Source organism: Pseudomonas sp. lyk4-TYG-107 (genome assembly GCF_030209055.1).
GTDB classification, from domain to species: domain Bacteria; phylum Pseudomonadota; class Gammaproteobacteria; order Pseudomonadales; family Pseudomonadaceae; genus Aquipseudomonas; species Aquipseudomonas putida_A.
In genome coordinates, this window is sequence record NZ_JARVST010000002.1 from 57,672 (window position 1) to 115,342 (window position 57,671).

General features: G+C 61.5%; 51 protein-coding genes and 1 pseudogene (1 of these 52 only partly in view). 22 read left to right on the forward strand and 30 right to left on the reverse strand.

From position 1 onward, the window contains the following. Positions 1–226: 226 nt before the first annotated feature. The 8 genes from QRN61_RS01985 to QRN61_RS02020 form a co-directional block, all read right to left on the reverse strand. A complete protein-coding gene (locus QRN61_RS01985) occupies positions 227–1,816 on the reverse strand; it encodes an AAA family ATPase (protein ID WP_123585560.1) in 1,590 nt (529 codons plus the stop codon). A 10-nt stretch (positions 1,817–1,826) separates the two neighbouring features. After that, the gene (gene aroB / locus QRN61_RS01990) at positions 1,827–2,927 is read right to left on the reverse strand and encodes a 3-dehydroquinate synthase (RefSeq protein ID WP_027611317.1); all 1,101 of its coding nucleotides are present in this window, start codon (positions 2,925–2,927) and stop codon (positions 1,827–1,829) included. A 151-nt stretch (positions 2,928–3,078) separates the two neighbouring features. Next, entirely contained in the window at positions 3,079–3,597 is a 519-nt protein-coding gene (gene aroK, locus QRN61_RS01995) for a shikimate kinase AroK (RefSeq protein ID WP_027611316.1), read from the reverse strand. Positions 3,598–3,601: 4 nt separating this feature from the next. Continuing rightward, entirely contained in the window at positions 3,602–5,674 is a 2,073-nt protein-coding gene (locus QRN61_RS02000) for a type IV pilus secretin PilQ (protein ID WP_285373102.1), read from the reverse strand. A 13-nt stretch (positions 5,675–5,687) separates the two neighbouring features. Beyond that, positions 5,688–6,215 (reverse strand): pilus assembly protein PilP, encoded by a 528-nt coding sequence (locus QRN61_RS02005; RefSeq protein WP_027611314.1) that lies wholly within the window; start codon positions 6,213–6,215, stop codon positions 5,688–5,690. Further along, positions 6,212–6,835, reverse strand: coding sequence for a type 4a pilus biogenesis protein PilO (pilO, locus tag QRN61_RS02010; protein ID WP_097087020.1), 624 nt, complete (start codon positions 6,833–6,835; stop codon positions 6,212–6,214). Before pilO ends, QRN61_RS02005 begins: the two co-directional genes overlap by 4 nt. Next, a complete protein-coding gene (locus QRN61_RS02015; protein WP_097087018.1) occupies positions 6,832–7,398 on the reverse strand; it encodes a PilN domain-containing protein in 567 nt (188 codons plus the stop codon). The genes pilO and QRN61_RS02015 overlap by 4 nt, the downstream gene beginning before the upstream one ends. Continuing rightward, positions 7,398–8,462 carry a type IV pilus assembly protein PilM gene (locus QRN61_RS02020; protein ID WP_247840908.1) on the reverse strand — a complete coding sequence of 355 codons (1,065 nt, stop codon included), beginning with the start codon at positions 8,460–8,462 and terminating at the stop codon, positions 7,398–7,400. The genes QRN61_RS02015 and QRN61_RS02020 overlap by 1 nt, the downstream gene beginning before the upstream one ends. Before the next feature lie 219 nt (positions 8,463–8,681). On the opposite strand from QRN61_RS02020, the gene QRN61_RS02025 reads away from it, so the two are divergent. Continuing rightward, complete coding sequence (locus QRN61_RS02025) at positions 8,682–11,126, forward strand: penicillin-binding protein 1A (RefSeq protein WP_439958302.1); 2,445 nt, start codon at positions 8,682–8,684, stop codon at positions 11,124–11,126. Between the two features lie 246 nt (positions 11,127–11,372). Here QRN61_RS02025 and QRN61_RS02030 read toward each other — a convergent pair whose 3' ends face one another. The 3 genes from QRN61_RS02030 to rpmE all read right to left on the reverse strand — a co-directional run bounded on the left by QRN61_RS02030 (position 11,373) and on the right by rpmE (position 13,864). Beyond that, a complete protein-coding gene (locus QRN61_RS02030; RefSeq protein WP_003220889.1) occupies positions 11,373–12,641 on the reverse strand; it encodes a malic enzyme-like NAD(P)-binding protein in 1,269 nt (422 codons plus the stop codon). 183 nt (positions 12,642–12,824) lie between these two features. Further along, a complete protein-coding gene (locus QRN61_RS02035) occupies positions 12,825–13,607 on the reverse strand; it encodes a thermonuclease family protein (protein ID WP_285373222.1) in 783 nt (260 codons plus the stop codon). Between the two features lie 41 nt (positions 13,608–13,648). After that, the gene (gene rpmE, locus QRN61_RS02040; protein WP_007968345.1) at positions 13,649–13,864 is read right to left on the reverse strand and encodes a 50S ribosomal protein L31; all 216 of its coding nucleotides are present in this window, start codon (positions 13,862–13,864) and stop codon (positions 13,649–13,651) included. Positions 13,865–14,152: 288 nt separating this feature from the next. Here rpmE and QRN61_RS02045 point away from each other — a divergent pair, with 288 nt between their 5' ends. From QRN61_RS02045 to QRN61_RS02090, 10 genes are all read left to right on the forward strand, one after another. Then, entirely contained in the window at positions 14,153–16,372 is a 2,220-nt protein-coding gene (locus QRN61_RS02045; RefSeq protein ID WP_285373104.1) for a primosomal protein N', read from the forward strand. A 230-nt stretch (positions 16,373–16,602) separates the two neighbouring features. Further along, the gene (argS, locus tag QRN61_RS02050; protein ID WP_098966806.1) at positions 16,603–18,339 is read left to right on the forward strand and encodes an arginine--tRNA ligase; all 1,737 of its coding nucleotides are present in this window, start codon (positions 16,603–16,605) and stop codon (positions 18,337–18,339) included. Position 18,340: 1 nt separating this feature from the next. Continuing rightward, on the forward strand, positions 18,341–19,048 hold the full coding sequence (locus QRN61_RS02055) for an SPOR domain-containing protein (RefSeq protein WP_041074932.1): 708 nt from the start codon (positions 18,341–18,343) through the stop codon (positions 19,046–19,048). A gap of 234 nt (positions 19,049–19,282) precedes the next feature. Beyond that, entirely contained in the window at positions 19,283–19,813 is a 531-nt protein-coding gene (gene hslV, locus QRN61_RS02060) for an ATP-dependent protease subunit HslV (RefSeq protein ID WP_007968352.1), read from the forward strand. Positions 19,814–19,868: 55 nt separating this feature from the next. Next, positions 19,869–21,206 (forward strand): ATP-dependent protease ATPase subunit HslU, encoded by a 1,338-nt coding sequence (hslU, locus tag QRN61_RS02065; protein WP_007968354.1) that lies wholly within the window; start codon positions 19,869–19,871, stop codon positions 21,204–21,206. Positions 21,207–21,349: 143 nt separating this feature from the next. Next, positions 21,350–21,721, forward strand: coding sequence for a gamma-butyrobetaine hydroxylase family protein (locus tag QRN61_RS02070; protein ID WP_027611305.1), 372 nt, complete (start codon positions 21,350–21,352; stop codon positions 21,719–21,721). A 257-nt stretch (positions 21,722–21,978) separates the two neighbouring features. Further along, positions 21,979–23,658 carry a class II poly(R)-hydroxyalkanoic acid synthase gene (phaC, locus tag QRN61_RS02075; RefSeq protein WP_047600835.1) on the forward strand — a complete coding sequence of 560 codons (1,680 nt, stop codon included), beginning with the start codon at positions 21,979–21,981 and terminating at the stop codon, positions 23,656–23,658. 152 nt (positions 23,659–23,810) lie between these two features. Continuing rightward, positions 23,811–24,665 (forward strand): poly(3-hydroxyalkanoate) depolymerase, encoded by an 855-nt coding sequence (gene phaZ, locus QRN61_RS02080; protein ID WP_027611303.1) that lies wholly within the window; start codon positions 23,811–23,813, stop codon positions 24,663–24,665. A 139-nt stretch (positions 24,666–24,804) separates the two neighbouring features. Then, on the forward strand, positions 24,805–26,487 hold the full coding sequence (gene phaC, locus QRN61_RS02085; RefSeq protein WP_003220865.1) for a class II poly(R)-hydroxyalkanoic acid synthase: 1,683 nt from the start codon (positions 24,805–24,807) through the stop codon (positions 26,485–26,487). Between the two features lie 30 nt (positions 26,488–26,517). Then, positions 26,518–27,138, forward strand: a complete 621-nt coding sequence (locus tag QRN61_RS02090; protein WP_027611301.1) for a TetR/AcrR family transcriptional regulator — start codon at positions 26,518–26,520, stop codon at positions 27,136–27,138. A 200-nt stretch (positions 27,139–27,338) separates the two neighbouring features. Here the strand turns inward: QRN61_RS02090 and QRN61_RS02095 are convergent, their stop codons facing one another. The 3 genes from QRN61_RS02095 to QRN61_RS02105 all read right to left on the reverse strand — a co-directional run bounded on the left by QRN61_RS02095 (position 27,339) and on the right by QRN61_RS02105 (position 29,220). After that, positions 27,339–28,262 (reverse strand): phasin family protein, encoded by a 924-nt coding sequence (locus tag QRN61_RS02095; RefSeq protein ID WP_150369481.1) that lies wholly within the window; start codon positions 28,260–28,262, stop codon positions 27,339–27,341. 10 nt (positions 28,263–28,272) lie between these two features. Continuing rightward, entirely contained in the window at positions 28,273–28,695 is a 423-nt protein-coding gene (locus tag QRN61_RS02100) for a phasin family protein (RefSeq protein WP_027611299.1), read from the reverse strand. Between the two features lie 249 nt (positions 28,696–28,944). Further along, complete coding sequence (locus QRN61_RS02105; RefSeq protein ID WP_003220859.1) at positions 28,945–29,220, reverse strand: polyhydroxyalkanoic acid system family protein; 276 nt, start codon at positions 29,218–29,220, stop codon at positions 28,945–28,947. Positions 29,221–29,374: 154 nt separating this feature from the next. On the opposite strand from QRN61_RS02105, the gene ubiE reads away from it, so the two are divergent. The 11 genes and pseudogenes from ubiE to QRN61_RS27670 all read left to right on the forward strand — a co-directional run bounded on the left by ubiE (position 29,375) and on the right by QRN61_RS27670 (position 37,548). Beyond that, positions 29,375–30,145 (forward strand): bifunctional demethylmenaquinone methyltransferase/2-methoxy-6-polyprenyl-1,4-benzoquinol methylase UbiE, encoded by a 771-nt coding sequence (ubiE, locus tag QRN61_RS02110; RefSeq protein ID WP_150369480.1) that lies wholly within the window; start codon positions 29,375–29,377, stop codon positions 30,143–30,145. Then, entirely contained in the window at positions 30,145–30,768 is a 624-nt protein-coding gene (locus QRN61_RS02115; RefSeq protein WP_003220855.1) for a ubiquinone biosynthesis accessory factor UbiJ, read from the forward strand. The genes ubiE and QRN61_RS02115 overlap by 1 nt, the downstream gene beginning before the upstream one ends. Next, positions 30,765–32,369: a ubiquinone biosynthesis regulatory protein kinase UbiB gene (gene ubiB / locus QRN61_RS02120; protein WP_027611297.1), complete on the forward strand. Its 1,605-nt coding sequence runs from the start codon at positions 30,765–30,767 to the stop codon at positions 32,367–32,369. The genes QRN61_RS02115 and ubiB overlap by 4 nt, the downstream gene beginning before the upstream one ends. 80 nt (positions 32,370–32,449) lie before the next feature. After that, a complete protein-coding gene (gene hisI / locus QRN61_RS02125; protein WP_007909357.1) occupies positions 32,450–32,851 on the forward strand; it encodes a phosphoribosyl-AMP cyclohydrolase in 402 nt (133 codons plus the stop codon). Further along, positions 32,844–33,176 carry a phosphoribosyl-ATP diphosphatase gene (locus QRN61_RS02130; RefSeq protein WP_003220849.1) on the forward strand — a complete coding sequence of 111 codons (333 nt, stop codon included), beginning with the start codon at positions 32,844–32,846 and terminating at the stop codon, positions 33,174–33,176. The genes hisI and QRN61_RS02130 overlap by 8 nt, the downstream gene beginning before the upstream one ends. Positions 33,177–33,201: 25 nt before the next feature. Further along, complete coding sequence (locus QRN61_RS02135) at positions 33,202–33,483, forward strand: twin-arginine translocase TatA/TatE family subunit (protein WP_003220847.1); 282 nt, start codon at positions 33,202–33,204, stop codon at positions 33,481–33,483. A 10-nt stretch (positions 33,484–33,493) separates the two neighbouring features. Further along, positions 33,494–33,934, forward strand: coding sequence for a Sec-independent protein translocase protein TatB (gene tatB, locus QRN61_RS02140; RefSeq protein WP_115988386.1), 441 nt, complete (start codon positions 33,494–33,496; stop codon positions 33,932–33,934). Continuing rightward, the gene (tatC, locus tag QRN61_RS02145) at positions 33,931–34,722 is read left to right on the forward strand and encodes a twin-arginine translocase subunit TatC (RefSeq protein ID WP_027611295.1); all 792 of its coding nucleotides are present in this window, start codon (positions 33,931–33,933) and stop codon (positions 34,720–34,722) included. Before tatB ends, tatC begins: the two co-directional genes overlap by 4 nt. Beyond that, positions 34,719–35,426: a 16S rRNA (uracil(1498)-N(3))-methyltransferase gene (locus tag QRN61_RS02150; protein ID WP_027611294.1), complete on the forward strand. Its 708-nt coding sequence runs from the start codon at positions 34,719–34,721 to the stop codon at positions 35,424–35,426. Before tatC ends, QRN61_RS02150 begins: the two co-directional genes overlap by 4 nt. Before the next feature lie 322 nt (positions 35,427–35,748). Further along, a pseudogene (locus tag QRN61_RS27665) lies at positions 35,749–36,693 on the forward strand (methyl-accepting chemotaxis protein); the annotation flags it as partial. 141 nt (positions 36,694–36,834) lie between these two features. Next, positions 36,835–37,548, forward strand: a complete 714-nt coding sequence (locus tag QRN61_RS27670) for a methyl-accepting chemotaxis protein (RefSeq protein WP_371262571.1) — start codon at positions 36,835–36,837, stop codon at positions 37,546–37,548. A gap of 137 nt (positions 37,549–37,685) precedes the next feature. On the opposite strand, the gene QRN61_RS02160 is transcribed toward QRN61_RS27670, so the two are convergent. The 16 genes from QRN61_RS02160 to hutU form a co-directional block, all read right to left on the reverse strand. Continuing rightward, positions 37,686–38,420 (reverse strand): amino acid ABC transporter ATP-binding protein, encoded by a 735-nt coding sequence (locus tag QRN61_RS02160; RefSeq protein WP_007961769.1) that lies wholly within the window; start codon positions 38,418–38,420, stop codon positions 37,686–37,688. Continuing rightward, positions 38,413–39,372 carry an amino acid ABC transporter permease gene (locus QRN61_RS02165; RefSeq protein WP_285373105.1) on the reverse strand — a complete coding sequence of 320 codons (960 nt, stop codon included), beginning with the start codon at positions 39,370–39,372 and terminating at the stop codon, positions 38,413–38,415. The genes QRN61_RS02160 and QRN61_RS02165 overlap by 8 nt, the downstream gene beginning before the upstream one ends. A gap of 128 nt (positions 39,373–39,500) precedes the next feature. Continuing rightward, positions 39,501–40,298, reverse strand: coding sequence for a transporter substrate-binding domain-containing protein (locus tag QRN61_RS02170; protein WP_003220833.1), 798 nt, complete (start codon positions 40,296–40,298; stop codon positions 39,501–39,503). A gap of 209 nt (positions 40,299–40,507) precedes the next feature. Continuing rightward, positions 40,508–43,078 (reverse strand): glucans biosynthesis glucosyltransferase MdoH, encoded by a 2,571-nt coding sequence (mdoH, locus tag QRN61_RS02175; RefSeq protein WP_115988388.1) that lies wholly within the window; start codon positions 43,076–43,078, stop codon positions 40,508–40,510. Next, positions 43,071–44,855 carry a glucan biosynthesis protein G gene (locus QRN61_RS02180; RefSeq protein WP_167734086.1) on the reverse strand — a complete coding sequence of 595 codons (1,785 nt, stop codon included), beginning with the start codon at positions 44,853–44,855 and terminating at the stop codon, positions 43,071–43,073. The genes mdoH and QRN61_RS02180 overlap by 8 nt, the downstream gene beginning before the upstream one ends. A 307-nt stretch (positions 44,856–45,162) precedes the next feature. Next, positions 45,163–45,600 (reverse strand): D-aminoacyl-tRNA deacylase, encoded by a 438-nt coding sequence (gene dtd / locus QRN61_RS02185; protein ID WP_027611289.1) that lies wholly within the window; start codon positions 45,598–45,600, stop codon positions 45,163–45,165. Continuing rightward, positions 45,597–46,568, reverse strand: a complete 972-nt coding sequence (gene pip / locus QRN61_RS02190; RefSeq protein WP_003220824.1) for a prolyl aminopeptidase — start codon at positions 46,566–46,568, stop codon at positions 45,597–45,599. The genes dtd and pip overlap by 4 nt, the downstream gene beginning before the upstream one ends. A gap of 241 nt (positions 46,569–46,809) precedes the next feature. Further along, entirely contained in the window at positions 46,810–47,613 is an 804-nt protein-coding gene (gene hutG / locus QRN61_RS02200; protein ID WP_096794678.1) for an N-formylglutamate deformylase, read from the reverse strand. 10 nt (positions 47,614–47,623) lie between these two features. Beyond that, positions 47,624–48,829 carry an imidazolonepropionase gene (hutI, locus tag QRN61_RS02205; RefSeq protein WP_095137983.1) on the reverse strand — a complete coding sequence of 402 codons (1,206 nt, stop codon included), beginning with the start codon at positions 48,827–48,829 and terminating at the stop codon, positions 47,624–47,626. A gap of 102 nt (positions 48,830–48,931) precedes the next feature. Then, positions 48,932–50,464 carry a histidine ammonia-lyase gene (gene hutH, locus QRN61_RS02210; RefSeq protein WP_285373106.1) on the reverse strand — a complete coding sequence of 511 codons (1,533 nt, stop codon included), beginning with the start codon at positions 50,462–50,464 and terminating at the stop codon, positions 48,932–48,934. 115 nt (positions 50,465–50,579) lie between these two features. Next, entirely contained in the window at positions 50,580–52,103 is a 1,524-nt protein-coding gene (hutH, locus tag QRN61_RS02215) for a histidine ammonia-lyase (RefSeq protein WP_285373107.1), read from the reverse strand. A 178-nt stretch (positions 52,104–52,281) separates the two neighbouring features. Further along, positions 52,282–53,112: a quaternary amine ABC transporter ATP-binding protein gene (locus QRN61_RS02220; RefSeq protein WP_285373108.1), complete on the reverse strand. Its 831-nt coding sequence runs from the start codon at positions 53,110–53,112 to the stop codon at positions 52,282–52,284. Further along, on the reverse strand, positions 53,109–53,960 hold the full coding sequence (locus tag QRN61_RS02225; protein WP_007949591.1) for an ABC transporter permease: 852 nt from the start codon (positions 53,958–53,960) through the stop codon (positions 53,109–53,111). The genes QRN61_RS02220 and QRN61_RS02225 overlap by 4 nt, the downstream gene beginning before the upstream one ends. Before the next feature lie 84 nt (positions 53,961–54,044). Then, positions 54,045–55,013, reverse strand: coding sequence for an ABC transporter substrate-binding protein (locus QRN61_RS02230; protein ID WP_027611283.1), 969 nt, complete (start codon positions 55,011–55,013; stop codon positions 54,045–54,047). A 69-nt stretch (positions 55,014–55,082) separates the two neighbouring features. Further along, positions 55,083–56,555: a purine-cytosine permease family protein gene (locus tag QRN61_RS02235; protein WP_027611282.1), complete on the reverse strand. Its 1,473-nt coding sequence runs from the start codon at positions 56,553–56,555 to the stop codon at positions 55,083–55,085. 153 nt (positions 56,556–56,708) lie between these two features. Next, positions 56,709–57,671, reverse strand: the 3' portion of a protein-coding gene (gene hutU / locus QRN61_RS02240; protein WP_285373109.1) for a urocanate hydratase. The gene runs 723 nt beyond the window's last position; the window shows 963 of its 1,686 coding nt (coding positions 724–1,686); its start codon lies beyond the right edge, outside the window; the stop codon is at positions 56,709–56,711.

A 57,671-nucleotide genomic window follows, 5' to 3' on the forward strand; every position in this document is an offset into this window, starting at 1 on the left:
ACAGAGGCTCACAAATTTGACGACGAAATGTCGCAAATTCATGTCGCATTTGTGAAAGGTTTAAAGCGATCTGCTGTGCTAGTCAAAACTTTTTTAATTTTGACTGCAACGACTCAAAGACTACTGTGACGCAGACACCACAAGGCACGCGGTCTGTAGAGACGGCGCGCACTCGTAGAAATTTTGAGGTGCTTGGAGAGGCGGCCTGGGTAAGGCCGCCGAATCTTCAGCGAGTTGTTGCCAGTTCCTGTTGGACGCTGGCGACAGTGCGAGGCCAAGGTTTACCAGCCTGAACCTTCGCTGGCAAGGCCTTGATGGCAGAAACGGCTGCATCACGATTGGCGAAGTTGCCGTAGGTGATCACGTAGAGAGGCTTGCCGTTGAGGACTTTCTTGAAATAACGGTACTCGCCGCCCTGCTCCTTGACGAAGTTCTGCGCGGTCGCTTCGGAGCTGGTGCCGAGGATCTGCACCACGTAATTGCTGGTCGGCTGACCGGCGTACCAGCTGCCACCGGCAGCCTTGGCCACGGTAACCGGCTTCTCTGCCGGTTTGGCAGCCGCAACAGGCTTGGCCGGAGCCGGAGCCGGTTTGGCCGCTGGCGCTGCCGGAGCAGGCTTGGCGGTGGCGACCTGAGTCGGTGCCGGGGTCGGCTTGGCCGCCGGAACAGGTACTGGCGTCGGAGCCGGGCCGGCCGGAACACCTGCCGGTGGTGCGGAAGTCGTGACGGTCGGCGGCGTTGCGCTGGAGCCTTCGACCGGCACGCCGTCGTCACCTTCAGTGATGCCGCCTGCGGCTTCAGCCAACGGGCCGCGCATCACCGGTTGCGAGTTGCCGACCAGCGGCAGCGGCATCGGCTGGGTATTGCCGGCGAACTCGACGTTCGGTGCGCCACCCTTGGCGCCCTGACCCAATGGCAGTTGTGCCTGTTCGTTGGCGGGTGCGCCAGTGGTTGGCGCCTTGTTGCGACCCGGCATCAGCCAGGCGGCGGCGACCGCGACCACAACGACGGCGGATATCGCCAATACGTGTTTCTTCGGCATGTTGAACCCCATACTTGGACGCTTGACCGCAGAGCGGCTGGCAATCATGACTTCGATCAGTGCATCGCGAGCGACCTGGTTGATGTTGCCAGGCCAACCCTCGGCGCTTTCGTGAATCTCAGAGATCTGATCCGCGGTGAAAAGTTCGACACCCCGGCCCGCACCTTCGAGCCGTTGGTCGAGATATTCGCGGGTCTCTTCTTCGGTATACGGCTGCAGTTCGATGACGTGGAAGCGCTCTTCCTCGAGGTGCAAGGCCTCCAGTTGCGCGATCAGCGACGACTCACCGAACAGGAACACATGCGGGCGACCTTCCGGTGCACCGGCCCCTAGCGCCATCAGCGCTTCGAGGGCGGATTCGTCGAGCTGCTCGGCGTCATCCACCAGCAGATAGACCTCCTGGCCGGTAAGCGCGAGCTGCACCACCTGATCCAGAATCGCGCCAACTTCGGCCTGAGCCACGTTCAGTGCCTGAGCCACCTGACGCAGCACGCCGGCGGCATCGCCAGCTCCACGGGCCGACACGACAACGCTTTGTACCGATTGCTTGTTGGTGCTGGCCACCAGCGCCTGACGCAGCAAGGTCTTGCCGCTGCCCTGCGGGCCGGTGACCACCAGCAGCAACTGGCTGTAACGCGCCAGGTGGTGCAATTGCCCCAGCACCGGTTTGCGCTGGGCCGGGAAGAATTTGAAGCCCGGCACCCGCGGCGCGAAAGGGTCGTGACTTAACTGGAAATGGCCGAGGAACGCCTCGTCGGCATGCAAACTAGTCATCGGAATCTTATTAACCTTTAAGCTGAGCCAGAGCGCGGTAATCCGCTCCCAGCGTGGCCTGTAGAACCTCTTTCGGATAATCGGCGGTAACCACCGCTTCGCCCATCCGGCGCAGCAGCACCAGGCGCAGACGACCGTCGATCACTTTTTTATCAATTGCCATATGTTCGAGAAAATCGGCTTCGGTCATTTCTTCCGGCGGAATCACCGGCAGACCGGCACGCTGGAACAGACGAATGCCGCGATCACGTTCCTGCTCGCTGATCCAGCCCAGACGCGCGGACATCTCCAGCGCCATCACGGTGCCAGCGGCCACCGCCTCACCATGCAACCAGACACCATAGCCCATGTGGGTCTCGATGGCGTGGCCGAAGGTGTGGCCGAGATTGAGCGTGGCGCGCACGCCGGTTTCCTTCTCATCGGCACCGACCACTGCCGCCTTGGCCGCGCAGGAACGCTCGATGGCGTAGGTCAGGGCCTTCTGGTCCAGCGCGCGCAGAGCGTCGACGTTGTCTTCGAGCCAGGTCAGGAACGGCTCGTCGCAGATCAGACCGTACTTGATGACTTCGGCCAGACCGGCGGACAGTTCACGCTCCGGCAGGGTTTTCAGCGATGCAGTATCGATCAGCACCACGTTCGGCTGATAGAACGCGCCGACCATGTTCTTGCCCAGCGGATGGTTGATGCCGGTCTTGCCGCCCACCGACGAATCGACCTGGGACAACAGCGTGGTAGGAATCTGGATGAAATCGACGCCGCGCTGATAGCAGGCGGCAGCAAAACCGGCCATGTCACCGATGACCCCGCCGCCGAGGGCGATGATCGTGGTGCGGCGGTCGTGACGGGCAGTCAGCAGGCCGTCGAAGATCAGTTGCAGGGTTTCCCAGTTCTTGAAGGCTTCCCCGTCCGGCAGCACCACCGAGATCACCGAGAACTGCGCAAGGCTGCGGGTCAGACGTTCGAGATAGAGCGGCGCAACGGTCTCGTTGGAGATGATTGCCACTTGCCGCCCATGGATATGCGGCGCCAGCAACTCGGGCTGATCCAACAAACCTTCGCCAATATGAATCGGGTAGCTGCGCTCGCCTAGATCGACCTTGAGTGTCTGCATGTGTCCCCACAGTGAAGATGGAAGCAGGCGTCCTGCCCTGAATTATTGGTTGTCTGCGGCCTATAGCGAATCTGACGCCGCTCGCACGCCATCCGCCACAACCTCGGCGACTGTGACAGGACGCCGAGGATAGCGCATTTCCGGCGGCGCTTTAACGGGGTGGCAGCTGCGCCAGACGGTCGAGAATGTCGAGCACCACCATGCGCGGTGGCCGTTCGTCGGTTTCCACCACCAGATCGGCGATCTCTCGATAGAGCGGATCGCGGATCTCCAACAAGTCTCGCAGGGTTTTCGCCGGATCGGCGGTGCGTAGCAAAGGACGATTGCGATCGCGCGACGTACGCCCGACCTGCTGCTCGACGGAGGCATGCAGATACACCACCCGCCCGCCCGCGTGCAGGGCCTTGCGGTTGGCATCGCGCATTACCGCACCGCCGCCGGTCGCCAGCACCACGCCGTCGAACGCGCACAGCTCGGCGATCATCGCCTGCTCACGGTCACGAAAGCCGGGCTCGCCTTCCTTGTCGAAGATCCACGGGATATTGGCGCCCGTGCGCAGTTCAATTTCCTTGTCGGAATCTTTGAACGGCAGGCGCAGCTCTTTGGCCAGCAACCGGCCGATGGTGCTTTTTCCAGCGCCCATCGGTCCTACAAGAATCAAATTTCGCACAGAATCAACGACTCACAGCAATCGCCTGGTTATTCATGATACGCGGAGTGAGAAATACCAGCAGCTCGGATTTTTTCTCCGAAACCACATCACGCCGGAAAAGGCGGCCAAGATACGGCACATCGCCAAGAAATGGCACCTTATCTACGACCTTGCTTTGAGTATTTGAGAAAACGCCCCCAATCACGATGGTCTCGCCGTCGTTCACCAGCACCTTGGCGTTGACCTCGTTCTTCTTGATCGGCGGTACATCCTGCACTTTGTTCAGGTAGTCCGGTTCGTCCTTGGTGACCTTGACCTCCATGATAATGCGGTTGTCGGGGGTGATCTGCGGCGTCACTTCCAGCGACAGCGAAGCCTCCTTGAACGACACCGACGTCGCACCGCTGGAGCTCGCCTCCTGATACGGAATCTCGGTGCCCTTGAGGATCTTCGCCGTCTCTTTGTCGGAGGTGACCACTTTGGGCTGCGAGACGATCTCACCGTTGCCGGTCTTCTCCATGGCGGTCAGCTCAAGATCGAGCAGCACATTGTCGGTGATGAAGGCGATGCCGATCCCCGAGGTATTACCGACCGTGCCCATGTCGACGAACGGCGAGTTGGTACTGGTACTGCCCGGTGTGCCGATGGTGGTCGACGAGCCATTGCTGACCCCCGAGGTGTTCCAGTTGCCCTTGTTCTGGATCGAACCGCCCCAGCGCACGCCCAGACTCTTGTCGTAATCGACGTTGGCTTCGACAATCCGCGCCTCGATCATCACCTGACGCACCGGAATATCCAGTTGCGCCACGATCCGCCGCAGTTCGTCGAGGCGATCCTGGGTCTGGTAGGCAATGATGTTGTTGGTGCGCTCATCGACAGTGATCGAGCCACGCTCGTCGATTTTCGCCTCGGCGCTGGTCACCGACTGGAACAGCTTGGCGATGTCCGCGGCCTTGGCGTAATTCACTTGCAGCAGCTCGCGGCGCAGCGGCGCCAGTTCGGCGATCTGTTTCTGTGACTCCAGTTCCTGGCGTTCGCGGGCGGCGATTTCGTCGGCCGGCGCCACCAGCAACACGTTGCCGATCTTGCGCTTGTCCAGCCCCTTGGTTTTCAGCACCAGGTCCAGCGCCTGATCCCACGGCACGTTCTGCAGACGCAAGGTGATCCCGCCCTGCACGGTATCGCTGGCCACCAGATTGAGGTTGGTGAAATCGGCGATCAGTTGCAGCACCGAGCGCACGTCGATGTCCTGGAAATTCAGCGAAAGCTTTTCGCCGCTGTAGCTGTTGCGGTCAGCGTTGCGCTTTTGCAGGTCATCGACCGTCATCGGGCGAATACTGACGGTCAGTTTGTTGTCGGTCTGATAGGTGGAATAGTCGAACGTGCCGCTGGGTTCGACGGTGATCACCGCACGATCACCAGTGGCGGCAGCGTTGACGAACTGCACCGGCGTGGCGAAGTCCTTGACGTCGAGGCGCACCCGCAGCCTGTCGGGCAACTGCGTGCGAGCAAAGCTGAGGATGATCTTGCCGTCATGCTCCTGGATGTCCGGGGCGATGGCCGGGTCCGACAGGTCGATGACGACATTGCCCTCCCCCGCAGTGCCGCGCTGGAAGTCGACACCACGAATGGTTTTGGCGACGGGGGTATAAGCCTTCGCCGGCGCCGCGACCGGTCGTGGCGCAACAACGGCTGGCCGTGGCGCAGCAGGCTTGGCGCCCTGCCCGACCACCACGAACAGATTGTTGCCCTCGACCCGTGAGGTGTAGGGCGTCAGTTGCGTCAGGTTGATGATCAGGCGCGTGCGGTCGTTGGCTTCCACCACTGTGGCGGTTCGCGCGTTACCGCTGCCCAGATCGCGGGTCTTGCTCGTCAGTTGGCTGGCGACACCCGGCAGATCCAGGGCGATTCGCGCCGGCGATTCGGTGGTGTAGCCCTTGGGTTGCGGTGGCGGGCTGTCGAACGACAGCTTCAACTCGATGCGGTCACCCGGCAACGCCGCGACATCCAGCGTCTTGAGGCTGGCCGCCTGAACCATCGGTGAAAGCAGCGCTATCCATAGCGAAAAACCGAGGGTGGAGAAAATCCTGTTCATTGTTCGACTTCCACTATGAGTGCTCTTTCAAAGGAATGGTGCGCGGACGTTCCAGCCAGGCGCCTTCGCCGTCGGGCACGATCTCGACCACATCGACCTGAGTGGCGCTGATGGCGACAATGCGCCCGTCGTTGCGCCCCAGGTAGTCGCCGACTTTCAACCGATGCACTGCACCCGCCCCGCGCAGCAAGGCGAAGGAGCCGCTGGCATTGGAGATCGTGCCGACCATTTCAAACTGCTCGATGTTGAAACCTTCGAGGTATTGCTTGACCCGGTTGGGGTCGGGTTTGACGTTGCGCGAGCCACGCTGCTGCCCGGCCAGATCGACGCGCACCTGGCGCGAGAACGGGCTACGCAGGTTGGCCGCGCTGTAGGTAAAAGTAGGATAGGAATGAAACGTCGGCGTCGGCTCGATCCGGCCGGCCGGGCGCAGACGCACTTCGTTCATGTAGGCATCGAGGTCGCTGAAGTCATCTCCACCAAAGCATCCGCCAAGACCCAGCAACAGCACTGACAGGGCGAAATAACGGATCGGGGTCATTTGTCCAACCCCTTGTCGTTATAGCGGTAGGTCTTGGCGAGAATGCTCATGCGCAGCTTCGTCCCGCCATCGGGATTGGCCGGTGCCAGTTCGAAATCGTGCAAGGTGACGATCCGTGGCAACCCGGCGACGCCACTGACGAAGGTCGCGAGGTCGTGGTAAGCCCCGGTGACAGTGATCTGGATCGGCAGCTCGATGTAGAACGGCTGGGTCACCTCCGGCAGCAGCTTGATCTCTTCGAATTCAAGACCGCTGCCCAGCCCGGTACGGGTAATGTCCTCGAGCAATCCCGGGACCTCGGTGTCGCTGGGCAATTGGCGCAGGAGCACGCCGAAGGTGTTCTCCATCTCCTTCATCTGCTGGGTGTAGAGCTCCAGGTTGGCGGCCAGGCGCGCCTTGCTGGCAAATTGCTCCTTCAAGGTGTCCTCTTCCTGACGCTTGGCTTCCAGCTGGTTTTCCATGTCGCTGATGAAAAAGTTATAGCCAAGCGCCAACACCAGCACCGCCAGCAATGCTCCCGCGATAGTTTTCACCGCGGCCGGCCAGGAGCCGATATTGCTGGTGTCCAGATCGTTGAAGTCAATATTGCGCAGACTTTGCAGCCATTCGGACGGCTTCATTTGTCGCCCTCCGTCGCGGCTGGCTGGGTCTGACGCACGGTCAGCTGAAAGACGTTGGCCTGATCCACCTGACCGGCAGTCGTCGCTTTCACTTCATTAAGACTCGGCGCATCGAACCAGTCGGAAGCATCCAGATTGCGCATCAGCTCCGAAACGCGGTTGTTCGACTCCGCCGCGCCGCTGATCGACAGCGTCTTGCCGAGCAATTTCACGCTGGTGAAATACACCCCGTCCGGCAGCGTGCGCGCCAGCTGATCGAAAATCCGCCCGCTGATCTGCCGGTTGCCCTGCAGGTCCTGGATGATGCGCATGCGCTCGACCAGTTGCTGGCGCCGCGCCTTGAGCTCGCTGATCTGCTTGATCCGCTCGTCCACCACGGCGATTTGTTTGCCGATGTAGGCATTGCGTGCTGCCTGCCGCTCGATGGCGGTACTGAAGATCTGATCGGCGATGAACACTGCGCCCACCGAACCGACGAACACCCCGATCAGGATCAGCAGAAAGCGTTTGCGCCGCTCTTCGCGGCGTTCCTCACGCCAGGGGAGAAGGTTGATCCGCGCCATCAGTCGAAACTCCTGAGCGCGAGCCCGCAGGCAATCATCAGGGCCGGCGCGTCACTGGCCAGGGCCCCGGCGTTGACCTTGCTGCTCAAGGCCATGTCGGAAAACGGGTTGGCGACCTGGGTCGGGGTGCCCAGACGCTGTTCGATCAGCCGATCCAGCCCCGGCACCGAGGCGGTGCCGCCGGCCAACAGGATGTGATCGACGGCGTTGTACTGCCCGGAGGCAAAGAAGAACTGCAACGAGCGCGAGACCTGCTGCACCAGAGCATCACGGAACGGTTGCAATACCTCGCTGACATAGTCGTCCGGCAGACCGCCCTGCTTTTTCGCCAGCCCGGCCTGCTCGACAGTCAGGCCGTAGCGGCGCTGGATTTCCTCGGTCAGTTGCCGGCCACCGAACAGTTGCTCGCGGGTATAGATGATGCGGCCGTTATGCAGGACGCTGAGGGTAGTCATGGTCGCGCCGATGTCCACCACCGCCACGGTCAGGCGCTCCTGCGAGGCTGCCAGTTGAGTGGCGAGCAGGCCGAACGAGCGCTCCAGCGCATAGGCCTCGACATCGACCACGCGCGCGGTCAGCCCGGCCAGCGCCAGCGCCGCTTCGCGGACTTCGACGTTTTCCTTGCGACAGGCGGCCAGCAGCACGCTGACCCGCTCCGGGTTGCGCGGCGACACGCCCTGGACTTCGAAATCGATGGCGACTTCGTCCAGTGGATAGGGAATGTATTGGTCGGCTTCGATCTTCAGCTGGTTTTCCAGCTCGTCATCGGTCAGCCCGGCGTCCATCTCGATGATCTTGGTGATCACCGCAGAACCGGCCACCGCCACCGCCACGCTCTTGAGCCCGGTGCGTGCCTTGACCAGCACCCGGGCCAAGGCATGGCCCACGCCTTCGAGCTCGGCGATGTTCTTTTCGACCACGGCGTTGGGCGGCAGCGGCTCGACCGCGTAGGCTTCGACCCGGTAGCGATCGCCCTGACGGCTCAACTCCAGCAGCTTCACCGAAGTGGAGCTGATGTCGATCCCCAGTAACGTATTGGTCTTTTTCTTGAAGAGTCCCAGCACTACCAATTCCCTATGACTTTCCGTGAGTTACGGACTCTGTAATACGCATTGCGTTCCTTCACCCCGTCTTGACAGAAGCGCAAATGACGCCCCCAGCAGAAAAGTGCTTATAATGCCCAGCGTTTTTTTCCGCTTTTTACTGCCGGCCCAGGCTGTTCTGTGTGTTACCGGAACCCTGTCGCCCAATTCATTCTTTGCCCTGGATGTTCAAAAGCCTTGATTCGTCTGCTGAAATTTTTCGGTTGGTCCATCGTCGCCGTTTTCTGCGGACTGCTTTTAGGTCTCAGCGGCGCGTTTCTTTACCTTAGTCCGGGTTTGCCGTCTGTGGAGGCGCTGAGAAGCATTCAGTTGCAGATTCCGCTCCGGGTCTACAGCAGCGACAACAAGTTGATCGCAGAATTTGGCGAAATGCGCCGTACTCCGATCCGTTTCGCCGACATTCCACCCAATTTCATTAATGCGTTACTAAGTGCTGAAGACGACAATTTCGCCAACCACTATGGCGTCGATCCGAGCAGCCTGATGCGCGCCGCGACCCAACTGGTCAAAAGCGGGCACATTCAGTCCGGCGGCAGCACCATCACCATGCAGGTGGCGAAGAACTTCTTCCTGACCAGCGAACGCAGCTTCTCGCGCAAAACCACCGAGATTCTTCTGGCCCTGCAGATCGAGCGGCAGTTGACCAAGGACGAGATCCTCGAGTTGTACGTGAACAAGATTTATCTGGGTAACCGCGCCTACGGCATCGAGGCGGCGGCGCAGGTGTATTACGGTAAGTCGATCCGCGACGTCAGCCTGGCGCAGATGGCGATGATCGCCGGCCTGCCGAAAGCCCCGTCGCGCTTCAACCCGCTGGCCAACCCGGCGCGCAGCAAGGAGCGTCGCGACTGGATCCTTGGGCGCATGTACAAGCTCGGGAAGATTTCCGAGGCGGACTACACCGCCGCGATCAACGAGCCGCTGAACGCCAGTTATCACGTGCCGACCCCGGAAGTGAACGCACCGTACATCGCCGAAATGGCCCGAGCCGAAATGGTCGGTCGCTATGGCAGCGACGCTTACACCGAAGGTTTCCGCGTCACCACCACGGTGCCGAGCAACCTGCAGGAAATGGCCAACACCGCGCTGCACGAAGGCCTGATGACCTACGATCAGCGTCACGGCTACCGTGGCCCTGAATCGCGCCTGCCGGGCAAGACTCACGAAGCCTGGGCGACAGAGCTGACCAAGCAGCGCACCATCAGCAGCCTGGAGCCGGCCATCGTTACCCAGGTCGACAAGAATGGCTTGCAGGTGCTGACCCGTACCGGCGAAGAACACGTCGCCTGGGACACCATGAAATGGGCGCGGCCGTTCCTCAACACCAACAGCATGGGCGCCGCACCGCGTCAGCCGTCGGATGTGGCGCAGGTCGGCGACCTGATTCGCGTGCAGCGTCAGCCGAACAATTCGCTGAAATTCAGCCAGATCCCGCAGGCGCAAGGCGCGCTGGTGTCGCTGGATCCGCAGAACGGCGCGATTCGCTCGCTGGTCGGCGGTTTCGCCTTCGAGCAGAGCAACTACAACCGCGCCCTGCAGGCCAAGCGTCAGCCGGGGTCGAGCTTCAAGCCGTTCGTCTACAGCGCTGCGCTGGACAGCGGTTACACCGCCGCAACCCTGGTCAACGACGCGCCGATCGTGTTCGTCGACGAGTACCTGGACAAGGTCTGGCGGCCGAAGAACGACACCAACACCTTCCTCGGCCCGATCCGTCTGCGCGAGGCGCTGTACAAGTCGCGTAACCTGGTGTCGATCCGCCTGTTGCAGGCGATGGGTGTGGGCAAGACCATCGACTACATCACCCGTTTCGGCTTCAACAAGCAGGACCTGCCGCCGAATCTGTCGCTGGCGCTGGGCACCGCGACCCTGACCCCGATGGAAATCGCTACCGGCTGGAGCACCTTCGCCAACGGCGGCTACAAGATCACCCCGTACATCATCGACAAGATCGAAAGCCGCAACGGTGACACGCTGTTCGTCGCCAACCCGCCGACCGTGCCACAGGGTGGCTCGGCGACCGATGGCATCGCGGCGCCGACACCTCAGTCGATCACCGTCAACGCCGCACCGGTTCCGGGTGAAGCACCGGGCGCTGCCGCCGCGCCACAAGCGCCGGCCGTGGCCGAGCGGATCGTCGATGGACGTACCACGTACATCCTCAACAGCATGCTGCAGGACGTGATCAAGCTCGGCACCGGACGCCGCGCACTGGCCATGGGCCGCAGCGACATCGCCGGCAAGACCGGTACCACCAACGAATCGAAGGATGCGTGGTTCTCCGGTTACAACGCCGATTACGTGACCACCGTGTGGACCGGTTTCGACCAGCCGGAAAGTCTCGGTCGCCGCGAGTTCGGCGGCACCGTGGCGTTGCCGATCTGGATGAACTACATGTCTGCCGCGCTCAAGGACAAGCCGCCGCACGTGCAGCCTGAGCCGGAAGGCATCCTCAGCCTGCGGGTGGATCCGGTCAGCGGTCGTGCGGCAACGCCGAGCACGCCGGGCGCCTACTTCGAGCTGTTCAAGTCCGAAGACACGCCGCCCTCGGTGAATGAGCTGGGCAACGGCGCCGTACCGGGCAGTCCGCTGCCGGCGGATGAGCAGGCGCCGATCGATCTGTTCTGATCAATGCACCCCAAAAAGCCCCGCCTTCGATTGAAGTGCGGGGCTTTTTTTATGGCTGTGATTTTATGTTGTCTGGGCCGGCCTCTTCGCGAGCAAGCCCGCTCCCACAGTGAGCGAGTTGTAGCCACAAAACCTGTGGGAGCGGGCTTGCTCGCGAAGAGGCACTGAAGAACACCACAAATCACACAGGCACAAAAAAGCCCCGACTCTCACAAGCCGAGGCTTTCGTTGAAGCGCTACAACGGCTTAGCCGTTGAACACGTCATCCACGCTTTTCAGCGGGTAGTTCTTCGGATACGGCAGGGTGGCCACACCGGTCTCGATCGCAGCCTTGGCCACAGCGTCGGAGATCAGGGTGATCAGGCGCTTGTCCATTGGCTTCGGAATGATGTATTCACGACCGAATTCCAGCGGCGCACCACCGTAGGCGTCGCACACGTCCTGTGGCACTGGCAGTTTGGCCAGTTCGCGCAGGGCGTTGGCCGCAGCCACTTTCATTTCTTCGTTGATGCGCTTGGCGCGAACATCCAGGGCACCACGGAAGATGAAGGGGAAGCCCAGAACGTTGTTGACCTGGTTCGGGTAGTCGGAACGACCGGTGGCCATGATCACGTCGCTACGGGTGGCGTGCGCCAGTTCCGGGGAAATTTCAGGATCCGGGTTCGAGCAGGCGAAGACGATCGGGTTGGCCGCCATCGACAGCAGGCCTTCAGCGCTCAGCAGGTTCGGGCCGGACAGACCGACGAACACGTCAGCGCCTTTCAGAGCATCAGCCAGGCTGCGCTTGTCAGTGGCGTGAGCGAACACGGCTTTGTACTGGTTCAGGTCATCACGGCCGGAGTGGATCACGCCGGTACGGTCAACCATGAAGATGTTTTCGATTTTTGCGCCCATGCTCACCAGCAACTTCATGCAGGAGATGGCCGCAGCGCCAGCGCCGAGGCAGACGATCTTGGCTTCCGGCAGGGTTTTGCCGGCGATTTCCAGGGCGTTGATCATGCCCGCAGCGGTCACGATCGCGGTGCCGTGCTGGTCATCGTGGAATACCGGAATGTCGCACTGCTCGATCAGAGCGCGCTCGATCTCAAAGCACTCAGGTGCCTTGATGTCTTCCAGGTTGATGCCACCGAAGGTGATGGAGATGCGTTTTACGGTGTCGATGAAGGCTTGCGGGCTTTCGGAGTCGACTTCGATGTCGAACACGTCGATGCCGGCGAAGCGCTTGAACAGTACGCCTTTACCTTCCATCACTGGCTTGGAGGCCAGTGGGCCGAGGTTACCCAGGCCCAGAATCGCGGTGCCATCGGAAATGACTGCAACCAGGTTGCCCTTGCCGGTGTATTTGTAGGCCAGTTCAGGATCGCGGGCGATCTCACGCACTGGTTCAGCTACGCCGGGGCTGTAGGCCAGCGACAGGTCGCGGGCGGTAGCAGTGGCCTTGGTGAGCTCGACACTCAGCTTCCCTGGACGAGGATTGGCATGATATTCGAGAGCGGCAGTTTTCAGATCAGACATTTTGGCATTCCGCTTTTTACTGTTGGACAGACTGGTCAGCGAGGATACGCGCCTCGCAAAGTCCCCACAAGACTGAGCGGTCACCCCTGTCAAGCGCGCCGTCCTACGACTTTGGGCCAAGAGCCACGGCGCACAAGGGCTTGACTGTTCACAATCGACAGAAAAAATGTCTACAATTTTTCTTCAGCGCGCGCTTTGCAGCATCGACGGATCGGTCAGCGGCAGCAGCCAACGCGGCTGGCCCGGTTTCAACCCGCCCCGCCGCGAACGGTCGACGACCCAGCCGCGAACCTCGATCTGCCTGCCCTGCAGCGCCTGCAACCGGGCGTTGTCGAATTGTCCGACCAGATTGGGTGCAATGCGCAGTACAACCGAGTCCTGCAACTCGATCCAGATTCCGCCGCGATTGCGCTGAACCTTGCTCACACGCCCACTGACCACGACGAAACCCGAAGTGCGGATCTGCTCCGCTTTCAGTACAGGCGACTGGCGCCAGAGGCCTCGACCGGCCTGACGGGCGCTGCGTTCGGCCGCCTGCTGACAGGCAACAAGATCGACATTCGGTGCCACCGCCACCTGAAAACCGAGGCCGTCGGCGAGCATTTGCGCTTCAAGATTGGTGCCGTTGGTGCTGTAGACATGCGCGAGGGTGCGACCGAAATGGTCTTTGGCCTGCTTGCCGGGGAGCAGACCGACCCGACCCTGGCTGTCCGCCACCAGTGCTTCAAGACGTTTGCGCGCCGCCACGGCGAAGGGTTCGTCACTGCGGCCCTGCTTGCCCAGCTCCGGCGTGTTGAGACCGATCATCCGCACACTGCGCCCATCGCTCAGGCGTAGCGTGTCGCCATCGACCACGCGCTGGACGCTGACGCTGCTCAGGCCGGCAGGCGTGGGGCAAAATGCCTGGGCAGCGGACAGCCAAATCGCGGACACAAAAAAGGCGCCCACAAGGGACGCCTTTTTCATCAGCCTGGAGAAACCGTCGAAGTTTTCCAGAATGACCAATCTTACTTCTTGGCGCCGAAGGCACCGAAACGGTCGGCGAACTTCTGAACGCGGCCACCGGTGTCCAGAGTCTTCTGCTTACCGGTGTAGAACGGGTGGCACTCGTTGCAAACGTCGATCGCCAGGGCTTTGCCGAAGGTCGAACGGGTTTCGAACTTGTTGCCGCAGCTGCAGGTTACTGCAACTTCTGGGTAATTCGGGTGGATATCAGCTTTCATGATGTCTTCCTCAGCTAGCGTGCCGCCACCCAACACTATTGTTGAATACCGCACGTAATTAGGCCGCGGATTCTACCAGACAATGTCAATCGCGCAAGCTGTCCCTGAGACCGACCGTCTGCTAGGCTCCCGGCCCATTGCGCTGTCCCTGTGGGAGCGAGCCTGCTCGCGAAGACGATCTATCAGCCAGCATATCAGCCGCCTGATACACCGCTTTCGCGAGCAGGCTCGCTCCCACAGGTTATATACGCAGTCCTTTTAATCGCCTGCTGATCGAGATCCCCCCGCGTGCCCGACGCCATTCTGCGCCTCGCCCTGCCTTCGCCCCTGCGCCGCCTGTTCGACTATCGGGCCCCGGCCGGGGTGTCGCGTGCCCAGTTGCAGCCGGGCATGCGCCTGCGGGTGCCGTTCGGGCGGCGGGAGATGATCGGGATTCTGGTCGAGATCGCCGATACCAGCGACGTGCCGCTGGAGAAACTCAAGCCGGCGTTGGCCCTGCTCGATACCGAGCCGCCGCTGCCGCCCGCGCTGTTCAAGCTGTGCCTGTGGACATCGCAGTATTACCAGCACAGCCTCGGCGACACCTTGAGCTGGGCGCTGCCGGTGCTGCTGCGTCAGGGCGAACTGGCCGAGGCGCGACAGGAGCGCTTCTGGTCAGTCGCCCCCGGCGCCAGCCTCGATGATCCGCGCGTCGCCCGCGCGCCACGGCAACGGGAAGCGCTGGCGACGCTGGCGCAGCACCCACACGGCGTCGCCCATCAGTTGTTGAGCAAACTGATGCTGAGCAAGGACAGCCTCGACCTGCTGCTGGCCAAGGGGCTGGTGCAGGTGGAGATTCGCCGGCACGCCCCTGGCGTGCGCCATGAACACTGGTTGGCGCAACCGGAACTGCCGCTGAACACCGAACAACGCGCCGCTTACGAGGCGATCCGCGCCGGGTTCGACAGTTATCACGCGTATCTGCTGGCGGGCGTCACCGGCAGCGGCAAGACCGAAGTCTATTTGCAACTGATCCGCGAAACCCTCGAAGCCGGCAAGCAGGTGCTGGTGCTGATCCCGGAGATCAACCTCGGCCCGCAGACCCTGGCGCGTTTCGAGCAGCGCTTCAATGCGCGCATCGCCCTGCTGCATTCGGCGGTCAACGACCGTGAGCGTCTCGATGCGTGGCTCGCCGCCCGTGACGGCGAGGCCGACATTATTATCGGCACTCGCTCGGCGCTGTTCACCCCGATGAAGAACCCGGGTCTGATCATCATCGACGAAGAACACGACGGCTCCTATAAACAGCAGGAAGGCCTGCGCTACCACGCCCGGGATCTGGCACTGGTGCGCGCGCGACAGGAAAACATCCCGATCGTCCTCGGCTCTGCCACGCCTTCGCTGGAAAGCCTGCACAACGCCTACACCGGTCGTTATGGCCTGCTGCGCCTCAACGAGCGGGCCGGCGGCGCCAAGCAACCACGTTTCCTGCGCCTGGACGTGAAAAGCCGCCCGCTGGACAGCGGCATTTCCGGGCCGATGCAGCAAGCCATCGGCCAGACCCTCGCGGCGGGCCAGCAGGTGCTGGTGTTTCTCAACCGGCGCGGCTTTGCGCCGACGTTGCTGTGCCACGATTGCGGCTGGATGTCCGAGTGCTCACGCTGCGATGCGCGAATGACCGTGCACCAGCGCTACGGCGAACTGCGCTGCCACCACTGTGGCAACGTCGAGCGCACGCCGCGCCAATGCCCCAAGTGCAACAAAGTCGATCTGCGGCCGGTGGGCGCCGGCACCGAACGCGCCGAAGAGCGCCTGGCGATTCTGTTCCCGGACTACCCGGTGCTGCGCGTCGACCGCGACAGCACTTCGCGCAAGGACGCGATGAATCAACTGTTCGCGACGATTCAGAAGGGCCAGCCGTGCATTCTGGTCGGCACGCAGATGTTGGCCAAGGGGCATCACTTCCCCCGGGTCACGCTGGTGTCGATTCTGGATGCCGACGGCGGGCTGTTCTCCGGCGACTTCCGCGCCAGCGAGCGCATGGCGCAATTGATCGTGCAGGTGGCCGGGCGCGCCGGGCGGGCGGAGGAGCCGGGCAAGGTGATCATCCAGACCCACCTGGCCGACCATCCTTTATTGGTGCAACTGACCGAGCAGGGTTACTTCGCCTTTGCCGAACAGGCCTTGAGCGAGCGCCGCGCCGCCGGACTGCCGCCGTTTTCACACTTGGCGCTGTTGCGTGCCGAAGCGCACAAACCGGGGCAGGCCGAAGGTTTTCTCGATGAGGCATGCAACGCGGCCGAACGCTTGCTGGTCGAGCAGAATCTGAGCGGCATCGAATTGCTCGGGCCGGTGCCGGCGCCGATGGAGCGCCGAGCCGGTCGCTATCGTGCACAGTTGTTGGTGCAGGCGGCAGCCCGGGCCCCGCTGCATCGGTTGCTCGCCAACTGGTTGCTGGAACTGGAGCAGATGCCGAGCGGGCGGGCGGTGCGCTGGTCGCTGGATGTCGATCCCGTGGATCTGTATTGATCTGAAAATCGCCTTCGCGAGCAAGCCCGCTCCCACAGGGTATGAGCCAGACAAATGAACGCCGCTGATCCATTGTGGGAGCGGGCTTGCTCGCGAAGAGGCCCGAATTGTCACCACATATCCATAAGCTGCCTGCTAAGGTTGGCAAGCCCGTCTTCGCAACGGATAATGCCCAGTTTTTCCACCCGCGCATCGATGCGCCGCCGCGCTTGCGGTCGAAAGAGAAGACCATGAAAGACACCATTCGCCAGCTGATCCAACAAGCCCTCACCCAACTCGTCAACGAAGGTGTGTTGCCTGAAGGCCTGTCGCCGGCGATTCAGGTGGAGAACGCCCGCGACAAAACCCACGGCGACTTCGCCAGCAACATCGCCATGATGCTGGCCAAGCCTGCGGGCATGAAGCCGCGCGATCTGGCGGAGAAAATCATCGCTGCGCTGCCGGCCGACGAGAACGTCACCAAGGCCGAAATCGCCGGTCCAGGCTTCATCAATTTCTTCCAGAACACCCAGGCCCTCGCCTCGCGCCTCGACGCCGCTCTGGCCGACGCTAACGTTGGCGTGCGCAAGGCCGGCCCGGCGCAGCGCACCGTGGTCGACCTGTCGGCACCGAACCTGGCCAAAGAGATGCACGTCGGCCACTTGCGCTCGACCATCATCGGCGACGGCGTGGCCCGTGTTCTCGAGTTCCTCGGCGACGAAGTGATCCGCCAGAACCACGTGGGCGACTGGGGCACCCAGTTCGGCATGCTGATGGCGTATCTGCAGGAAAACCCGATCACCAGCGACGAGCTGTCCGATCTGGAAAACTTCTACCGCGCCGCCAAGCAGCGTTTCGACGAATCCGAAGAATTCGCCGACCGCGCCCGTGGTCTGGTGGTCAAGCTGCAGGCCGGCGATGCCGAGTGCCTGGCGCTGTGGACCAAGTTCAAGGACATCTCGCTGTCGCACTGCCAGAAGATCTACGAACTGCTCAACGTCAAACTGACCATGGCCGACGTGATGGGCGAAAGCGCCTACAACGACGACCTGATCAACGTGGTCAACGACCTCAAAGCCGCCGGCATGCTGGTCGAGAGCAACGGCGCCCAGTGCGTGTTCCTCGACGAGTTCAAGAACGCCGACGGCGATCCGCTGCCAGTGATCATCGTCAAGGCTGACGGCGGTTACCTGTACGCCACCACTGACCTGGCGGCCGTGCGCTACCGCAGTGGCAAGCTGAAAGCTGATCGCGCGCTGTACTTCGTCGACCAGCGTCAGGCCCTGCACTTCCAGCAAGTGTTCGCCGTGGCGCGCAAGGCCGGTTTCGTGACCCATCCGATGGAAATGGAGCACATGGGCTTCGGCACCATGAACGGCGCCGACGGCCGTCCGTTCAAGACCCGTGATGGCGGCACCGTGAAGCTGATCGATTTGCTGACCGAAGCGCAGGAACGTGCCTACAACCTGGTCAAAGAGAAAAACCCGACACTGGCCGAAGACGAACTGCGCAACATCGCCAAGGTTGTCGGCATCGGTGCGGTGAAATACGCCGACCTGTCCAAGCACCGCACCAGCGACTACAGCTTCAACTTCGACCTGATGCTGAATTTCGAAGGCAACACCGCGCCGTACCTGCTGTACGCCTACACCCGTGTCGCCGGGGTGTTCCGCAAACTGGGCAAGGACTTCAGCGAAGTGGACGGCCAGATCGTCCTCGAAGCCGCGCACGAGCAAGAGCTGGCGGCGAAGCTGGCGCAGTTCGGCGAAGTGCTGAACAACGTCGCGGAAAAAGGCACACCGCACATCCTCTGCACCTATCTGTATGACGTCGCCGGTCTGTTCTCCAGCTTCTACGAGAACTGCCCGATCCTCGCCGCCGAGACGCCGGTCCAGATGCAGAGCCGTCTGCGTCTGGCCGCGCTGACCGGTCGTACTCTCAAGCAAGGCCTGGAACTGTTGGGCCTGGAAACTCTGGAGCGCATGTAAGTTGGCTGCCAAGAAAAAACCTGCACCCAAGCGTGGCGCCAGCCGTTACCAAGCTCCTGCAAAGCAACCGATCCCGGGCTGGCTGTGGATGGCCATCGGCCTGACGGTCGGTGCGTTCATCGTGTTTCTGATGAAACTGGAGCCTGGCAAGGGCAGCGACACGGTCAAGCGCGAGAAAGTCGAGCAGGCGCAACAGCAGAAAGCGTCGAAGATCGCCGAGGCCAACAAGACCCCGCCGAGCCCGACGCAACCGGTGAAGCCGAAGTACGACTTCTACACCTTGCTGCCGGAATCGGAAGTGATCGTGCCGCCGGATGCCGTGCCGGAGAAAACCCTGCCGACGCCACAAGTGCCGACCACGCCGGTCACCCCGGCGGAAGCGGCGAAGATCGACACCGCGCGGGCGCAGGCTGCGCTGTCAGGTATTACCCCGCCGCCAGCGCCACCGGTGGCGAAAGCGGCGCCGGTGACCAAGTTCTTCCTCCAGGCCGGCTCGTTCCGCAAAGAGGCGGACGCGGACAAGGTGCGGGCGCAGATCATTCTGCTGGGCCAGGCTGTTTCGGTTGAGTCGGGCACGGTGAAGGATGAAACCTGGTACCGCGTATTGGTCGGCCCGTTCAGCAACCGCGAACAGCTGACGACTGCGCAAAAACAACTGGCCGGCAGCGGCTTCAGCAACCTGTTGTTACAACAACGCCAGAGCCGCTGATTCCGTCAGTCGCATCGCGTCATCGTTCATTCGCGAGCAGGCTCGCTCCCACAGGAATCACGCAGTCCCTGTGGGAGCGAGCCTGCTCGCGAAGGCGTCATAACCGGCACAACATATTCCCGGTCTGTCCTCCGCCGTTCGTCCCCCTGCGCCCTCCCCGGTTGAAATCCTATCCAGCACCCCCATATGAATGGGCATAAGGCATTTTCGCCCCGCTGCGTGGAGACTCTTCCCTTGACCACCATCGTTTCAGTCCGCCGCCACGGCAAAGTCGTCATGGGCGGCGACGGCCAGGTTTCTCTCGGCAACACCGTGATGAAAGGCAACGCGAAGAAAGTTCGTCGCCTGTACCACGGCCAGGTCATCGCCGGTTTCGCCGGTGCCACCGCCGACGCCTTCACCCTGTTCGAACGTTTCGAAGGCCAGCTCGAGAAACATCAGGGCCACCTGATCCGCGCCGCTGTCGAACTCGCCAAAGAATGGCGCACCGACCGCTCCCTGAGCCGCCTCGAAGCCATGCTCGCGGTCGCCAACAAGGACGCCTCGCTGATCATCACCGGCAACGGTGACGTGGTCGAACCCGAAGACGGCCTGATCGCCATGGGTTCCGGCGGTGCCTACGCGCAAGCCGCAGCCAGCGCGCTGTTGAAAAAGACCGACCTGTCGGCCCGTGAGATCGTCGAAACTGCCCTCGGTATCGCCGGCGACATCTGTGTATTCACCAACCACACCCAGACCATTGAGGAGCAGGATCTCGCTGAATAAGCCTGACGCGGCCTAAGTGCCACGGCTTGTTTCTGCTTGAGGACCGTCAATTACTATGTCCATGACTCCCCGCGAAATCGTCCACGAACTCAACCGCCATATCATCGGCCAGGACGATGCCAAGCGCGCCGTCGCGATTGCCCTGCGCAACCGCTGGCGCCGCATGCAGCTGCCTGAAGAGCTGCGCGTTGAAGTGACCCCGAAAAACATCCTGATGATCGGCCCGACCGGTGTCGGTAAAACCGAAATCGCCCGTCGCCTGGCGAAACTGGCCAACGCGCCGTTCATCAAGGTCGAAGCGACCAAATTCACCGAAGTCGGCTACGTTGGCCGTGACGTCGAATCGATCATCCGTGATCTGGCCGACGCCGCGATCAAGATGCTCCGCGAGCAGGAAATGACCCGCGTGCGTCACCGTGCCGAAGACGCTGCCGAGGACCGTATCCTCGACGCACTGCTGCCGCCTGCACGCATGGGTTTCAGCAATGAAGAAGCACCGAGCAGCGATTCCAATACTCGCCAACTGTTCCGCAAGCGCCTGCGCGAAGGCCAGTTGGACGACAAGGAAATCGAGATCGAAGTCGCCGAAGTGGCCGGCATCGAAATCGCCACGCCGCCTGGCATGGAAGAAATGACCAGCCAGCTGCAGAACCTGTTCGCCAACATGGGCAAGGGCAAGAAGAAAGCTCGCAAGCTCAAGGTCAAAGAAGCGCTGAAACTGGTGCGCGACGAAGAGGCCGGGCGTCTGGTCAACGAAGAAGAGTTGAAGGCCAAGGCGCTGGAAGCGGTCGAGCAACACGGCATCGTGTTCATCGACGAAATCGACAAGGTCGCCAAGCGCGGCAATGTCGGCGGCGCCGACGTGTCCCGTGAAGGCGTACAGCGCGACCTGCTGCCGCTGATCGAGGGCTGCACCGTCAACACCAAGCTGGGCATGGTCAAGACCGACCACATCCTGTTCATCGCCTCCGGTGCGTTCCACCTGAGCAAGCCGAGCGATCTGGTGCCGGAGCTGCAGGGCCGTCTGCCGATCCGTGTCGAGCTCAAGGCACTGAGCCCGGAAGACTTCGAGCGCATCCTCAGCGAGCCGCACGCATCGCTCACCGAGCAATATTGCGCGCTGCTGAAAACCGAAGGCCTGAACATCCAGTTCCAGCCGGAAGGCATCAAGCGTCTGGCGGAGATCGCCTGGCAGGTCAACGAGAAAACCGAGAACATCGGTGCCCGTCGTCTGCACACGCTGCTCGAGCGCCTGCTGGAAGAGGTGTCGTTCAGTGCCGGCGACCTGGCCAGCGCGCATGACGACAAGCCGATCCTGATCGACGCTGCGTACGTCAACAGCCATCTGGGCGAATTGGCGCAGAACGAAGACCTGTCCCGTTATATCCTGTAGGTCACTCTTACAGATGTAATGGAACTGTGGGAGCGAGCCTGCTCGCGAAGACGGCAGTACATTCAACCGTTGCGTTGACTGAACCACCCCATTCGCGAGCAGGCTCGCTCCCACAAGGTTCCGCACAAGACGGAAACCTGCTCATGATCCCCACCGACATCAAACTGCACAAAGCCTCGAAAACCCTGACGCTCAAATACGCGTCCGGCGAGGAGTACACCCTGCCCGCCGAATTCCTGCGCGTGCATTCCCCTTCCGCCGAGGTCCAGGGCCACGGCAAACCGATCCTGCAATTCGGCAAGCTCAATGTCGGCCTCAGCGGCCTGGAACCGGCCGGTCAGTACGCACTGAAACTGACCTTCGACGACGGTCACGACAGCGGCCTGTTCACCTGGGATTATCTCTACGAGCTGGGGCGACGTCATGACGCACTCTGGGCCGATTATCTGGCCGAGCTCAAAGCGGCCGGGAAAACCCGCGATCCGGACGAGTCAATCGTCAAGCTGATGCTCTAGTCCGAGACTCTTGCTCTTTAGAGGGCATTTTCTAAATTCATCTGTTTGAATGCTCTGCTGTGTGGCCGAGGATCGGCCTGCTTGCGAAAAAAATTAAACTCGGGTAACCAATGGAGCTGGCAAGTTCCCTGCAGTGCTCTACGACTGTAAAGCAGCTATGCAGAATTAACGGTCACCCGAGCAGTAGTACCTGGCATTCGCTGTGGAACTGCACAGCAGAAAACGGGTACTCGTCTCAGGACAATGGAGCGTCGTAGATGAGTAACAAGAATAACGATGACCTGAAGTACCAAGCCTCGGAAAACACCCTGGGGCTTAATCCCGTCGTTGGGCTGCGCGGAAAGGATCTGCTGGCCTCTGCTCGAATGGTGCTGACCCAGGCCATCAAACAACCGATCCATAGCGTCAAGCACGTGACCCATTTCGGTCTTGAACTGAAGAATGTGCTGTTCGGCAAATCCGAACTGCAACCGGCCAGCGATGACCGTCGCTTCGCTGATCCGGCGTGGAGTCAGAACCCGCTCTACAAACGTTATCTGCAAACTTATCTGGCGTGGCGCAAGGAGCTCCACTCCTGGATCGACGACAGCAGCCTGTCACCCAAAGACATCGCGCGCGGCCACTTCGTGATCAACCTGATGACCGAAGCCATGGCCCCGACCAACACCGCCGCCAACCCGGCGGCGGTCAAACGCTTCTTCGAGACCGGCGGCAAAAGCCTGCTCGATGGCCTCTCGCATCTGGCCAAGGATCTGGTGCACAACGGCGGCATGCCGAGCCAGGTCAACATGGGCGCGTTCGAGGTCGGCAAGAGCCTTGGTGTGACCGAAGGCGCGGTGGTGTTTCGCAACGACGTGCTGGAGCTGATCCAGTACAAGCCGATCACCGAGCAAGTCCACGAGCGTCCACTGCTCGTGGTGCCGCCACAGATCAACAAGTTCTATGTTTTCGACCTGAGCCCGGACAAGAGTCTCGCGCGCTTCTGCCTGCGTAATAACGTGCAGACTTTCATCGTCAGCTGGCGCAACCCGACCAAGGCCCAGCGCGAGTGGGGCCTGTCGACCTACATCGATGCGCTGAAAGAAGCAGTCGACGTGGTCACCGCCATCACCGGCAGCAAAGACGTGAACATGCTCGGCGCCTGCTCCGGCGGCATCACCTGCACCGCCCTGCTCGGCCACTATGCCGCCCTCGGCGAAAACAAGGTCAACGCCCTGACCCTGCTGGTCAGCGTGCTCGACACCACCCTGGACAGCGACGTCGCCCTGTTCGTCGACGAGCAGACCCTCGAGACCGCCAAACGCCACTCGTATCAGGCCGGCGTGCTCGAAGGCAAAGACATGGCCAAGGTCTTCGCGTGGATGCGCCCCAACGACCTGATCTGGAACTACTGGGTCAACAACTACCTGCTCGGTAACGAGCCGCCGGTGTTCGACATCCTGTTCTGGAACAACGACACCACCCGGTTGCCGGCCGCGTTCCACGGCGACCTGATCGAGATGTTCAAAAACAACCCACTGATCCGCCCCAATGCACTGGAAGTGTGCGGTACGCCAATCGACCTCAAGCAGGTCACCGCCGACATCTTCTCGCTGGCCGGCACCAACGACCACATCACCCCGTGGAAGTCCTGCTACAAGTCGGCGCAGCTATTTGGCGGCAAGGTCGAGTTCGTGCTGTCGAGCAGCGGGCACATCCAGAGCATCCTGAACCCGCCGGGCAACCCGAAATCGCGCTACATGACCAGCGAAGGCATGGCCGCCAATGCCGACGAATGGCAAGAGAACTCGACCAAGCACACCGATTCCTGGTGGCTGTACTGGCAGGCGTGGCAGGCCGAGCGCTCGGGTAATCTGAAAAAAGCACCAACCAAACTCGGCAACAAGGCGTACGCGCCAGGTGAAGCATCGCCGGGCACATATGTTCACGAGCGGTAACTGACACCACCCTGTCATTGTGGGAGCGAGCCTGCTCGCGAAAGCGGTCATGCAATCAACATTGATGCTGGCTGACACGACGCCTTCGCGAGCAAGCCCGCTCCCACAAGGGATTGGAGGTGATATTGAGATTGACCCACAGGGCCTGAAGCATGCCGCAACCGTTCATTTTCCGTACCGTCGATCTGGATGGGCAGACCCTCCGCACCGCGGTACGCCCCGGCAAGCCTCATTTGACGCCCTTGCTGATTTTCAACGGCATCGGCGCCAACCTGGAGCTGGTGTTTCCGTTTGTCGCGGCGCTGGACCCGGATCTGGAAGTGATCGCCTTCGACGTGCCCGGTGTCGGCGGCTCGTCGACGCCCAACCGGCCTTATCGCTTTCCCGGGCTGGCGAAGCTGACGGCGCGGATGCTCGACTACCTCGACTACGGCCAGGTCAATGTGATCGGCGTGTCGTGGGGCGGCGCGCTGGCGCAGCAATTCGCCCACGACTACCCCGAACGCTGCAAGAAACTGGTGCTGGCGGCGACCGCGGCCGGCGCCTTCATGGTGCCGGGCAAGCCGAAAGTGCTGTGGATGATGGCCAGCCCACGCCGTTACATCCAGCCATCGCACGTGATCCGCATTGCGCCGTTGATCTACGGCGGCTCGTTCCGCCGCGACCCGACGCTGGCCGCCAGCCATGCGGCGAAAGTGCGTTCGGCGGGCAAGCTCGGTTACTACTGGCAGCTGTTCGCCGGCCTCGGCTGGACCAGCATTCACTGGCTGCACAAGATCCATCAGCCGACCCTGGTGCTGGCCGGCGACGACGATCCACTGATCCCGCTGATCAACATGCGCATGCTCGCCTGGCGGATTCCCAACGCCCAACTGCACATCATCGACGACGGTCATCTGTTCCTGATCACCCGCGCCGAAGCCGTGGCGCCGATCATCATGAAATTCCTTGAGGAGGAACGGCAGCGCGCCGTGATGCACCCGCACCCGACCCCGCTGGGCGGATAAATCACGGCGGCAGGCTTTATGCAAGGTTTTGAACAACGTGCGCGGCAGGACGCCGCGCAGGCAGCAACCCGTAACAGCGACTATGGTGTTCTGGTTCGGTGAGTTTGTTTTTGACCTGAAGACGAAGGAGTGTTGAGTCATGCGCGACAAACCTGCGACGGGCGTAGTGCCCAGTCCCGCCGTGTTCATCAATGCACAAAGTGCAATGACCGGCCTGCGTGGGCGGGACCTGCTCTCGACCTTGCGCAGCGTCGCCGCCCACGGTCTGCGCAACCCGATTCACAGCGCGAAGCACGCCTTGAAACTCGGTGGCCAGCTCGGTCGCGTGCTGCTCGGTGAAACCCTGCACCCGACCAACCCGCAGGACGCGCGGTTCGCCGATCCGGCGTGGAGCCTCAATCCGTTCTACCGGCGCAGTCTGCAGGCGTATCTGGCCTGGCAGAAACAGGTCAAGAGCTGGATCGATGAAAGCAGCATGAGCGAGGACGATCGCGCTCGCGCGCACTTCGCGTTCACCCTGCTCAACGATGCCGTCGCGCCCTCCAATACCTTGCTCAATCCGTTGGCGGTCAAGGAGCTGTTCAATTCCGGCGGCCAGAGTCTGGTGCGCGGCCTGAGCCATCTGTTTGATGATCTGCTGCACAACGATGGCCTGCCACGCCAGGTTACCAAGCAGGCGTTCGAGGTCGGCAAGACCGTCGCCACCACCACCGGTGCGGTGGTGTTTCGCAACGAGCTGCTGGAGCTGATCCAGTACAAGCCGATGAGCGAAAAACAGTACGCCAAGCCGTTGCTGGTGGTGCCGCCGCAAATCAACAAGTACTACATTTTCGACCTCAGCCCGCAGAACAGCTTTGTCCAGTACGCGCTGAAAAACGGCCTGCAGACCTTCATGATCAGTTGGCGCAACCCGGACGTACGCCACCGGGAATGGGGCCTCTCGACCTACGTCGAAGCCGTGGAAGAAGCGATGAACATCTGCCGGGCGATCACCGGCGCGCGCGAGGTGAATCTGATGGGTGCCTGCGCCGGTGGCCTGACCATCGCCGCGCTGCAGGGTCATCTGCAGGCGAAACGGCAACTGCGACGGATCTCCAGTGCGACCTATCTGGTCAGCCTGCTCGACAGTGAGATCGAAACCCCGACCACGCTGTTCGCCGACGAACAGACCATCGAAGCGGCCAAACGCCGCTCCTACCAGCGAGGCGTGCTCGACGGTCGCGACATGGCCAAGGTGTTCGCCTGGATGCGGCCCAACGATTTGATCTGGAGCTACTTCGTCAATAACTACCTGCTCGGCAAAGAGCCGCCGGCCTTCGACATTCTCTACTGGAACAACGATAACACTCGCCTGCCCGCCGCGTTCCACGGCGACCTGCTGGACTTCTTCAAACACAACCCGCTGACCCACCCGGGTGGCCTGGAAGTCTGCGGTACGCCGATCGATCTGCAGAAAGTCACCGTCGACAGCTTCAGCGTGGCCGGCATGAACGACCACATCACGCCGTGGGACGCGGTGTACCGCTCGACCCTGCTGCTCGGTGGCGAGCGGCGTTTCGTACTGTCCAACAGTGGGCACGTGCAGAGCATCCTCAACCCGCCGAGCAACCCGAAAGCCAATTACGTCGAGAACGGCAAGCTGAGCAGCGATCCGCGCGCCTGGTACTACGACGCCAAGCGCGTCGACGGCAGTTGGTGGCCGCAGTGGCTGGAGTGGATACAGCAGCGCTCCGGCACGCAGCACGAAACCACGTTTACCCTCGGCAACCCGAATTATCCACCGATGGAGGCAGCACCCGGCACCTACGTGCATGTGCGCTGACGCTTAACCGAACTTTTCTAAGAAGACTGGATGAAAACCCGCGACCGGATTCTCGAATGTGCCCTGCAACTGTTCAACGAAAAGGGTGAGCCCAACGTCTCCACCATGGAAGTTGCCAACGAAATGGGGATCAGCCCCGGCAATCTCTACTACCACTTTCACGGCAAGGAGCCGTTGATTCTCGGCCTGTTCGAACGCTTCCAGAACGAACTGGCGCCGCTGCTCGATCCTCCATCGGATGCCGAGCTGGCGCCGGAGGATTACTGGCTGTTTCTGCACCTGATCGTCGAGCGCCTGGCGCAGTACCGGTTTCTGTTCCAGGACCTGTCGAACCTCGCCGGGCGCCTGCCGAAACTGGCCAAGGGCATTCGCAACCTGCTCAACGCGCTCAAGCGTACGCTGGCGTCCTTGCTGGCGCGGTTGAAGGCTTCGGGGCAACTGGTCAGTGACACCCAGGCGTTGGGGCAACTGGTGGAACAGATCACCCTGACCCTGCTGTTCTCGCTGGACTATCAACGGATTCTCGATCGTGAAGGCGAGGTCAAACTGGTGGTGTACCAGATCATGATGCTGGTGGCGCCGCATCTGCTGCCGCCGGTGAAAGTCGCTACTGAACGGATGGCATTGCAGTACCTCGAAGATCACGAATGAATGGGCTACACATTGTCCTCCCCCAGTGGGAGCGGGCTTGCTCGCGAAAGCGGTGGCTCAGCCAACATCAATGCTGAATGACACACCGCCTTCGCGAGCAAGCCCGCTCCCACAGGAGAATGGCGCTGTTCCAGCGATTCTCTGCACAAACAAAAACGCCCGACCTTCACAGGCCGGGCGTTTTGTTTTGCCCTGAAAAATCAGGACTGACTGGTTGGCGTCGACGGGGTCGATGCAGCAGTCGGGGTGGCTACCGGAGTCGGTGCAGCGGCGGAGTTCGACGCGCTGGCCGGGGTTGCCGGGGTGGCTGGCTTGGCTGCTGCGGGTGCAGCTGGCTTCGGCGCAGCGGCCTTCGGCGCGGCCGGTTTTTTCACTGCCGGTTTTTTCGCCGCAGCCGGTTTGGCCGAAGGTTTGGCAGCCGGTTTCGCGGCAGCGGTTTTCGCTGCTGGCTTAGCGGCTGGCTTGGCGGCTGGTTTGGCCGCGGACTTGGCCGCAGGTTTCGCAGCCGCTTTGGCAGCAACCGGTTTCGCGGCAGCCTTGGCGGCTGGTTTGGCAGCGGCCGTTTTAGCAGCAGGCTTGGCGGCAGCGGTTTTTGCCGCTGGCTTGGCCGCAGCTTTGGCAGCTGGTTTCGCAGCCGCTTTAGCCAGTGGCTTGGCGGCGGTTTTGGCTGCCGGTTTGGCCGCTGCGGTTTTCGCCGCGACCGGTTGGGTTTTCAGACCGGTGAGTTTCTCGATCTGCTTGGTCAGGGTCTCGACCTTGCTGTGCAGCGCTTTGACTTCATTGCGGCTAGGCACACCCAGGCGCGAAATCGCGCTGTTCAGGCGCTTGTCGAAAGCCCCTTCCAGCTCGTCCCACTTGCCCAGTGCGCGATCTTTCACACCGCTGATGCGCGACTTGGCCGAAGAAGCGGAATCCTTGGCGGCATCGACTTTCTTGCCGACTGCCGACTTGGTGAGCTTCTCGGCTTTCTCGCCGTCTTTGACCAGTGACTCGAAGAGCTTGCTGCCGTCAGTGTCGATCTTCGAGTACACGCCTAAACCAGCCAGCCAGATTTTGCGGGAGTAGTCTTCGACTTTCCCAATCCACGAGCTGCCTTCTTTATCGGTGTTCTTTTTACCAGCCATCCCGTTCTCCTTAAGATTTACGCGCGACGCGTTCGAGCAATGCCGTCAGCTCATCGAGCTTAGCAGAGAGTGTCTCAACGTCATGTTTAGACGGAATGCCGATACGATTCAAGGCGCTTGCTACACGGGAGTCGAACGCCTTCTCGACCTTGTCGAGCTGAACTTCGACGCGACCTTTGAACGAGCTGACTTCATCCTTGGCTTCATCGATCTCGGCATTGGCGGCTTCGAGTTTTTCGGTGACGACTCTTTTGCCTTTCTTTTCAACAGTTTGACCAGCCTTGATCAGCTCTTGAAAGTAGTCGCTGCCCTCTTGGCCGACCTTGGTGTAGGCACCCAGGCCTGCCAGCCAGATCTTGCGGGCATAGGATTTGACGTCGCTCAGAGCAGAAGTCGAAGCGTCGATTTTTTTCTTCAGAATGACTTTGGCCATGGTGCACCTCACGCGCAGAAGGTTTGAGGAACTGCCCGCAAAAGTGTCGGGCTCAGGCACAAAGTAGGGAGAAAAATTAGAAACGGCACCCTAACAACTGACATAAACAGCAGGGGCACCACCAAACAAATGTGGGAGCGAGCCTGCTCGCGAATACGGTGTATCAGTCAATATTCGAGTCGACTAACACACCGCTTTCGCGAGCAGGCTCGCTCCCACAAGGGATCTCGGGTTACCGAAGAATCGCGATCAGACCAACGCTTTGTCCAGCGCCTTCTCGATCTCGGCTTTGATCATGCCGCTCATGGCCGACATCATGATGCCCAGTTCCACGTCGACACGGATCGAGTCGTCGGCCACATGCACCGCGCCTTTCACGCCCGAGCGCTTGAGGTTCAGGGTGTCGCCCGACCACTGCGGCTCCAGACCATATTGATCGGAGAGTTTCTGCGCCAGCTTGTCGGCCTTCTCGCGGGCGGCTTCCTTGCCCAGGCTGTGGGCACGCTCAACACTGATTTTGGCCATCGAATGACTCCTGCTTGATGAATAGGTGACGGTAAATCTTGACCGCGTCTGCGGCAAATCGTCCCGAAGGTCGCCCATCTTACCTTTAGCCATTCCAAGACAAAGCATGGCTTGGGGATTAGAATGTCGCGCATTCTCTTTTGGTGACAGCGATATGACTGATCAGCGCAAAGGCAGCGATGCCGAACCCACCACTCACTTCGGCTTCAAAAACGTTCCGGAAAGCCAGAAAGCGGAAAAAGTCGCTGAGGTGTTCCACTCCGTAGCCGCGAAGTACGACCTGATGAACGACCTTCTGTCGGGCGGCATGCACCGTCTGTGGAAGCGTTTCGCGATCGAACTGTCCGGGGTGCGTGCAGGCAACCGCGTGCTCGACATCGCCGGCGGTACTGGCGACCTGACCAGGAAATTCTCGCACCTGGTTGGCCCCACCGGTCAGGTGGTATTGGCCGACATCAACGAATCGATGCTCAAGGTCGGCCGTGACCGTCTGCTGGATCTGGGTGTGTCGGGCAACGTTGAATTCGTTCAGGCGGACGCGGAAAAACTGCCGTTCCCGGACAACCACTTCGACTGCGTGACCATCGCTTTCGGCCTGCGCAACGTGACGCACAAAGAAGATGCGCTGCGCTCGATGCTGCGCGTGCTCAAGCCCGGCGGCCGCTTGCTGGTGCTGGAATTCTCCAAGCCGACCAACGCGCTGATGTCCAAGGCCTACGACGCTTACTCGTTCGCCTTCATGCCACTGATGGGCAAGCTGATCACCAACGATTCGGAAAGCTATCGCTACCTCGCCGAATCGATCCGCATGCACCCGAATCAGGAAACCCTGAAGTCGATGATGGTCGACGCCGGTTTCGACCGCGTGACCTATCACAACATGACCGCAGGCATCGTCGCCCTGCACCGCGGCATCAAGCCCTGATGTTGCTCACCGGGCTGCTTGCCAGCGTCGAACTCGGTCTGAACCGGGTGCTGCGTCTCGACAGCACGGCGCTGCCGCGGCTGGCGCATCTGACTGGCAAAGTGATTGCCGTCGATTGCCGCAGCCCGGCGCTGCAACTGTTCATCCTGCCCAGCGATGAGGGCCTGATGCTCGCCTCGCACTGGGAAACCGGCGTCGACTGCACCCTGCGCGCCCCGGCCTCGAGCCTGGTAAAACTGGCCGTGAGCAAAGACAAGACCGCGGTGCTGCACGCCCCGGAAGTCGAGCTCGACGGTGACAGCGGCGTGCTGCTGGAACTGGCCGGGGTGCTGCAGGACCTCGAGCTGGACTGGGAGTACGAACTCTCGCGCTGGCTCGGACCGGTCGCCACGCAACTGATTGGCGGTCACCTGCGCAGCCGCGCACGCTGGTATCAACAAGGATTTGCCAGCCTCAACCAGAACCTCGCCGAATACCTCGCCGAAGAATCGCGCACCCTCGTCGGGCAGCGCGAAGCCGAAGCACGATTCAGCGAACTGGACCGGATCAAACTTGATCTGGAACGTCTCGAGGCGCGTTTCGAGCGCCTTTCCCGATCCCTCGACCCAAGCGATAACGCATGAAGCTGCTTGCCGTCCGCCGTCTGTTGCGCATCCAGCGCGTCGTGATCCGCTACCGCCTCGATGACCTGCTGTTCGAGCTGCCGCTGCCCTGGTTTCTCCTGGCGCTGCGTTACGTGCTGCCGTGGCGCTGGTTGCCGCGCAAGCCGCTGGAGCTGAGCCGTGGTGCGCGCCTGCGTCTGGCGCTGCAGGATCTGGGGCCGATTTTCATCAAGTTCGGGCAGATTCTTTCGACCCGCCGCGACCTGCTGCCGGAAGACATCGCCGATGAGTTGATGCTGCTGCAGGACCGCGTGCCGCCGTTCGATTCGCAGCTGTCGATCAAGCTGATCGAAGAACAGCTGGGCAAGAAGATCAGCGAAGTGTTCAGCCGTTTCGACGTCGAGCCGCTGGCCTCGGCCTCGGTGGCGCAGGTGCACGCCGCGCAACTGAAGACCGGCGAAGAAGTGGTGGTCAAGGTGATCCGCCCGGGCCTGAAACCGGTGATCGCCCAGGATCTGGCATGGCTGTTCATCCTCGCCCGCGCCGCCGAAAAGGTCTCCGCCGACGCCCGCCTGCTGCACCCGGTGGACGTGGTGCAGGACTACGAAAAAACCATCTACGACGAACTCGACCTGCTGCGCGAGGCGGCCAACGCCAGCCAGCTCAAGCGCAACTTCGAAGGCTCGCCGCTGCTCTATGTGCCGCAAGTCTATTGGGACTGGTGCCGGCCGAAAGTGCTGGTGATGGAGCGCATCTACGGGATTCAGGTGACGGATCTGGCGACCCTCGCCGACCAGCGCACCGACATGAAAATGCTCGCCGAGCGCGGCGTGGAGATCTTTTTCACCCAGGTGTTCCGCGACAGTTTCTTCCACGCCGACATGCACCCGGGCAACATCTTCGTCAGCACCGTCAACCCGTGGAGCCCGCAGTACATCGCGATCGACTGCGGCATCGTCGGCAGCCTGACCCCGGAAGACCAGGACTATCTGGCGCGCAACCTGTTCGCCTTCTTCAAGCGTGACTACCGCCGCGTGGCGCAGTTGCACATCGATTCGGGCTGGGTGCCGGCGGAAACCAAACTCAACGAATTCGAAGCGGCGATCCGCACCGTATGCGAACCGATCTTCGAAAAACCGTTAAAAGATATTTCATTTGGCCAGGTGCTGATGCGCCTGTTCCAGACCGCACGGCGCTTCAACATGGAAGTCCAGCCGCAGCTGGTGTTGCTGCAGAAGACTCTATTGAACATCGAGGGCCTCGGTCGTCAGCTGTACCCGGATCTGGATCTGTGGAACACCGCGCAGCCCTTCCTCGAGCGCTGGATGCGCGAGCGCGTCAGCCCGAAAGCCTTGCTCGGCAACGTGCAGAGCCAGTTCGAACAGCTGCCGCACCTGGCCAACATGGCCCGCGACCTGCTCGAACGCATGTCGCAACCGCACGCCTACGACCCGCCACCACCGTGGCACAAACGCAAGGACGACTGGTTCCTGCGCCTGCTCGGTTGCGCACATCTGGCCGGCGGGACGATCCTCGCCGCCGGTGGCCCGTTGCACGAACTGGGGCATTGGCCGGCGGGCATCATGGTGGCCGTCGGCTTGTATCTGGTCGTTCGCCGATAGCCAGTTTGCTGATCGGCTGGCACACTGTTTGAACGCCTGAACCCGACTATTAAAGTGCGGGTTCGCTGTCGGAGTCGAAGATGAAAAACTGGCTGGACGAGATCAAGTGGGACGCCGATGGCCTGGTGCCGGCGATTGCCCAGGATCACAAGACCGGACGCGTGCTGATGATGGCCTGGATGAACCGCGAAGCGCTGGAACTGACCGCTGCGGAAAACCGTGCAATCTACTGGTCACGTTCCCGTGGCAAGCTGTGGCGCAAGGGCGAAGAGTCCGGCCATGTACAGACCCTGCATGAAATGCGTCTGGACTGTGACGCCGACGTGATCATCCTGATGGTCGAACAGATCGGCGACATCGCTTGCCATACCGGCCGTCAAAGCTGCTTTTACCGCGTCTTCGAAAACGGCGACTGGAAAACGGTCGACCCTGTCTTGAAAGACCCGCACGCAATCTATTCCGCAGGACACAAACATGAGTGACACCCTGACCCGCCTCGCTCAGGTACTTGAAGAGCGCAAAGGCGCAGCGGCCGACAGCTCATATGTAGCTAGTCTGTATCACAAGGGCCTGAACAAGATTCTGGAGAAAGTCGGCGAAGAGTCGGTCGAAACCATTATTGCCGCCAAGGACGCCGCCATCAGCGGTGACTGCAGCGATGTGATCTACGAGACCGCCGACCTGTGGTTCCACAGCATGGTCATGCTTGCCCAACTGGGGCAGCATCCGCAGGCCGTGCTGGATGAACTGGATCGTCGCTTCGGTCTGTCCGGACACGTCGAGAAAGCCTCGCGTCCGTCCGCCTGAACAATTTTTAGAGAGGAACAGCAACATGGGCATTTTTGACTGGAAACACTGGATCGTCATTCTGGTAGTCGTGGTGCTGGTGTTCGGCACCAAGAAACTGAAAAACCTCGGCACCGACGTCGGCGAGTCGATCAAGGGCTTTCGCAAAGCCATGAACGATGACGAAAAGCCGGCCGCCGATCCGACCGTGACGCCTGCGCAGCCAGTACCACCGGTGCAGCCGCAAGCCACCGCTCAGGCCAACCCGCCGCACACCATCGACGTGCAGGCGCAGAAAGTCGAAGAGCCGATCCGCAAAGACGTGTGAGCACTGACTAATGTTTGGTATCAGCTTCTCTGAACTGCTGCTCGTCGGCCTCGTCGCCCTGCTGGTGCTGGGCCCCGAGCGTCTGCCGGGCGCTGCGCGCACCGCCGGCCTGTGGGTCGGCCGGCTGAAGCGCAGCTTCAACGCGATCAAACAGGAAGTTGAACGTGAAATCGGTGCCGACGAGATCCGTCGGCAACTGCACAACGAGCACATCCTGTCGCTGGAGCAGGAGGCGCGGAAGATTTTCACGCCGGTTCAGCAGGAGCCGAACCCGGTTGAGCATGTCGGCGAGCAGACGATTCATGCGCCAGCCGCGCCAACTGCACCTGCCGTAGCGACAACCGAACCTGTGCCCGTCGCGGCGCCAACGCCGGTTGAACACGTAGCTCCAAACGCCGCGCCGATCACACCAGCGCCTCACGACTCCACACTGCCGCCGCGAGCCCCATGAGCGATCTCCCTGAAAACGACCAGCACATGCCGCTGGTATCGCACCTCACCGAGTTGCGCACCCGCCTGCTGCGTTGTGTGGCGGCGGTGTTCATCATCTTCGCCGGGTTGTTCGCGTTCACCCAGCAGATCTACACCTTCGTCTCGACGCCGCTGCGCCAGTACCTGCCGGTCGGCGCGACGATGATCGCCACGGATGTGTCGTCGCCGTTCCTGACGCCACTGAAGCTGACGATGATGGTCTCGCTGTTCCTCGCGATTCCGGTGATCCTGCATCAGATCTGGGGCTTCATCGCGCCGGGCCTGTACAAGCATGAGAAGCGCATCGCCGTGCCGCTGCTGGTGTCCAGCATCCTGCTGTTCTACACCGGCATGGCGTTCGCCTATTACTTCGTGTTCCCGCTGATCTTCAAGTTCTTCGCCGCCGCCACCCCGGCCGGCGTGGAAATGATGACCGACATCACCAGTTACCTCGACTTCGTGATGACGCTGTTCTTCGCCTTTGGCGTCGCGTTCGAAATTCCGGTGGCCGTGGTGCTGCTGGTGTGGATCGGCGTGGTCGACGTCAAATACCTGAAGAAGATCCGCCCGTACGTGATCATCGGCTGCTTCGTGGTCGGCATGATCCTCACCCCGCCGGACATCTTCTCGCAGACCCTGCTGGCGGTACCGATGTGGATGCTGTTTGAAATCGGCATTCTGTTCGGCGGCCTGATCAGCAAGCGCGAACGCCCGGACGAAACACCGGCCGACGATCACAACGACCAGCCGCCAGCGACCCAGGCATGAACCTGCTGTTGCTCGAAGAGGCCGACTTCATCGCGGCCGACCGCGTCGTGCTGCGTGACCGGCGCCTGACCCACATGCAGGAAGTTCACCGCTCGGAAGTCGGTGACAGCCTGCGCGTGGGACGGATCAATGGCTTGATGGGCTCGGCTGAGCTGCTTCGCCTTGAGGCCGGTGAAGCCGAGTTGCGTGTCACCCTCGATCAATCACCACCGGCCAAGCTGCCATTGACGCTGGTATTGGCCCTGCCCCGCCCGAAGATGCTGCGACGGGTGTTCCAGACCGTGGCGACCATGGGCGTGTCGAAGGTGATTCTGGTCAACAGCTACCGGGTCGAGAAGAGTTTCTGGCAGACGCCGTTTCTCGAGCCGGAAGCGATTCGCGAGAACCTGATTCTCGGCCTCGAACAGGCCCGCGATACCGTGCTGCCGGAAGTCATCATCGAGAAGCGCTTCAAACCGTTCGTCGAAGATCGTCTGCCAGCGATCAGCGAAGGCACCCTCGGCCTGGTCGGCCATCCCGGCAATTACCCGCCGTGCCCACGTGCGTTGAGCGAACCGGTGACCCTGGCGATCGGCCCCGAAGGTGGCTGGATCCCCTACGAAATCGACCTGCTGGGCAAATCCGGCCTGCAACCGGTGCAACTGGGCGAACGCATCCTGCGCGTCGAAACCGCCGTCACCGCCCTGCTCGCCCGCCTGTTCTGACACACCGCTCCCCCTGTAGGAGCTGCCGTAGGCTGCGATCTTTTGATTTTGTTTTTTAACAGCAAGATCAAAAGATCGCAGCCTCGTTGCACTCGTCAGCTCCTACAGGAATCCGGGGTTGGCATTCAAATCGGGTTACAGATTGCCATCACCCAGCCGATACAGTCCCCATAAGTCCAATTAGTGGTCCGAGGGGAGTCGTCGCATGTACCGTTGGTTAGCCGAGAATCTTGGGAACGTCAGCGTCAAACGCAAGCTGGGCATCGGTTTCGGCCTGGTGCTGTTGCTCACCCTGCTAATTACCTTCACCGGCTGGACCGGCATGAGCGGCATCATCAGCCGTGGCGACAAGCTCGGTTTCATCTCCAGCCTCAATGAACTGACCAAGGACCTGCGACTGGCGCGTCTGGACTATGAAGCGCGTCGCGGCGAACAAGGCCCGGGCGCGGTCAACGAGTTGCTGGCCAAACTCGCCAGCGGCTTGCAAACCGCGCGCGGCCTGATCGAGCAGCCCTCAGATGCGGCCATGGTCGATCAGCAACTGGCCGCTGTCGCCGAGTACAAGCGTGCCTTCGCCGACATGACACAGGCCACCGTGCAGCGTGAGGACGCGCGCAGCAAGCTCGGCGCCAGTGCCGACAATGCCGTGGCCAAAGTCTCGGAAGTCGAGAAATCCATGCTGCAGGGTGACAGCGTCGCGCAATTCAACAGCGTGATCGAACTGAGCAAACTGTTGCAGCAAGCGCGCTATCAGGTGCGCGGCTACACCTACAGCGGCAAGGCCGAGGCGGAGCAGCCCGCGCTGGACGCCATCGACAATGCACTGAAAAACCTCGACAGCCTGCCGGCGAAACTGCCCGAACAGCACATCGCCAACCTGCAACAGGCCACCGACTCGATCAAGGCTTATCGCGCGGCGGTCGCTCAGTTCCGCGACTCGCAGGTGAACAATGCCAAGGCCGGGGCAACCATGACGGCGCAGGGCGACATCCTCCTCGACCTCAGCAAGAAGCTCACCGAATCACAAACCGTGGTGCGCGATACCGATGCCGCGCACGCCAAGAACATGCTGATCATCGCCACCCTGCTGGCCGTGGCCTTCGGTTTGCTGGCCGCGTGGGCGATCACCCGGCAGATCATCATTCCGCTGAATCAGACCCTGAAGGTCGCCGAACGTGTGGCTGCCGGCGACTTGACCCACAACCTGGTGTCGCAGCGTCGCGACGAACTCGGCCAGTTGCAGCGCTCGATGCAGAGCATGACCCAAGGCCTGCGCGAGTTGATCGGTGGCATCAGCGACGGCGTCACGCAGATCGCCAGCGCCGCCGAGGAATTGTCAGCGGTGACCGAGCAGACCAGCGCCGGGGTCAACAATCAGAAAGTCGAGACCGATCAGGTCGCCACCGCCATGAACGAAATGGCCGCCACTGTGCAGGAAGTCGCGCGCAACGCCGAGGAAGCTTCCGAAGCCGCTGTGGCCGCCGACCAGCAGGCCCGCGAAGGCGACAAAGTGGTGGGTGAAGCCATCGCGCAGATCGAGCGTCTGGCCGTCGAAGTCGGCCACTCCACCGAAGCCATGGGCGAACTCAAGCGCGAGAGCGACAAGATCGGCAGCGTGCTCGACGTGATCAAGTCCGTGGCCCAGCAAACCAACCTGCTGGCGCTCAACGCCGCGATCGAAGCAGCGCGTGCCGGTGAGGCCGGGCGTGGTTTTGCGGTGGTTGCCGATGAAGTGCGCAGCCTCGCCCAGCGCACGCAGAAGTCGACCGAGGAGATCGAAGAGCTGATCGTCGGCCTGCAGAACGGCACCCAGCAAGTGGCAACGATCATGGACAACAGCCGCAGCCTGACCGACAGCAGCGTCGAACTGACCCGCCGTGCCGGTGGCTCACTGGAAAGTATCACCCGCACCGTGTCGGCGATTCAGGCGATGAACCAGCAGATCGCCGCAGCCGCCGAGCAGCAGAGCGCCGTGGCTGAAGAGATCAACCGTAGCGTGCTGAATGTGCGGGATGTGTCGGATCAGACCTCGGCGGCGAGTGAAGAGACGGCGGCGTCGAGTGTTGAGCTGGCGCGGCTGGGGACGCATCTGCAGATGCTGGTGGGGCGGTTCAAGGTTTGAGGTGACCCGAAAACCTCGGTTCGCTCTGAACCGAGGTGATGCTTTCGCGAGCAGGCTCGCTCCCACATTGGACCGCGTCCGCTTGGTCAACTGTGGGAGCGAGCCTGCTCGCGAAGGCGTCCTGAGAGACGCTGAAATTACAAGACCTGACGCAGAAAGGCCTGTGCCCGCGGATCCTTCGGCGCATCAAAAAACTCCGCTGGGGAGGCATCTTCCAGCAGTTTGCCGTGATCGAAGAACAGCACCCGATCCGCCACTTCCCGGGCGAAACCCATTTCGTGGGTGACGCAGACCATGGTCATGCCTTCCACGGCCAGGTTCTTCATCACATCCAGCACTTCGCCGACCATTTCCGGGTCGAGGGCCGAAGTCGGTTCGTCGAACAGCATCACTTTCGGGTCCATCGCCAGCGCCCGGGCAATCGCCACGCGCTGTTGCTGGCCGCCGGACAGGCGTGATGGATATTCCCGAGCCTTCTGCGCAATACCGACCTTTTCCAGCAACGCCAAGGCCTTGGCCTCACTTTCCTTCTGCCCACGCTTGCGCACGACTTTCTGCGCCAGACAGAGGTTTTCCAGCACGGTCATGTGCGGGAACAGGTTGAAATGCTGAAAGACCATGCCGACTTCGCGGCGGTAAGCGTTGACGTCGGTTTTCGGGTCGGCCAGTTGCAGGCCGTCGATGCTCACCGAGCCCGAGTCGAACTCTTCCAGGCCGTTGAGGCAGCGCAGGAAGGTCGATTTGCCCGAGCCCGACGGGCCGATCACCACCAGCACTTCGCCCTTGGCGACAGATGTGGTGACGTTATCCACCGCCCGGACTACCTGGCCACGGGTGTCGAAGACTTTTACCAGATCGCGGACTTCAATCACTTTGCGCGAGCCTCCGCTCAAGCCGGCTGGCGATTTTCGACAACGGCAGGTTGATCAACAGGTACAGGCCGGCGACACAGAACAGGATTTCGAACGGCGAGAACGAGGTGGTGATGACTTCACGACCACTTTTCAGCAGCTCGGTAATCGCAATCACCGACACCAGCGAGGTGTCCTTGACCAGGCTGATGAACTGCCCGGCCAGCGGTGGCAGTACGCGTTTAAATGCTTGCGGCAGTACCACGTGGCGCATCGACTGGCCGGCGCTCAGACCGAGCGAACGCGCCGCTTCGTTCTGGCCACGGGCAATCGACTGCACCCCGGAACGGATGATCTCGGCCACGTAGGCGCCGGTAAACAGCGACAGCGCGGCGATCCCGGCGAACTCGCGGGACAGGTTCATCACCGTGCCGATGAAGAAGTAGAAAATGAAGATTTGCACCAGCAGCGGCGTGCCGCGTACCAGTTCGACGTAGATGCTCGACAGGTCGCGCAGGGTCGGGTTGCTCGACAGGCGGCACAACCCGGTGACGAGACCGATCAGCAGACCGAGTACCCCAGACACCACCGACAGCAACAGCGTGGTCCAAAGGCCCCACAGCAGCGGCCCTGCCGCCCAGTGCCGGGTCACGCCCACGACGTCACCTTCAGCCACATCGTCGCCCTGAGCGAATTGCAGGCTGTTTTCGTCGACGGTCAGGTGCTGCTCGTCACCGGCGTCGTTGCGCAGGGTGACCTGCGCGCTACCGCCCTTGCGTACCAGCTCGGTAACGGTGGAGATATCGGTGGCACGCTGGGATTCTTCGGCCTGATAGGCGAAGTACTGCGGCACGCGGTTCCAGCGCCATTCGTAGGACATCAGCGACGTGGCGTAATACAACGCGCCCGCCAGGCCGACCAGCACCAGCACGGTCAGGACGTGCCAGGGCCATTGGGCTTTTTTCTGTTTCATTGCAGGTTCCGGATTTTTGTTGCTATGGAGGGCCTCTTCGCGAGCAGGCTCGCTCCCACAGGGAAATGCATTCCAATGTGGGAGCGAGCCTGCTCGCGAATGGGGCGACTCGGTCTATGCGACCGGGCTTATTCCATGTCCTTGAGCCACTCGGTGCTCTTGAACCACTTGTCATGGATGCGATCGTAGGTGCCGTCTTCGTGGATCTGGTGCAGGAAGTTGTTGATGAAGTTGATGCTGTCGTAATCACCCTTCTTCAGACCGAAGGCCAGCGGCTCGTAGGTGAACGGCTTGTCGAGGAACACCAGTTTGCCGGCGCCGACCTTGTTCACCGCGACCACGTTGTACGGCGCGTCGTAGATGAAGGCGTCGGCCTTGCCGTTGACCACGTCGAGCACGGCTTCCTGCTCGTTGTCGTAGCCGTGGTACTTGGCCTTGGCGATCAGCTTCTTGGCAACCATTTCACCGGTGGTGCCGAGCTTGGAGGTGATGCGATAGTCGGCGGTGTTCAGGTCTTTATAGGACTTGATGGTGCCTTCCAGTTCCTTGCGAATCAGCAGGGTCTGGCCGACCACGATGAACGGTTCGCTGAAGTTCAGGCGCAGGTTGCGCTCCTGAGTCAGGGTCATGCCGCTGCCGATCATGTCGAACTTGTCGGTCATAAGGGCCGGAATGATCCCGTCGTAACCGGTGGACACCAGCTCCAGCTTGACGCCCATGGCCTTGGACATGGCTTTGAGGATGTCGACTTCGAAGCCGATGATCTCGCCGCGCTTGTTGGTCATTTCGAACGGCATGTAGGTCGGATCCATACCGACTTTCAACGTGCCGCGCTTGACCGCGTCATCGATTGCACCGGCGTGCGCCGCATTGACTGCAACCAGTGCCGTGACGCCGACCAGCAGCATCGACAGATACTTCTTCATCTTCAAGTCCCCAAAACCATTGCAATTGCGGCGCGAAAACCGACTGAAATGGACAAGATCGTCCGGGCGCGCCAATTCGGGGACGGATGCTAACGCACTCGATTTTTTGCACAAGGTTTAATGGACGATTTGTTTAACAATCAAGGGCCGGGGTGAAGGTCTCTTTTTATCGAGATCAAAAAAAACCCCGCTTTCGCGGGGTTTCTTCATCAGGCCGGTTGCGCCTGCAAGCTCACAGGCTTGAGTGGCAACAGCGGCGCATGCGGATCGGCTTTCACCGAAGCGCGCCAGGCATCCAGCCATTCCTTGTGATCTTCGGACCAGACCAGCTCGTGCAGACGCGCCAGGGCCACCGGATCGCTCAGCAGTTGCAGGCGATCGTGGTTGCTCAGTGCCGCCGGGCCAGCCTTCAGGGCGTGACGTACACGCTCCTGACGCAGCCACTCGATCGGCTCGGCCTGACCGTGACGCGAGGTCGCCAGCGAGCACGCCAGGGCGTTCTGCTGCGGATCGACCACGGCGCGGATGAAGCCGTCGTTCAGCGCGTGCCAGCGGTTCTCGTGGGTGTACTGATCGGTCGCCAGCAGCGCCTGTGGCGGATTGTATTCCTCTGGGATGAGGAACAGGCTCTCGTCACGGGATTTGAGGCCCAGACCGACACGGCTGGAAATCACCGACACCGGGATCGACAGCATCAGCGAACCGACGATCGGCACCAGCCACCAGAGGAAACTCGGGTTCAGCCAGATCACCAGCAGTGCCCAGCAGAAACCCAGCAAGGTCTGCGGACCGTGGCGCTTGACCGCCTCGCTCCAAGGTGTGGAGTCATCGTCACGCTGCGGCGAGTTCCAGGTCGCGGCCCAGCCGAGGAACGCGGCGAGCACGAAACGGGTGTGGAAAATCATCCGCACCGGCGCCAGCAGCATGGAGAACAACATCTCCAGCAGCATCGACAGGGTCACCTTGAACTTGCCACCGAACTCTTTCGCGCCCTTGGCCCAGATCAGGATGATGCTCAGCAGTTTCGGCAGGAACAGCAGCACGATGGTGGTCGAGAACAGCGCGATCGCCTTGTCCGGGTGCCATTGTGGCCACAGCGGATAGAGCTGGCGCGGTTCCAGGAAGTACTGCGGCTCCATCAGCGTGTTCACCGCCAGCAGCGCGGTCGACAGCACCAGGAAGAAGAACCACAACGGCGCCGACAGGTACGACATCACGCCGGTGAGGAACACTGCGCGGTGCACCGGGTGCATACCTTTGACCAGGAACAGGCGGAAGTTCATCAGGTTGCCGTGGCACCAGCGACGGTCACGCTTGAGTTCGTCGAGCAGGTTCGGCGGCAGTTCTTCGTAGCTGCCCGGCAAGTCGTAGGCAATCCACACGCCCCAACCGGCACGGCGCATCAGCGCGGCTTCGACGAAGTCGTGAGACAGAATCGCCCCGGAGAACGCACCCTTGCCCGGCAACGGCGCCAGGGCGCAGTGGTCGATGAACGGCTTCATGCGGATGATCGCGTTGTGACCCCAGTAGTGGGATTCACCCAACTGCCAGAAGTGCAGACCGGCGGTGAACAGCGGACCGTACACGCGGGTAGCGAACTGCTGCATGCGCGCATACAGGGTATCCATGCCCGACGCACGCGGCGCGGTCTGGATGATCCCGGCGTCCGGCGTGGCTTCCATCAGGCGCACCAGACTGGTCAGGCACTCGCCGCTCATCACCGAGTCGGCGTCGAGCACGACCATGTACTTGTAGTCACCACCCCAGCGACGGCAGAAGTCGTCGAGGTTGCCGCTCTTGCGTTTCACACGGCGGCGACGGCGGCGATAGAAGATCTTGCCGAAGCCCTTGGCTTCACGGCAGACGTCCAGCCAGGCTTGCTGCTCGGCGACGCAGATATCGGTGTCGTTACTGTCGCTGAGGACGAAGAAGTCGAAGCGATCCAGATCACCGGTAGCGGCGACCGACTCGAAGGTGGCGCGCAGACCGGCGAATACCCGGGGCACGTCTTCGTTGCAGATCGGCATCACCAGCGCGGTACGAGCGTCTTTCGGAATCGGCTCGTTGCCGGCACTTTTGCCGGAGATACGGTATTTATCGTGACCGGTGAGCAACTCGAGGAAGCCCATCAGTGCCGTCCAGAAACCGGCCGAGACCCAGCAGAACAGAATCCCGAACAGGATCAGGATGCTGGTCTGCAGCGCATACGGCAGCACTTGCGTGGCGGTTTGCAGCAGCGGCTGGTGCAGCACTTCGTCCAGATCGACGAACGACCAGCCCTGGTACGGCATGATGCCTTTCATGTACCAGCCGGCAACGATGGTCTGACCGAGCATCAGCAGCAACAGAATGTAACGTCGAATCGAACCAACCGTGCGCCAGCGCGCTGCCGGCAAGACGTTTTCGTCCTTCGGCGGCTGCGGCGGGTTGGTGCGCCCGGTCAGGCGGCGCCAGCCACGCACCAGAATATTGGTGCGCCAAGGCTCCGGCACGACTTTGGTCCGACGGATCGGCGGAGTCGCCTTCATGCTGACCCGACCGCTGGCGTCGAGCACCAGCATTTCCGCCTCTTCCAGCTCCTCGGCGGTGCTCAGGGTCAGGCGCTTGCCCACCGAAGCCTGGGCGGCTTCGGCAGGCGCGTCGAACGTCGGCGACGACAGACGCTGGTGCAGTTCGCTGAAGGACTGGCAGCCCGCGAGTTCCGCGCGCTGCTCGTCGGTCATCGGCAGATGCGCCAGATACTCGGACAGAGTCTCTGGCTGTACTTGAGAGTTACTCATCGGCAGGCAACTGATAGCTCCAGGTCTCGGTCAGGACTTCTTCAGTCGGTGCCGATTCCGGTGTGGCTGGGGCCGCGTTCGCAGCCGCTGGCTGCTTGGCGTCTTTGTTGGCCTTGTCCTTGGCATCTGCGGCTGGCTTGGCGTCGGCCTGTTTGGCCTCGGCTGCCTTGGCTTCCTTCTCGTCTTTCTCTTGTTGCTTGGCCGCGACCTTGTCCGCCTTGGCCACCGACGAGTTCGACGCCGGTACCGAAGACTTGGCCAGATCAGCGGTGACCACTGGCTGTACCAGGGCGGCCCGCATCTCGGTGGACTTGCTCGCGTCCTTGATCTTCATGCGCAGGGTCAGGCGCCAGCCCTTGGTTTCCGGGTTGTAACGCACGCTGTTCTCGACCAGTTCGGCGTTATCGCCAACGCTGACCTGACTGCGCACATCGGCATCCGGGGCCAGAGCCGCCAGCGATGGACCTTCGAAGTCGACCAGGTAGGCAACGCTGCCATCCGGTTGACGGATCAGGTTCGACTGCTTGACGTCACCGGTCGAACGCAGGGTCTGCTTGACCCAGGCGCTGTCGGGGGCGTGAATCGCCGCTTCGTCCATGGTCCAGTGCAGGCGGTAGGCAAAGTCCAGCGGCTTGCCTGGCTCCGGCATGGTTTCCGGGCTCCAGAACGCAACGATGTTGTCGTTGGTTTCATCGGCGGTCGGAATCTCTACCAGATCAACGGTACCCTTGCCCCACTCGCCCTTCGGCTCGATCCAGGCGCTTGGGCGCTTGTCGTAGCGATCGTCGAGGTCTTCGTAGTGGCTGAAGTCGCGGCCACGCTGCAGCAGACCGAAACCACGCGGGTTCTCGACGCTGAAGTTGCTTACGGCCAGGTGTTTCGGGTTGTTCAGCGGACGCCAGATCCACTCGCCGTTGCCGGCATGGATCGACAGACCGCTGGAGTCGTGCAGCTCACGACGGTAGTTGAGGACTTTCGACGGCTGGTTGGCGCCGAACAGGAACATGCTGGTCAACGGCGCGATGCCTAGTTTGCCGACCTTGTCACGCAGGAACATCTGCGCCTTGACGTCGACAATGGTGTCGCTGCCCGGACGCAGGATCAGGCGATAGGCACCGGTGGCGCGCGGCGAATCAAGCAGGGCGAAGATCACCAAATGCTTGTCGCCCGGCTTCGGCTGCTGAATCCAGAACTCGCGGAAACGCGGGAATTCTTCGCCCGACGGCAGTGCGGTGTCGATCGCCAGACCACGGGCCGACAGACCGTAAGTGTGACCCTTGCCGACGACGCGGAAGTAGCTCGCGCCGAGCATGGTCATGATTTCGTCTTGCTTGTCGGCCTTGTTGATCGGGTACAACACACGGAAACCGGCGTAGCCCAGTTGCTCGGTGGCTTTCGGATCGAATTTGAGGTCGCCGAAATCGAAGCGGGTCGGATCGTATTTGATCTCTTCGACGGTGTTCGCCGTGATTTCGTTGATTTTCACCGGCGTATCGAAGTGCATGCCCTGGTGATAGAAGGACAGCTTGAACGGTGTCTTCTGATCGGCCCACTCAGCCTTTTCGGTGAGGAAGCGGATTTTCTGATAATCCGCGAACTTCATGTCACGGAATTCGTTCGGCAGGTTGCTGCGCGGGGCTTCGAACTTCTGCCCGGCCAGCTCTTTAGCCTTGGCTGATACATCGTCAAGATTGAACGCCCAAAGCTGGCCGGCGCTGAGCAGGCACAGGAGCGCCGAGCCGGCTACCAGGGCACTTCGCATGCGTTTGGCAGACATTTTTGCTGCATTACAGGGACTAACAATCACGAGCAACCCTCGCCGAAAACAGATCAAAAAACCAACGGCCAGCTATCTATATGCCAGGTTGGCGAGCATTGTTCCGACTCCGCTGGGGCAAAATGATTCCCCAATCGGATCCAGACAAGTCTCTACCTAAGTCAAAAATGGAACAGCGAACGCTGATCCCCATAGCGCGCGATTATCTAGTAGCCCGCGTGACAACGCATCAGGGGTAACAAAGTATTTATCGCGAAAAACGCCTGTTTTCAGTCGAAAAGCCCTTGAAAAGCTGTTTCAAGCGCTTTCATGTCTGTAACAGGAAGGTGACCGGGCCATCGTTGACCAGGTGCACCTGCATATCCGCGCCGAATCTACCTGATGCCACAGTGCCATGCATCTGTTTCGCTTTGTTGAATAGATAGTCGAACAATTCCTCGCCCAATGCCGGAGGGGCCGCGGTCGAGAAACTCGGGCGCAACCCACTCTTGGTGTCAGCGGCCAGGGTGAACTGAGAGACCAGCAGCAACCCGCCACCTACATCCGCCAGGGACAGATTCATCTTGCCCTCGGCGTCACTGAATACCCGATAGTTAAGCAGCTTATGCAAAAGTTTGTCGGCGCTGGTACGGGTATCGTCGGGTTCGACCGCCACCAGCACCAGCAAACCCTGATCCACCGCGCCGACTGTCTCTCCCGCGACTTCGACCCGTGCACCGCGCACGCGCTGTAACAGCCCCTTCATGCTTCTTCGGGCGGCAGGTCGAGCAAGCGACGGGCCATGTTGCTCGCGGCACGCACCAGCGCATCGGTGATGCCCGGTTCGGAGGCGGCGTGACCGGCGTCACGAATCACCTGCAGCTCGCTGTTCGGCCAGGCCTGATGCAGCTCCCAGGCGTTGTCCAGCGGGCAGATCACGTCGTAGCGACCGTGAATGATCACCCCCGGCAGGTGGGCGATCTTGCCCATGTCGCGGATCAGTTGATTCGGCTCGAGGAACGCATTGTTGGTGAAGTAGTGACATTCGATCCGCGCGATCGACAGGGCGCGCTGCGGTTCGGAGAAACGGTCGACCACCAGCGGGTTCGGCCGCAGGGTCGCGGTGCGTCCTTCCCACGTCGACCAGGCCTTGGCCGCGTGCATCTGAGCGATCTGATCGTTACCGACCAGGCGCTTGTGGAAGGCGCTGAGCAGATCGTCGCGCTCGTCCAGCGGGATTGGCGCGATGTAGTCCTGCCAGTAATCGGGAAACAGACGGCTGGCACCGGCCTGATAGAACCACTCGATTTCCTGCGGACGGCAGAGAAAGATCCCACGCAGGATCAGACCGTGTACGCGCTCCGGGTGGGTTTGCGCGTAGGCCAGCGCCAGGGTCGAACCCCACGAACCGCCAAACAGCACCCATTTGTCGATGCCCAAGTGCTTGCGGATACGCTCGAGGTCGGCGACCAGATCCCAGGTGGTGTTGTTTTCCAGGCTGGCGTGCGGGGTGGAGCGTCCGCAGCCGCGCTGGTCGAAGGTGACAATGCGGTACAGGTTCGGATCGAAATAGCGACGGCTCTGCGCGTCGCAACCGGCACCCGGGCCGCCGTGGATGAACACCACCGGCAAGCCTTCCGGCGAGCCGCTTTCATCGACGTACAGCGTGTGGGTGTCATCGACAGCCAGATCGTGCCGGGCGTGGGGTTTGATCTGCGGAAACAATGTCTGCATTGCGCGCTCCGTAAGGGGTCGAGGTCATCCCTGGGGGGACTTCTATTATTCTGCCGTTCGGCATCATAAACCCGATTTACGTCAATGAGCATGCTCCAGAGCAGTCAGCGTTTGTCAGCCGTAAACTTCGCAGGCTATCCACCATCCTGTGGGAGCGAGCCTGCTCGCGAATGCGGTGTGTCATTCAACGTAGATGCTGGCTGAACGGACGCCTTCGCGAGCAGGCTCGTTCCCACAGGGGTTATGCGGTGTAGTGCGACTTTGCCCAGGCCAGCAGGCCCTGCAGCAACTCCTTGAGCACCACTCGCGTCGGCTCCGCCAGGTCGGCGCGGTAGCGGAACGGTTCGAACTCTTCCATGTAGGTGCTCTGGCACAACTCCAGTTGCACGGCGTGGATGTTCTCGGCGGGGTTGCCGTAATGGCGGGTGATGTGGCCGCCCTTGAAGCGGCCGTTGAGCACGTGGCTGTAATGATCGTGACGGGCGCAGATGGCTTCCAGTTGCGTCGCCAATTGTGGATCGCAACTGGCGCCGTTGAAGGTGCCAAGGTTGAAATCCGGCAGTTTGCCGTCGAACAGGTGCGGGATGATCGAACGGATCGAATGCGCGTCGAACAGCAGCGCATAGCCGAACTCGGCCTTCAGCCGCGCCAGCTCTTGTTGCAGGGTGCGGTGATACGGCGTCCAGACCTGTTCCAGGTAGGTCGCGCGCTCTGCTTTCGAGGGCTCGTGCCCTTCGCGGAACAGCGGAATGCCATCGAACAGCGTCGCCGGGTACAGCCCGGTGGTGGCGCCGGCATACAACGGTTTGTCATCGGACGGACGGTTAAGGTCGATGACGAACCGCGAGTATTCGGCGGCCAACGTGCTGGCGCCCAGTTCCTCGGCAAAGTCATAGAGCTGCGGAATGTGCCAGTCGGTGTCCGGCAGGCTTTTCGCGTCGGCGATCAGCCCGGCTTCGACCGCTGGCGTCAGGCGCACGCCGGCATGCGGCATGCTGATCAGCAGCGGTACGCGACCTTGTTTGAAACTCAGAACCTTATCCACAACCGCTCTCCTACAGACTTGATTCGACGCCGTGACGCACGACGCGTTTGTCCAGATCACCACCGAGCCAATAGGCCAGATCCGCCGGACGATCGATGTGCCAGGCGACGAAATCCGCGACCTTGCCGACTTCCAGCGAACCGTGGGTATCAGCCATGCCCAGCGCTTGCGCGGCGTGAATGGTCGCGCCGGCCAGGGCTTCTTCCGGGGTCATGCGGAAGCAGGTGCAGGCCATGTTCAGCATCAGGCGCAACGACAGCGCCGGCGAGGTGCCGGGGTTGAGGTCACTGGCGATAGCGATCTTGACCTTGTGCTTGCGCAGGGCGTCCATCGGCGGCAGCTGGGTTTCGCGCAGGAAGTAGAACGCCCCCGGCAGCAACACCGCGACGGTGTCGGACTTGGCCATGGCGATGGCGTCGTCTTCGTCCATGAACTCCAGATGGTCGGCAGACAACGCGTGATACCGTGCGGCCAGACTGGAGCCATGCAGCGACGACAATTGCTCGGCATGCAGCTTCACCGGCAGGCCGAGTTTTTGTGCGGTGATGAACACCCGCTCGACCTGCTCCGGCGAGAACGCCAGGTATTCGCAGAACGCATCCACGGCGTCGACCAGCCCTTCGGCGGCCAATGCCGGGAGCATCTCGGCGCAGATGTGCTCGATGTAGTCGTCAGCGCGATCCTTGTACTCCGGCGGCAGCGCGTGGGCGGCCAGACAGGTACTGCGCACGCTGATCGGCAGCTCCTTGGCCAGGCGACGAATGACCCGCAGGATCTTGCGTTCGCTGGCCAGATCGAGACCGTAGCCGGACTTCATCTCGACCGTGGTCACGCCGTCGCGCATCAGGCTTTTCAGACGCTTGGCGGCGCTGGCGAACAGCTCGTCTTCGCTCGCTTCACGGGTGGCGCGCACGGTGCTGGCAATGCCGCCGCCCTGCGCCGCGATCTCGGCATAGCTGACGCCTTGCAGACGCTTCTCGAATTCGCCGCTGCGGTTGCCGCCGAACACCGTGTGAGTGTGGCAGTCGATCAGGCCCGGGGTCACCCACGCGCCTTGCAGATCGTTGACCGCCGGGTATTCACCGGACGGCAGCAGATTGCGCGGACCGATCCACTCGATGTGCGCACCGGACGTCACAATGGCCGCATCCTCGATGATCGAGTAGACGCCCTGCGCCATGGTTGCGACGTGGCAGTGTTGCCAGAGGGTTTTCATCCCTTAGTCTCCACAGTATTCAAAATCGATTTCGCGAGCAGGCTCGCTCCCACAGTTGAAATGCATTCTCCTGTGGGAGCGAGCCTGCTCGCGAAGAGGCCATTACAGGCTAGGCAGCAATTTCGCCGGAACCAATTCGCTCAAGCAGCGCGAAGCCAACAACTCAGTCGCCGCATTGATGTCCGGCGCAAAGAAGCGGTCCTTCTCATAGAACGGCACTTCCTTGCGCAGAATCGCCCGCGCCTGTTCCAGCTTGGCCGAGGTCTTCAGACCGTTGCGCAGGTCCAGCCCCTGCACCGCCGCCAGCCATTCCACCGCGAGAATCCCGCGGGTGTTCTCGGCCATTTCCCACAGGCGCTTGCCGGCGGCCGGGGCCATCGACACGTGGTCTTCCTGGTTGGCCGAGGTCGGCAGGCTGTCGACCGAATGCGGATGGGCCAGCGCCTTGTTCTCGCTGGCCAGTGCCGCGGCGGTCACCTGAGCGATCATGAAGCCCGAGTTGACGCCGCCATTGGCCACCAGGAACGGCGGCAGTTGCGACATGTGCTTGTCCATCATCAGCGAGATACGGCGTTCGCTCAGCGAGCCGATTTCAGCGATGGCCAAGGCCATGTTGTCGGCGGCCATGGCCACCGGCTCGGCGTGGAAGTTGCCACCGGAAATCACATCGCCTTCAGCGGCGAACACCAACGGGTTGTCGGACACCGCGTTGGCTTCGACCACCAGCACATCGGCGGCCTGACGGAACTGGGTCAGGCAGGCGCCCATGACTTGTGGCTGGCAACGCAAGGAGTACGGGTCCTGAACCTTCTCGCAGTTCTGGTGCGAATCGGACACTTCGCTGCGCTCGCCGAGCAGATCGCGATATGCGACTGCAGCATCGATCTGGCCTTTCTGGCCACGAGCGGCGTGAATACGTGCGTCGAACGGCGAGCGCGAACCGAGCACCGCCTCAACCGTCAGACCGCCGATTGCCAGCGCACCGGCAAACAGGTCTTCACCTTCAAACAGACCGCGTAGGGCAAATGCAGTGGACACCTGAGTGCCGTTGAGCAGCGCCAGACCTTCTTTCGCCGCCAGCGTCAGCGGGGTCAGACCGGCGACTTTCAGCGCTTCGGTGGCTTCCATCCATTCGCCCTTGTAGCGCGCCTTGCCTTCGCCCAGCAGCACCAGCGACATATGCGCCAATGGCGCGAGGTCACCGGATGCACCCACCGAACCCTTGAGCGGAATATGCGGATAAACCTCGGCGTTGATCAGCGCGATCAGCGCGTCGATCACCACACGGCGGATGCCGGAGAAACCACGGCTGAGGCTGTTGACCTTGAGCACCATTATCAGCCGCACCAGCTCATCGCTGATCGGCTGGCCGACACCAGCAGCGTGCGACAGCACCAGCGAACGCTGCAGGTTTTCCAGGTCTTCGCTGGCGATGCGGGTCGAAGCCAGCAGGCCGAAGCCGGTGTTGATGCCGTAGGCAGTGCGGTTCTCGGCAAGGATCTGCTCGACGCAAGCGACGCTGGCCTCGATCTGCGCCGCAGCGCTGTTGTCGAGGGTCAGCTTGACCGGTTGCTGATAGACGTCACGCAGTTGGGCCAGGCTCAGTTGGCCGGGAATCAGGTTCAGCGCAGTCATTAAAATGCTCCTTTTGAACATTGTTATTAACTACCAGTCGCTCCGGAGCATTCCGTTATCCGTCGTTTCTCGTCTTGTGGACGATCCGCGCCTTGGCACGCTGGTATGGGTATTGTCAGTGCAGATTCGGTAATACGTTGTGCAGCGAATTCGGGTGTTTCAGAACGCTCGCGGCGGCGGCGATATCCGGCGCCAGCCAGCGATCCTGATCGTAGGCCGGGACGGTTTCGCGCAGCAGGCGCCACGCCCGGTCAGTGCCAGCACCAAAGCGCTGCTCCTTGAGGAATTCAAAGGCCTGCGCCGCCAGCAGGTACTCGATGGCGAGGATCTGCGTGCAGTTTTCCAGGGCGCGGTGCAGCTTCAGCGCAGCGCTCGTACCCATGCTCAGGTGGTCTTCCTGCAGGCCCGAGGTGACGTAGTTGTCGAGCACTGCCGGTTGTGCCAGTTGGCGGTTCTCGGCACACAGCGAAGCGGCGACGTATTGCACGATCATCATCCCGGAGTTCACCCCCGGATTGGCCACCAGAAACGCCGGCAGACCGCTGACGTGCGGGTTGACCAGACGATCGAGGCGACGCTCGGCAATCGAGCCGATTTCAGCCATGGCAATCGCCAGCAGATCCGCCGCCATCGCCACCGACTGACCGTGCGGGTTGGCCTGCGACATCACCCGGAAATTCTCCGGCGTGCCCAGCAGCAACGGGTTATCGGTGCAACCGTTGAGCTCGGCCTCGACCTGTTTGATCGCGTGCTCCAGTTGGTCGCGCGCCGCACCGTGTACCTGCGGGATCGAACGGATGCTCAGCGCATCCTGAGTACGAATGCCTCTGCTCATCGCGATCACTTCACTGCCATCGAGCAAGGCGCGCAGGTTGCTACCGACCTGCTGCATGCCGGGGTGCGGCTTGAGCGCGATGATCTCGGCATCGAACGCGGCGATCTGCCCGCGCTGCGCTTCGAAACTCATGGCGCCGATCACATCGGCCCATTGCAGCAGACGCGTCGCGTCGGCAATCGCCAGGCAGCTGAGGCCGGTCATGCACGGCGTACCGTTGACCAGGCACAAACCGTCTTTCGCGCCGAGTTGCACCGGTTGCAGGCCTTCTTCGGCCAGCGCCTGTTGCGCCGAAGTGATCTGCCCGCGATAGCTGACATTGCCCACGCCCAGCAGCGCGATGCCGATGTGCGCCATGTGCGTCAGGTAACCCACCGAACCTTGCGACGGAACCTGCGGGGTGATGCCGCGATTGAGCAGCGCCAGCAACGCTTCGACCACCCGCCGGTGAATGCCGGATTTGCCGTGGCTGTAGTTGTGGATTGCGGCGCAGATGATTGCCCGGGTTTGCTCATCAGGCAGCACCGGGCCGACGCCGCAGGCGTGGCTGAGCAGGGTGTTGCGTGAGAGCTGGCTGAGCTGTTCGTCCTTCAGCGAGACGTTGGACAGACCACCCAGACCGGTGTTGACGCCATAGGCACGCTCGCCGCTTTCGACGATGCGCTGGACGATGGCCTGAGCGTTTTCGATGCGCGCCCAGGTCTCGCTCGACAGCTCCAGTTGCGCGCCGTGACGGGCGACGGCGACCACGTCCTGCCAACGCAGGGGGCTGCCGGTGATGATGATTTTTTCAGCCTGGGACATCTAAAACCTCATGCCAATTCTGTTGATACACCCTGTGGCGAGGGGATTTATCCCCGATGGGCTGCGCAGCAGCCCCAAAACCTGCAGCCAGGATGTTTCAGGTGCACCGCATGCAATGTTTGGGGGCGGCTTCGCCACCCATCGGGGATAAATCCCCTCGCCACAAAGGCAATCCATTTCAGACTACTGCCGCCCGCCGCTGCACGAACCGGTCAACATACTCGTCTGCCGGCGAATGCAGGATCTCTCTTGGCGTGCCGACCTGGATCAGGCGGCCGTCCTTGAGAATCGCGATGCGGTTGCCAATGCGCACGGCCTCGTCGAGGTCGTGAGTGATGAAGACGATGGTCTTGTGCAGGGTCTTTTGCAGCTCCAGCAACTGGTCCTGCATCTCGGCGCGGATCAGCGGATCCAGCGCACTGAACGCTTCGTCCATCAGGATGATGTCGGTGTCGGCCGCCAGTGCCCGGGCCAGGCCCACGCGCTGGCGCATGCCACCAGAAAGTTGGTGCGGATATTTGTTTTCGTAGCCTTTGAGGCCCACGGTGTTGATCCAGTGCAACGCGCGTTCAGCGCACAGTTGCTTGCTCTCGCCGCGCACTTTCAGGCCATAGGCGACGTTCTCGATCACGGTCTTGTGCGGCAGCAGGCCGAAGCTCTGGAACACCATGCTGATCTTGTGCCGGCGAAATTCGCGCAGGGCTTCCATGTCGTATTGCAGGATGTCCGCGCCGTCGACCAGGATCGCGCCGCTGGTGGGGTCGATCAGGCGATTGAAGTGGCGCACCAGGGTCGATTTGCCGGAGCCGGACAGGCCCATGATCACGAAGATCTCGCCAGTGCCGATGCTCAGCGACAGGTCGTTGACCCCGACCACGCAACCGGTTTCGTTCAGCACTTGGTCCTTGGTCTTGCCCTGGCCGACCATCGCCAGTGCGTCCTTGGCGCGGTTACCGAAAATCTTGAAGACGTTTTTGACTTCGATCTTGCTCACGGTTGCGTTGTTCATTTGCTCACCTCATGCCGTGGCCGACCGTACGCCTGAGTAATGCGGTCGATGACCACTGCGAGAATCACGATCGCCAGACCGGCTTCGAGACCGCGTCCGACGTTGAGGGTCTGAATCCCCACCAGCACGTCTTCACCCAGACCGCGGGCGCCGATCATCGAGGCGATCACCACCATCGACAGGGCCATCATGGTGGTCTGGTTGATCCCGGCCATGATGCTTGGCAAAGCCAGCGGCAGTTGCACGCCGAACAGTTGCTGCCAGCGGTTGGCACCGAAAGCGTTGATCGCTTCCATCACTTCACCGTCGACCTGACGGATGCCCAGATCGGTCAGGCGAATTAGCGGCGGCGCGGCGTAGATCACCGTGGCGAAAATCGCCGGGACCTTGCCCAGGCCGAACAGCATCAGCACCGGAATCAGGTACACGAAGCTGGGCATGGTCTGCATGATGTCGAGCAGCGGCATCAGCACCGAACGCAGGCGGTTGCTGCGCGCCGAGAGGATCCCCAGCGGAATGCCGATCAGCACCGAAATGATCGTCGCGACCATCATCAGCGCCAGGGTCTGCATGAGTTTGTCCCACAGGCCGACAGCACCGACGAGGAACAGCAGACCGACGATGACGGCGGTGGTCACCACTTTACGCGTGGCGTGCCAGGCGACGACGCCGACGATCGCCAGCATCAACCACCACGGCGCCGCGCGCAGCAGGCCTTCGAGGTTGACGATGGCCCACAGCAGGGTGTCCGAGATGTGGCGGAACACATCACCGTAGTTGGTGACCAGCGAATCGACCCAACCGTTGACCCAGTCGGCGATGGAAAAGGTAAAGCTTTCGGGAAACATAAGCGGCTCTCAATCAGAAATCTCAATCAAGCGATTTACGGCATATCTCCCGGCCAGCCTCACGGTTGACCGGGAGGTATCGACCTACAGCGCCGCGTCGATTTTCTTGGCTGCGTCGTCACTGACCCACGCGTGCCAGACCTCAGGATGTTCCTTGAGGAAGATTTTCGCCAGTTTTGGCGACTCGATACGTTCCTTCGCCATGCGGCCCAGGTTCTGGTTCAGCAGGTCGATCGGCAGGTTGACCTTTTCCAGCACGGCCACCAGTTCTGGCGCCTGCTCGTGGAAGGTTTTCGACAGGCCGACCTTGATGCTCACGCTCTTGTCGACGCCCGGTTTTTCTTCAAGCTTGACCGCGTCGATCTGGCCCATCAGCGGGGTTGGCGACCAGTAATAAAACAGGATCGGCTCGCCACGCTTGTAGCTCGACAGCACCGCCGCATCCAGGGCCGGGCCGGTGCCCGGGCGGAAGTTGGTGTAGGTGTTTTCCAGGCCGTAGCTCTTGAGCATTTCGCTGTTGTCCAGCTCGCAGGTCCAGCCCGCCGGGCAGTTGTAGAAACGGCCCTTGGACGGCTCTTCGGCGTCTTTGAAAACAGCCGCGTACTTGCCCAGGTCGGCGATGTTTTTCAGCTCCGGGGCTTTTGCCTCGATCTTGCGTTTGGCGTCGCCTTCGATCACGTAGCGCGGCACGTACCAGCCTTCGATAGCGCCGACGATCGGGGCGCCGACACCGACGACCTTGCCGGCCTTCTCGGCCTTGTTCCAGACTTCGCTGCGGCCGACCCATTCTTCGGCGAACACTTGAATGTCGTTGCTGCTCAGGGCGTTCTCCATGGTGATGGAGTTGCCCGGCAGGCTGTCGGTCTTGCAGTCGTAACCTTTCTCCAGCACCACTTGCAGCACGTCGGTCAGCAGCATGCCGCTTTCCCAGTTCAGACCGGCGAATTTCACCGGTTTACCGGACTCGCACCAACCGGCTGCCTGAGTGGCACCGGCACTGGCCAGCAGGCCCATGGACAACAGTGTGGTGAGCAGGGTCTTGTTCGATTTCATTGTTGCGACGCTCCTAATCATGAATTGGCTTACGGCAGTCAAGAGGCATCCAGCCCTGTCCACGTCCAATCAGGCCTGCGCCGCAGCGCGCCCGGCCCCACTTTTTTCAGGTGGTACAACGCTGTTCTGCTCGACCGGCAGAATCAGTTGATCAGGCACCGAGCCGTGCCATTTTTTTGCGCACACGTAATAGAGGGCAGCAGGCAGCACCAGACCGATGATCCAGGAGATATCCACGTCACCGAGGGCGGCCACCAGCGGGCCGGTGTAGAACTTGGTGGAGATGAACGGCAGTTGCACCAGCACGCCGAACACATAGACGCTGATCCCGAGCAGATTCCAGCGGCCATAGCGACCGTTCGGATCGGCCAGCGCCGGCACGTCATAGCGCTCGCGGGTGATGCAGTAGTAGTCGACCAGGTTGATCGCGCTCCATGGCGTGAAGAACGCCAGCAGGAACAGGATGAACGACTTGAACGCACCGAGGAACGAGTGCTGACCGAGCAAGGCGATCAGGGTGGCGGCGCCGACGATCACCAGCACGAACACCAGCCGTTGCAGGCGCGAGACCGTCAGGTGGCCACGGAAGCCGCTGATGATGGTGGCGATGCACATGAAGCTGCCGTAGGAGTTCAGCGTCGAAATGGTCACCTTGCCGAAGGCGATGCTGAAGTACAGCAGCGCGGCGGTGGCACCGGTGCCGCCCAGTCCGACGATGTAGGCCACTTCGTGACCGGCAAACTGGCCGTTGGCCGAAGCTGCCGCGAACACGCCGAGGACCATCGCCACCTGCGCGCCGATGACCGAACCGGCGCCAGCGGCAAAGAAGGTTTTCACCGAGGAAACCTTGCTCGGCAGGTAACGCGAATAGTCAGCCACATAAGGGCCGAACGCGATCTGCCAGGACGCCGCGAGCGACACCGCCAGCAGGAAGCTGCTCCAACTGAAGTGACGGATCTGCAACAGTGCGCCCACATCCACCTGACTCAGCAGACGGCTGAACAGATACACGAAGGCAATCACGCCGATGACACTGGCAACCCGGCCGATCCAGTGGATCACCCGATAACCGAGCACCGTGACCACTACGATGACACTGGCGAACAGCAGGATGCCAACCGTGTCGCTGACGCCAAACAACTGGCCCAGCGCCTGGCCGGAAAGCACCGTACCGGTGGCGGTGAAACCCAGGTACATCAGGCACACCAGCACGATCGGGATCGCCGCGCCGTACACGCCGAATTGCACGCGGCTGGAAATCATCTGCGGCAGGCCCAGTTTCGGCCCTTGCGCCGCATGCAGCGCCATCACGCCACCGCCCAGCAGTTGACCGATCAACAGACCGATCAACGACCAGAACACATCACCGCCCAGCACCACGGCCAGGGCCCCGGTGACAATCGCAGTGATTTGCAGATTCGCACCCATCCACAGAGTGAACTGGCTCAACAGACGACCGTGTCTTTCCGCTTCCGGGATGTAGTCGATCGAACGCCTTTCGATCAACGGTTTGTTGCCTGCACGATCGGGAGTTACAGCCATGATTCAACCTCTGTGGATTGTTTTAATTGTTCTCTCGAGCCTACTCGAACCCTTGTGGGAGCTGGCTTGCCAGCGATGACGTCGGCACCTTCAACATCAATTCCGGCAGTGCCACCGCTATCGCTGGCAAGCCAGCTCCCACAGGAATCTGTGTTACTTGCCGCCGGTAATCATCGGCAGGTTCAGGCCCTGCTCCTTGGCGCAGTCGATAGCGATCTGGTAACCGGCATCGGCGTGGCGCATGACACCGGTCGCCGGGTCGTTGTGCAGCACGCGCGCAATGCGCTCGGCCGCTTCGTCAGTACCGTCGCAGACAATCACCATGCCCGAGTGCTGCGAGAAGCCCATGCCCACGCCGCCGCCGTGGTGCAGGGAAACCCAGGTCGCGCCGCTCGCGGTGTTCAGCAGGGCGTTGAGCAGTGGCCAGTCGGACACGGCGTCGGAACCGTCCTGCATCGATTCGGTTTCGCGGTTCGGGCTAGCAACGGAGCCGGAGTCGAGGTGGTCGCGACCGATCACGATAGGTGCTGACAGCTCACCGCTGCGCACCATTTCGTTGAACGCCAGACCGAGCTTGGCGCGCAGGCCCAGACCGACCCAGCAGATACGTGCCGGCAGACCCTGAAAGCTGATGCGCTCGCGGGCCATGTCCAGCCAGTTGTGCAGGTGCGCGTCGTCCGGGAGCAGTTCTTTGACTTTGGCGTCGGTTTTGTAGATGTCCTGCGGATCACCCGACAGCGCCGCCCAGCGGAACGGGCCGATGCCACGACAGAACAGTGGGCGGATGTAGGCAGGGACGAAGCCCGGGAAGTCGAACGCGTTTTCCACGCCTTCTTCCTGCGCCATCTGACGGATGTTGTTGCCGTAGTCGAAGGTCGGAATGCCTTGCTTCTGGAAGTCCAGCATCGCTTTGACGTGGACAGCCATCGACTGCTTGGCGGCTTTGATCACAGCGGCCGGCTCGGTCTTGGCGCGGGCGCGGTATTCGTCCCAGGTCCAGCCCGCCGGCAGGTAGCCGTTGAGTGGGTCGTGGGCACTGGTCTGGTCGGTGACCATGTCCGGGCGCACGCCACGCTTGACCAGTTCCGGCAGAATTTCTGCCGCGTTGCCCAGCAG

Coding starts and splice junctions, on each gene's coding strand:
- QRN61_RS02095 (WP_150369481.1), bottom strand. CDS start 28,262: ATGGCTGGTAAAAAGAACACCGATAAAGAAGGCAGCTCGTGGATTGGG.
- QRN61_RS02220 (WP_285373108.1), bottom strand. CDS start 53,112: ATGAACAACGCAACCGTGAGCAAGATCGAAGTCAAAAACGTCTTCAAG.
- ubiB (WP_027611297.1), top strand. CDS start 30,765: ATGAAGCTGCTTGCCGTCCGCCGTCTGTTGCGCATCCAGCGCGTCGTG.
- QRN61_RS02150 (WP_027611294.1), top strand. CDS start 34,719: ATGAACCTGCTGTTGCTCGAAGAGGCCGACTTCATCGCGGCCGACCGC.
- hisI (WP_007909357.1), top strand. CDS start 32,450: ATGAAAAACTGGCTGGACGAGATCAAGTGGGACGCCGATGGCCTGGTG.
- dtd (WP_027611289.1), bottom strand. CDS start 45,600: ATGAAGGGGCTGTTACAGCGCGTGCGCGGTGCACGGGTCGAAGTCGCG.
- QRN61_RS01985 (WP_123585560.1), bottom strand. CDS start 1,816: ATGACTAGTTTGCATGCCGACGAGGCGTTCCTCGGCCATTTCCAGTTA.
- argS (WP_098966806.1), top strand. CDS start 16,603: ATGAAAGACACCATTCGCCAGCTGATCCAACAAGCCCTCACCCAACTC.
- aroB (WP_027611317.1), bottom strand. CDS start 2,927: ATGCAGACACTCAAGGTCGATCTAGGCGAGCGCAGCTACCCGATTCAT.
- phaZ (WP_027611303.1), top strand. CDS start 23,811: ATGCCGCAACCGTTCATTTTCCGTACCGTCGATCTGGATGGGCAGACC.
- QRN61_RS02005 (WP_027611314.1), bottom strand. CDS start 6,215: ATGACCCCGATCCGTTATTTCGCCCTGTCAGTGCTGTTGCTGGGTCTT.
- QRN61_RS02015 (WP_097087018.1), bottom strand. CDS start 7,398: ATGGCGCGGATCAACCTTCTCCCCTGGCGTGAGGAACGCCGCGAAGAG.
- QRN61_RS02100 (WP_027611299.1), bottom strand. CDS start 28,695: ATGGCCAAAGTCATTCTGAAGAAAAAAATCGACGCTTCGACTTCTGCT.
- phaC (WP_003220865.1), top strand. CDS start 24,805: ATGCGCGACAAACCTGCGACGGGCGTAGTGCCCAGTCCCGCCGTGTTC.
- mdoH (WP_115988388.1), bottom strand. CDS start 43,078: ATGAGTAACTCTCAAGTACAGCCAGAGACTCTGTCCGAGTATCTGGCG.
- QRN61_RS02235 (WP_027611282.1), bottom strand. CDS start 56,555: ATGGCTGTAACTCCCGATCGTGCAGGCAACAAACCGTTGATCGAAAGG.
- QRN61_RS02165 (WP_285373105.1), bottom strand. CDS start 39,372: ATGAAACAGAAAAAAGCCCAATGGCCCTGGCACGTCCTGACCGTGCTG.
- ubiE (WP_150369480.1), top strand. CDS start 29,375: ATGACTGATCAGCGCAAAGGCAGCGATGCCGAACCCACCACTCACTTC.
- hslU (WP_007968354.1), top strand. CDS start 19,869: ATGTCCATGACTCCCCGCGAAATCGTCCACGAACTCAACCGCCATATC.
- hutI (WP_095137983.1), bottom strand. CDS start 48,829: ATGAAAACCCTCTGGCAACACTGCCACGTCGCAACCATGGCGCAGGGC.
- tatB (WP_115988386.1), top strand. CDS start 33,494: ATGTTTGGTATCAGCTTCTCTGAACTGCTGCTCGTCGGCCTCGTCGCC.
- QRN61_RS02230 (WP_027611283.1), bottom strand. CDS start 55,013: ATGAAATCGAACAAGACCCTGCTCACCACACTGTTGTCCATGGGCCTG.
- QRN61_RS27670 (WP_371262571.1), top strand. CDS start 36,835: ATGAACGAAATGGCCGCCACTGTGCAGGAAGTCGCGCGCAACGCCGAG.
- QRN61_RS02225 (WP_007949591.1), bottom strand. CDS start 53,960: ATGTTTCCCGAAAGCTTTACCTTTTCCATCGCCGACTGGGTCAACGGT.
- QRN61_RS02135 (WP_003220847.1), top strand. CDS start 33,202: ATGGGCATTTTTGACTGGAAACACTGGATCGTCATTCTGGTAGTCGTG.
- hutH (WP_285373106.1), bottom strand. CDS start 50,464: ATGACTGCGCTGAACCTGATTCCCGGCCAACTGAGCCTGGCCCAACTG.
- rpmE (WP_007968345.1), bottom strand. CDS start 13,864: ATGAAAGCTGATATCCACCCGAATTACCCAGAAGTTGCAGTAACCTGC.
- QRN61_RS02180 (WP_167734086.1), bottom strand. CDS start 44,855: ATGTCTGCCAAACGCATGCGAAGTGCCCTGGTAGCCGGCTCGGCGCTC.
- QRN61_RS02105 (WP_003220859.1), bottom strand. CDS start 29,220: ATGGCCAAAATCAGTGTTGAGCGTGCCCACAGCCTGGGCAAGGAAGCC.
- QRN61_RS02090 (WP_027611301.1), top strand. CDS start 26,518: ATGAAAACCCGCGACCGGATTCTCGAATGTGCCCTGCAACTGTTCAAC.
- QRN61_RS02030 (WP_003220889.1), bottom strand. CDS start 12,641: ATGTCTGATCTGAAAACTGCCGCTCTCGAATATCATGCCAATCCTCGT.
- QRN61_RS02070 (WP_027611305.1), top strand. CDS start 21,350: ATGATCCCCACCGACATCAAACTGCACAAAGCCTCGAAAACCCTGACG.
- QRN61_RS02000 (WP_285373102.1), bottom strand. CDS start 5,674: ATGAACAGGATTTTCTCCACCCTCGGTTTTTCGCTATGGATAGCGCTG.
- pip (WP_003220824.1), bottom strand. CDS start 46,568: ATGCAGACATTGTTTCCGCAGATCAAACCCCACGCCCGGCACGATCTG.
- QRN61_RS02130 (WP_003220849.1), top strand. CDS start 32,844: ATGAGTGACACCCTGACCCGCCTCGCTCAGGTACTTGAAGAGCGCAAA.
- QRN61_RS02115 (WP_003220855.1), top strand. CDS start 30,145: ATGTTGCTCACCGGGCTGCTTGCCAGCGTCGAACTCGGTCTGAACCGG.
- QRN61_RS02170 (WP_003220833.1), bottom strand. CDS start 40,298: ATGAAGAAGTATCTGTCGATGCTGCTGGTCGGCGTCACGGCACTGGTT.
- hutH (WP_285373107.1), bottom strand. CDS start 52,103: ATGTCCCAGGCTGAAAAAATCATCATCACCGGCAGCCCCCTGCGTTGG.
- phaC (WP_047600835.1), top strand. CDS start 21,979: ATGAGTAACAAGAATAACGATGACCTGAAGTACCAAGCCTCGGAAAAC.
- pilO (WP_097087020.1), bottom strand. CDS start 6,835: ATGAAGCCGTCCGAATGGCTGCAAAGTCTGCGCAATATTGACTTCAAC.
- tatC (WP_027611295.1), top strand. CDS start 33,931: ATGAGCGATCTCCCTGAAAACGACCAGCACATGCCGCTGGTATCGCAC.
- QRN61_RS02035 (WP_285373222.1), bottom strand. CDS start 13,607: ATGAAAAAGGCGTCCCTTGTGGGCGCCTTTTTTGTGTCCGCGATTTGG.